General features: G+C 48.4%; 39 protein-coding genes (1 of these 39 only partly in view). 35 read left to right on the top strand and 4 right to left on the bottom strand.

The annotated features are described in order from the left end of the window. The 9 genes from PAT3040_RS30050 to PAT3040_RS30010 all read left to right on the top strand — a co-directional run. A protein-coding gene (locus PAT3040_RS30050) for a Gfo/Idh/MocA family protein (RefSeq protein WP_108995583.1) crosses the window boundary here: on the top strand, positions 1–964 show its 3' portion. Its footprint begins 17 nt before the window's first position; 964 of the gene's 981 nt are visible here — the last part of the coding sequence; its start codon lies beyond the left edge, outside the window; its stop codon occupies positions 962–964. Then, positions 957–3,113 (top strand): TIM-barrel domain-containing protein, encoded by a 2,157-nt coding sequence (locus PAT3040_RS30045; RefSeq protein ID WP_108995582.1) that lies wholly within the window; start codon positions 957–959, stop codon positions 3,111–3,113. Before PAT3040_RS30050 ends, PAT3040_RS30045 begins: the two co-directional genes overlap by 8 nt. A gap of 322 nt (positions 3,114–3,435) precedes the next feature. Then, a complete protein-coding gene (locus PAT3040_RS30040; RefSeq protein WP_108995581.1) occupies positions 3,436–8,175 on the top strand; it encodes a metallophosphoesterase in 4,740 nt (1,579 codons plus the stop codon). A gap of 21 nt (positions 8,176–8,196) precedes the next feature. Then, positions 8,197–9,780: an S-layer homology domain-containing protein gene (locus tag PAT3040_RS30035; RefSeq protein ID WP_108995580.1), complete on the top strand. Its 1,584-nt coding sequence runs from the start codon at positions 8,197–8,199 to the stop codon at positions 9,778–9,780. 121 nt (positions 9,781–9,901) lie between these two features. Then, on the top strand, positions 9,902–10,696 hold the full coding sequence (locus PAT3040_RS30030; RefSeq protein WP_108995579.1) for a helix-turn-helix domain-containing protein: 795 nt from the start codon (positions 9,902–9,904) through the stop codon (positions 10,694–10,696). A gap of 173 nt (positions 10,697–10,869) precedes the next feature. After that, entirely contained in the window at positions 10,870–11,835 is a 966-nt protein-coding gene (locus PAT3040_RS30025; RefSeq protein ID WP_108995578.1) for a Gfo/Idh/MocA family protein, read from the top strand. Between the two features lie 55 nt (positions 11,836–11,890). After that, positions 11,891–12,721: a sugar phosphate isomerase/epimerase family protein gene (locus PAT3040_RS30020; RefSeq protein WP_108995577.1), complete on the top strand. Its 831-nt coding sequence runs from the start codon at positions 11,891–11,893 to the stop codon at positions 12,719–12,721. A 135-nt stretch (positions 12,722–12,856) separates the two neighbouring features. Then, positions 12,857–13,585 carry a ThuA domain-containing protein gene (locus PAT3040_RS30015; RefSeq protein ID WP_108995576.1) on the top strand — a complete coding sequence of 243 codons (729 nt, stop codon included), beginning with the start codon at positions 12,857–12,859 and terminating at the stop codon, positions 13,583–13,585. Next, on the top strand, positions 13,585–14,625 hold the full coding sequence (locus PAT3040_RS30010; RefSeq protein WP_108995575.1) for a Gfo/Idh/MocA family protein: 1,041 nt from the start codon (positions 13,585–13,587) through the stop codon (positions 14,623–14,625). The genes PAT3040_RS30015 and PAT3040_RS30010 overlap by 1 nt, the downstream gene beginning before the upstream one ends. 46 nt (positions 14,626–14,671) lie before the next feature. Here PAT3040_RS30010 and PAT3040_RS30005 read toward each other — a convergent pair whose 3' ends face one another. Continuing rightward, positions 14,672–15,574, bottom strand: a complete 903-nt coding sequence (locus PAT3040_RS30005; protein WP_108995574.1) for an AraC family transcriptional regulator — start codon at positions 15,572–15,574, stop codon at positions 14,672–14,674. Between the two features lie 160 nt (positions 15,575–15,734). Between PAT3040_RS30005 and PAT3040_RS30000 the strand changes: the two genes are divergently transcribed. The 9 genes from PAT3040_RS30000 (at position 15,735) to PAT3040_RS29960 (ending at position 33,604) form a co-directional block, all read left to right on the top strand. Beyond that, the gene (locus PAT3040_RS30000; protein ID WP_108995573.1) at positions 15,735–17,999 is read left to right on the top strand and encodes a helix-turn-helix domain-containing protein; all 2,265 of its coding nucleotides are present in this window, start codon (positions 15,735–15,737) and stop codon (positions 17,997–17,999) included. Between the two features lie 240 nt (positions 18,000–18,239). Beyond that, positions 18,240–19,886 carry an extracellular solute-binding protein gene (locus PAT3040_RS29995; protein WP_108995572.1) on the top strand — a complete coding sequence of 549 codons (1,647 nt, stop codon included), beginning with the start codon at positions 18,240–18,242 and terminating at the stop codon, positions 19,884–19,886. Positions 19,887–19,956: 70 nt separating this feature from the next. Next, on the top strand, positions 19,957–20,886 hold the full coding sequence (locus PAT3040_RS29990) for an ABC transporter permease (RefSeq protein WP_108995571.1): 930 nt from the start codon (positions 19,957–19,959) through the stop codon (positions 20,884–20,886). A gap of 12 nt (positions 20,887–20,898) precedes the next feature. Then, positions 20,899–21,774, top strand: a complete 876-nt coding sequence (locus PAT3040_RS29985; protein WP_108995570.1) for a carbohydrate ABC transporter permease — start codon at positions 20,899–20,901, stop codon at positions 21,772–21,774. A 28-nt stretch (positions 21,775–21,802) separates the two neighbouring features. Then, positions 21,803–23,974, top strand: a complete 2,172-nt coding sequence (locus PAT3040_RS29980; protein WP_108995569.1) for a glycoside hydrolase family 88/105 protein — start codon at positions 21,803–21,805, stop codon at positions 23,972–23,974. Positions 23,975–24,020: 46 nt separating this feature from the next. Continuing rightward, positions 24,021–29,795, top strand: a complete 5,775-nt coding sequence (locus PAT3040_RS29975; RefSeq protein ID WP_108995568.1) for a CBM96 family carbohydrate-binding protein — start codon at positions 24,021–24,023, stop codon at positions 29,793–29,795. Further along, positions 29,792–30,787, top strand: a complete 996-nt coding sequence (locus PAT3040_RS29970) for an S-layer homology domain-containing protein (protein WP_108995567.1) — start codon at positions 29,792–29,794, stop codon at positions 30,785–30,787. The genes PAT3040_RS29975 and PAT3040_RS29970 overlap by 4 nt, the downstream gene beginning before the upstream one ends. Positions 30,788–30,900: 113 nt before the next feature. Next, positions 30,901–32,781, top strand: a complete 1,881-nt coding sequence (locus PAT3040_RS29965) for an ADP-ribosylglycohydrolase family protein (protein WP_108995566.1) — start codon at positions 30,901–30,903, stop codon at positions 32,779–32,781. Beyond that, the gene (locus PAT3040_RS29960; RefSeq protein ID WP_108995565.1) at positions 32,771–33,604 is read left to right on the top strand and encodes an amidohydrolase family protein; all 834 of its coding nucleotides are present in this window, start codon (positions 32,771–32,773) and stop codon (positions 33,602–33,604) included. The genes PAT3040_RS29965 and PAT3040_RS29960 overlap by 11 nt, the downstream gene beginning before the upstream one ends. Before the next feature lie 168 nt (positions 33,605–33,772). Here PAT3040_RS29960 and PAT3040_RS29955 read toward each other — a convergent pair whose 3' ends face one another. Then, positions 33,773–34,723 (bottom strand): helix-turn-helix domain-containing protein, encoded by a 951-nt coding sequence (locus PAT3040_RS29955; protein WP_108995564.1) that lies wholly within the window; start codon positions 34,721–34,723, stop codon positions 33,773–33,775. Between the two features lie 121 nt (positions 34,724–34,844). Here PAT3040_RS29955 and PAT3040_RS29950 point away from each other — a divergent pair, with 121 nt between their 5' ends. The 10 genes from PAT3040_RS29950 (at position 34,845) to PAT3040_RS29905 (ending at position 49,779) form a co-directional block, all read left to right on the top strand. After that, positions 34,845–37,049: a helix-turn-helix transcriptional regulator gene (locus PAT3040_RS29950; RefSeq protein ID WP_108995563.1), complete on the top strand. Its 2,205-nt coding sequence runs from the start codon at positions 34,845–34,847 to the stop codon at positions 37,047–37,049. Positions 37,050–37,374: 325 nt separating this feature from the next. Next, positions 37,375–38,346 (top strand): ABC transporter permease, encoded by a 972-nt coding sequence (locus PAT3040_RS29945; protein ID WP_108995562.1) that lies wholly within the window; start codon positions 37,375–37,377, stop codon positions 38,344–38,346. Next, a complete protein-coding gene (locus tag PAT3040_RS29940; protein WP_108995561.1) occupies positions 38,343–39,236 on the top strand; it encodes a carbohydrate ABC transporter permease in 894 nt (297 codons plus the stop codon). Before PAT3040_RS29945 ends, PAT3040_RS29940 begins: the two co-directional genes overlap by 4 nt. A gap of 96 nt (positions 39,237–39,332) precedes the next feature. Continuing rightward, positions 39,333–40,457, top strand: coding sequence for an extracellular solute-binding protein (locus PAT3040_RS29935; RefSeq protein ID WP_108995560.1), 1,125 nt, complete (start codon positions 39,333–39,335; stop codon positions 40,455–40,457). A 36-nt stretch (positions 40,458–40,493) separates the two neighbouring features. Beyond that, the gene (locus PAT3040_RS29930) at positions 40,494–40,916 is read left to right on the top strand and encodes a type 2 periplasmic-binding domain-containing protein (RefSeq protein ID WP_108995559.1); all 423 of its coding nucleotides are present in this window, start codon (positions 40,494–40,496) and stop codon (positions 40,914–40,916) included. 24 nt (positions 40,917–40,940) lie between these two features. Further along, complete coding sequence (locus PAT3040_RS29925) at positions 40,941–42,104, top strand: glycoside hydrolase family 88 protein (RefSeq protein WP_108995558.1); 1,164 nt, start codon at positions 40,941–40,943, stop codon at positions 42,102–42,104. 30 nt (positions 42,105–42,134) lie between these two features. Next, positions 42,135–47,165 carry a golvesin C-terminal-like domain-containing protein gene (locus PAT3040_RS29920; RefSeq protein ID WP_108995557.1) on the top strand — a complete coding sequence of 1,677 codons (5,031 nt, stop codon included), beginning with the start codon at positions 42,135–42,137 and terminating at the stop codon, positions 47,163–47,165. Between the two features lie 232 nt (positions 47,166–47,397). Beyond that, on the top strand, positions 47,398–48,441 hold the full coding sequence (locus PAT3040_RS29915) for an alpha/beta fold hydrolase (RefSeq protein ID WP_108995556.1): 1,044 nt from the start codon (positions 47,398–47,400) through the stop codon (positions 48,439–48,441). Between the two features lie 130 nt (positions 48,442–48,571). Beyond that, positions 48,572–49,156, top strand: coding sequence for a chloramphenicol phosphotransferase CPT family protein (locus PAT3040_RS29910; RefSeq protein WP_108995555.1), 585 nt, complete (start codon positions 48,572–48,574; stop codon positions 49,154–49,156). A 170-nt stretch (positions 49,157–49,326) separates the two neighbouring features. Continuing rightward, positions 49,327–49,779, top strand: a complete 453-nt coding sequence (locus tag PAT3040_RS29905) for a GNAT family N-acetyltransferase (protein ID WP_108995554.1) — start codon at positions 49,327–49,329, stop codon at positions 49,777–49,779. 107 nt (positions 49,780–49,886) lie between these two features. Here the strand turns inward: PAT3040_RS29905 and PAT3040_RS29900 are convergent, their stop codons facing one another. Continuing rightward, positions 49,887–50,303, bottom strand: coding sequence for a VOC family protein (locus PAT3040_RS29900; RefSeq protein WP_108995553.1), 417 nt, complete (start codon positions 50,301–50,303; stop codon positions 49,887–49,889). 381 nt (positions 50,304–50,684) lie between these two features. Here PAT3040_RS29900 and PAT3040_RS29895 point away from each other — a divergent pair, with 381 nt between their 5' ends. The 5 genes from PAT3040_RS29895 (at position 50,685) to PAT3040_RS29875 (ending at position 53,783) form a co-directional block, all read left to right on the top strand. Then, positions 50,685–51,092 (top strand): hypothetical protein, encoded by a 408-nt coding sequence (locus tag PAT3040_RS29895; RefSeq protein ID WP_108995552.1) that lies wholly within the window; start codon positions 50,685–50,687, stop codon positions 51,090–51,092. 236 nt (positions 51,093–51,328) lie between these two features. Continuing rightward, on the top strand, positions 51,329–52,015 hold the full coding sequence (locus tag PAT3040_RS29890; protein WP_108995551.1) for a DUF6199 family natural product biosynthesis protein: 687 nt from the start codon (positions 51,329–51,331) through the stop codon (positions 52,013–52,015). A 119-nt stretch (positions 52,016–52,134) separates the two neighbouring features. Then, the gene (locus PAT3040_RS40175) at positions 52,135–52,581 is read left to right on the top strand and encodes a double zinc ribbon domain-containing protein (RefSeq protein WP_108995550.1); all 447 of its coding nucleotides are present in this window, start codon (positions 52,135–52,137) and stop codon (positions 52,579–52,581) included. Between the two features lie 190 nt (positions 52,582–52,771). Further along, on the top strand, positions 52,772–53,353 hold the full coding sequence (locus PAT3040_RS29880; protein WP_179215734.1) for an SUKH-4 family immunity protein: 582 nt from the start codon (positions 52,772–52,774) through the stop codon (positions 53,351–53,353). Positions 53,354–53,426: 73 nt separating this feature from the next. Next, positions 53,427–53,783 (top strand): VOC family protein, encoded by a 357-nt coding sequence (locus tag PAT3040_RS29875; protein ID WP_108995548.1) that lies wholly within the window; start codon positions 53,427–53,429, stop codon positions 53,781–53,783. 47 nt (positions 53,784–53,830) lie between these two features. On the opposite strand, the gene PAT3040_RS29870 is transcribed toward PAT3040_RS29875, so the two are convergent. Next, on the bottom strand, positions 53,831–54,763 hold the full coding sequence (locus PAT3040_RS29870) for an AraC family transcriptional regulator (protein WP_181376927.1): 933 nt from the start codon (positions 54,761–54,763) through the stop codon (positions 53,831–53,833). Positions 54,764–55,044: 281 nt separating this feature from the next. Between PAT3040_RS29870 and PAT3040_RS29865 the strand changes: the two genes are divergently transcribed. Then, positions 55,045–56,772 carry a sensor histidine kinase gene (locus PAT3040_RS29865; protein WP_181376926.1) on the top strand — a complete coding sequence of 576 codons (1,728 nt, stop codon included), beginning with the start codon at positions 55,045–55,047 and terminating at the stop codon, positions 56,770–56,772. A 4-nt stretch (positions 56,773–56,776) separates the two neighbouring features. Then, on the top strand, positions 56,777–57,671 hold an 895-nt coding region (locus PAT3040_RS37630; protein ID WP_181376925.1), incomplete at its 3' end, for a response regulator.

Genomic DNA, 57,671 nt, shown 5'->3' with positions numbered 1-57,671 from the left:
AGGGCTAGGGGAAGCGGGATTGGGCTGGTATAAGCGATTGCGCGGCAGGGGACTTCTGCTGGCCGTCGTCGAAAAGGACCCTGCGCGACAGGCGAAGCTTGGAGACGATCCCGTCCCTTTTTATACGTCGCTGGAGGAGGCGCTTAAGAGCGAACGGCCAGATTTTGTTGTTAATGTTACTCCGCCCGCCGCGCATACGGCGGTCAACAACGCGGCCTTCGACCAGGGGCTGCCGGTCCTTTGCGAGAAGCCGATTTCGTTCGATTATGCGGAATCGATGGAAATCGTGGCAAGGGCGGAACGCGAGAGGATTCCTTTTATGATTGCGGAGAATTATCGTCATTTCCCCTACATCCGCAAGCTGAAGGCGTTGCTGGAAGAAGGCGCGATCGGGGAAATTTCGACGGTCGATATTGCATTTCGGCGATATCACCGGGTTAAGCGCGATTACGCGGTATCGGTGCTTGACGATATTGGCGTCCACCATCTGGATCTGCTGCGATATTTGACGGGACGCGAAGGCATCGCTGTTCAGGCTGGCATGTTCAATCCATCCGGCGGATGGCATGAGGAAGGCGCCGTGCTACAGACGATGGCGATTATTGAGCTGGAGGGGGGCATACCGGTCCATTATTCCGCGACAATCGTGTCCCGAGGGCCGATGACCCCGTGGTGCGGAGTTTGGCGTATAGAAGGAACGAAGGGAGTGTTATTGCTCGACAATGGCATCATTTCCGTATATTTGGACGATGAGGTCAGGATGATCACGGATTTTGACGATATGCCGCAGAGCGACGCCTTGGGCGAATTTCTTGCCTCTCTCGCAGAAGGCAGAGAAGCGGAGACAAACGCCGGCGACTACTTGCGGACGCAGGCGCTTGTCTATTTTACGAATATGGCTGCCAAAAGCGGAACGAGGACAGCAATAGAGCTTCCGGCAAAGGAGGGGTTGCGCCATGTCTAACGAGAATGACGCGTACGAATACCAAACCTCTGACGCCGCGACGAGTTGGAAGGAGGTCGCGCCTGGCGTATGGCGGCTCCGCATCGGCAGCCCGGAGGGGCTTTCGCCGCTGGCGTTAATTGGAGCCGAGCCGGATATAGCGGCGCTCGGCCTTATGGAGGCGGCCCCGCCGCCGTTTCGGTGGAGCGATATTACAGTGGAGGAATGCGGCAATAACGCCAAGCTGCTGGTTCTGCCGCTTGATGGACAAGAGCGGTTGTATGGCACAGGCTTGCAGTTTATACGTTCCAATCAACGGGGCAGGACTCGCTATCTGCGCGTTAACAGCGACCCCAAACAAGATACGGGCGAAACGCATGCTCCCGTCCCTTTTTATGTTAGCGATAAGGGGTACGGCGTGCTGGTGGATACGTCCCGTATTGTGACGATGCATCTCGGTTCGACGCTGCTGACATCGGATACAGATACGGAGTGGATACGGGATCGCAATCTTGACCCGGAGTGGAGGGCGACGATGCCGTCTCCGCGCGTGGAAATCAAGCTGCCGTCTGATGGCGCATTCCTCTATGTATTCGGCGGGCCGAAATTACGCGACGCAGTGGCCCGCTACAATTTGTATTGCGGCGGCGGAGCGCTGCCGCCCAAGTGGGGGCTCGGCTTCTGGCATCGCGTGCCGACGCTCCATACCGACGAGGAGGCGTTGCGGGAAGCGCTGGAATACCGGGAGCGGGATGTTCCTTGCGATGTGATCGGGCTGGAGCCGGGCTGGCATAGCCGCAGTTATCCCGTTACAGGCGAATGGGACGGCGGGCGTTTTCCCGATCCGCCATCATTCGTGCGGCGGATGGGAGAAGCGGGCTTCCGCATCAATCTGTGGGAGCATCCCTACTTGTCGCCGGACAGCGGCATGTACTCGAAGCTTCGTCCAATGTCCGGCTCTCATACGGTATGGGGCGGCATTGCTCCCGACTATGCGCTGACCGAAGCAAGTGCGGTGTATAAGGAACATCATCTGCGGGAACATGTCTCGTTTGGCGTAGCCGGCTACAAGCTGGACGAGTGCGACGGCAGCGAGCTTACTAACAACGCTTGGATGTTCCCGGACCACGCGCGCTTCCCGTCCGGGCTTGACGGCGAGAGCATGCGCCAGCTCTACGGCCTGATGTTCCAGAAAATGACCTATGACCTTTACCGCGCCGAAAATCGAAGGACTTACGGGCTTGTCCGGGCGTCCGGCGCCGGCGCTTCATCGCTGCCTTATGCGCTTTATTCGGACCTGTATGATCACAAGCAGTTCATCAGGGCGCTCTGCAACGCCTCTTATTGCGGGCTGCTCTGGACGCCCGAAGTGCGGAAAGCGCGCAATGCCGAGGATTGGGCGAGGCGAATGCAGACCGTATGTTTCTCGCCGCTTGCGATGCTTAACGCATGGGGAGATGGCACGAAGCCGTGGAGCTTCCCCGAAGTTGAAGGCGTCGTGCGCCATTATATCCGGCTTCGGATGCGGTTGCTTCCCTATCTTTACACCGCATTCGCGGAATATCGGGAGAAGGGAATTCCGCCGATCCGCGCGATGAGCTTCGAAATACCTCCCGAGCAACTCGCCGCCGCGAGCGGAGAAGGTGCCGGAGCGCTGGACACGACTGCAGGAGCATATGGCAAACGCAGGGCGAAGGAATGGGATGATCAATATATGTATGGCAACGATATGGTTGTTGCTCCGCTTGTCGAGGGAGAGTCGGAGCGGGAAGTGCTGCTGCCGGAGGGCGTATGGTACGGATTGGAGTCCGGCATACGTTATATCGGCGGAGGAATTATTCGCGTCGCGTCCGGTGTGGAGCATATTCCGGTGTTTGTCAGGGAAGGTGCGATCATTCCGATGATGCCGCCGTTGTCGCATGTGCCGGCGAACGGCGCGAAGACGGAGCTGCATTTGGTCCATTTTGGCGATGCGCCGGGAATGTGCATGCTTTACGATGACGATGGCGAAACATTTGATTATGAGAGAGGCGGAGGAAGCTGGCATCGCGTCTCTGTTGTTCCCGACGGAGCCGGGGTACTGTGCGGCCGGCTCGAAGGCGCAGGGGAGCTTCCTCCCTCTTATTGCCGCATAATCTGGCATCTGCGCCAAACCTCGCTTGAAAAATGAGCATTAGTTTCATATTGATGTTGTAATCAGGGGCTGTCCATTTTGGACAGCCTCTTGCTCTATTTCATGCTAATATTTGCCTGCCGTGCCCGTACAAAATGCCTTTCAAATTGCGAAAGATAATGAAAATAATACGAATTGTAATTTACATATCATCAAGAATGAAATGATATTCACATAACAAAATGGTAATAAAATATGAACGATTGTTTGAAATAGAACTTATTTTGTAAATGAGGTGATTGTATCTTTCATGTGAGGAATTTTTTTATAACATAAAATCAGTAGAATTTAAATTTCATTGAGCAGGAGATGACAAACGTTGAAATTATTAAATAGAATGCTAACGGCCTTGCTAGTTATCATGTTATTGGTTTCCATTTTGCCTGAAAATCTTACAGTTGATGCACAGGAAGATAGCCAGAATCAACTATTGGCACAATGGTCGTTTGACAAGGATACAACGAGACAGCCGGATCAGGCTGTGGAAGCAAACAGCCAGGCGACTATCGAAACGAATGCCGACGCTGTTGGAGTGAGCACCCCGGCAGGCCATGAGAGCCCAAACTTCGGCGCAAAAGGATTCAGTGCGTCAACCGTAGGTCAAAAAGGATTTACGACAACCATCTCTACGCTGGGATACGAAAATATCAGATTATCGTCAAAACAGCGTTCATCCAATACAGGTCCTCAGTATTTTACATTGCAATATCGCGTAGATGAGGAAAACTGGAAAGATGTTGGGGATCAATATGAAGTTAAAAACAACTGGACGGCCGGAGTACGGAGTGAGGTAATCCTTCCGTCTGCCGCCGCCGACGTTGCGAATCTGGATATTAGATGGGTCGTGTCACAAGACGGACAGGCGGCGAATCCTTCCAATACGTTGTCGTCAGGCGGCCTGACCTATATTGATGATATTGTCATTATTGGAGATGTAAAAGGAACATCAGGCGGCGAACCTGGAAACGAAGGCGGCACCTCCTTAAAGGTTACCTTTACCGCGAATTCTAAAGGCGGAAATTATTGGTGGAGCATCAATAAGGACAGCTATGTATTCAAACCCGGTGATTACGTCGAATACGATGTGTTTTTGTTCAATAGCGTCTCCGGTCTGGGCGGAGTGGAAATATATACAACCGGTAGCCCGGTGACATCGGACTTTAAGTTCAGAGAACAATTTAAAGCTGGCGAGTGGGTGGATCAGGACGGTTATCTGGGTATTCCCAGCACGGATATCTCCAGCAAAGCTTACGGAAAGTGGTATCATAGAAAGCTGAAAATACCGGAATCGGCTGTTGGAACGACACTTAGAGATTTCACGGTTGGAATCGATAAATCTTCCCACAATGATGGGGAGACGTTTACGGCTTATTACGACAATATCGCCATTACAAATAATGATGTTGTTGTGAAAGAGATTTATACCGACGGCGATCCGAAAGCAAATCAAAGAGTGAGTCCTGCCTCAAATACGAGTTATGATGTTGAAATTGTTCCGATGACGGAGCTGGAAGGAACGCCCGAACCGCTGCCGCCTGGAAGCGGCGAGCAAGACGGCGATATTGAGAGCCACGCCGGCATGTATAGCATCCTTCTAAACGTCAACCATGAAACGATGAAAGCCAATAGTAGTTTCAATACGACTGCCTATACCATTAAAAATAAGCCGGTTCTTGTAAATGGAACCCCTTATATCCCTCTCATCGACGTGATGGATAAAATTGGCGCAAGCGTTGCGTGGGACGGAAAGACGCAAACAGCAACAATCAGACAAGCCAAAAATGTGGCGACCTTGAAGCTTGGAAGCAGCACTTTTAATTTAAATGGTGCTGTAAAGGCGCTTGACGATGCGAACGGCAGACTTGAAAGCATTGCGGGTAACAATTCGTCGCTCATGGTGCCGGCCGGTTTCATAAAAAATTTTGGAGCGACCGTATCCTACTTCCCTGCAAGCGGCAATATCAAAATTGTATCTCCAATAATAAGCGTAAGCTACGGCAGTCCTAATCCGACTCAACCTGTTACGCCTATCCAGATAGATCCGAACGATATTGCTCATAGATTTGTATTCTCAAGCGATTCCCAGGGTACCGATAATGGGCTTTTAAACGGCACCGATGATGGAACGGGTCCAAGGCTTGAAGCTGTATTGGCTCAAATAAAAACTTTGGATATACAACCGGAGTTCATTATCGGAGGCGGCGATCTGGTATCCGGATCGATGAGCCGCAATGTGGAAGAACAAAATACTCAGCTGGACAATTTCAGAGCGCGTTTTACAAAATATTTTCCAATAGATATGTTCCTGACCATCCCAGGCAACCATGAAATCAAGGGAAGCAGCGATCTCGAAGCAGGCTTTGCCGCCAAGTTCCCTGAATTTACGTCAAGAGAAGATATTGTGTTCCTTGACGGATATAACAATAGCGTCTGGTATTATGATATCGGAGACACACGTATATTCGGATTGAATACAAGTCATCCGCGGGAAGAACATGCGGTCATCAATAAGCAATATGATTTTGTGAAAGACCATATAAACGGCGCTAAAAAAAGTACAATATTTATTTTCCATGAGCCGGCGTTTTCGATATGGAAAAGCGGGAATGCGCAAGAGAGAAACAGGGCGGCCAGGAATGAGTTATGGGAACTGATCGAAACTGCGCCCAATCCGATCGTTTTCGTCGGCCATGAACATTTGTATGCAAGAAGATTGATTAATCATCAATTCAACGAGACGATCAATGGCAAGGCATACAATTTCGATAAACAGATCTATCAAATTCATGTTGGCGGATTCGGGGCGGGTACCAATGGAACATCGAACGAATATAAAGGTGTTGTCACGTACCCGGAAGCAATGGGCGTCAGTCATTTTGCAATCGTCGATCTTTTGAAAGACGGAAAAATCCATGTACAGTCCGTCTCTTATGAAGGCGTACTTCTGGATAGTTTCATTCAATCGGAGGATGATGTCAATACGACCTATTCCAGTACGATGACTCTGGACAGGAATGCTGTAACGTTACAGTCATCCGAGGAAGTCACGCTTGCGGCTACCCTTGCAAGCAATACAAGCGACAAGGCCAAAACGGTACAATGGTCATCCAGCGATGAATCGATTGCAACGGTTGACACGAATGGCAAAGTTACCGCAGTCGGCCATGGAGAAGCATATATCGTCGCCACCGCACAGGGCGGTATGTTTGCCGCCAGCAAAGTTACAGTATGGCAAGCCGGGGTTCAGGATCCGGACTATGTACCGCGACAGCTTACCATGCATATAGGCTCAGATGCATCGACCGGCGTAAATTTTGCCTGGACAACCAATAAGCAAACCAACGCTGTTCTCAAAGTGAACAAAACCGGTGAAAGTCAACCGACCGAATTTAATGGGACTGGCGCGCTGGGCGCGGGCGGAAGGTATTTTCACAAAGTAGAAGTAACAGGACTGACTCCAGGCACATCATATTCGTATACGGCAGGAGAAGGCGCTAACACGCTTACAGGAACATTTACAACAGCGCCTGAAGCCGGGAACGGAGACAGCTTTAAATTCAACTTTATTACCGATCCGCAAATCAGCAACGCGGTAAACTCAGTTGCGGCAGGAGCCGTATTCGATGAGTTGAAAAAAATATCGGATTCTTCATTCACTTATATTGGAGGAGACTTGACCGATACGGCTGCCAATGAGACACAATGGGAATTGTTTTTTAATAACGGCGGCGCATACCCGACTGCAGGAACGGATTTCCTGAAAAATAATCTGATCTCTGTCGTACAAGGCAATCACGATAATGCAGCATTTAATGGGCATATAAACGTACCGGATCAATCCGGGGGAGCCTATGCCTTTGATTACGGTCCCGCCAAATTCGTGATGCTTAACACCCAGAACATTACTGCAGAGCAAAAAGCGGCTCAAGAAACATTATTAAGATCAGAGGCGGCAAAAGCAAAAGAGAATGGACAGTGGATTTTTGTTGGCATGCACAAGGCTATATATACAGGGGCCAGCCACATTACAGATGCCGACATCATTGATTTAAGAAAGTATTGGTCACCCATATTCGCAGAGCTGGATATTGATATCGTGATGCAGGGGCATGATCATGTGTTTTCGAGAGGATTCGTAACCGCGGACGGCGCCAATGCAAATCCGGAAATGCTTGATCAGACAATGGCCCAGCAGCCGGATCATGCACCGTTTTATATTCAGGCTCTTACAGCCGGCGGCTTAAAATGGTACGGTACTAAAAATTATACGATTTCGACCGGCGACCCCCTGACGCCCGATTATAAGTTCTTGGATGTTAACTCTGCCAAGCCAGCAGGCGATCCGTTAAATGTGTTTGGGCCGCAGAGCGATGTCGCCAAAGAAACCGCATATGTGACCGTTGCAGTGACGCCAGATTCCGTAACCTTTAATACTTATTTGTTCAAGTATGACCAGACGAGTCAACAAATTACAAAAATGCCGTACCTGTATGATACTTACACGATTAAGAGAACAGTGACGCTGGATCAGGAAGCGCCAGCCGGCCTGTCAGGCGCAGCCCCGACTTCGTCCGAGAACAACGACGGTAAAATTACAGGCACTTCGGCCGAAATGGAGTACAGGCGTGCAGCCGGAACAAATTGGACAGCGGCAACCGGAAACGAAATTACCGGCCTGACTCCCGGAACTTATCAAATAAGATATGCTGCCAAAGAAGGTTACAACGCAGGTGCCGAAGCCACCGTAATTGTTCCGGCATATTCGGTTTTTACTCTCGCTATCGGTGAACAACAAGCGGGAGGAGCCGGCTACACAAGAGATATTCATATCGGCGGTGGACAGGAATGGTCCGGAAAATATCTTATTATTCAATTCACCGAAGGAACAGGAGTAAACGCGAAAGTTTCGGTAGTCATGGTAGCCGCGACAAGCGCGAAAACGACCGTATCCTATCAAAAATCAGAAACAAAGGTTGATGCGTGGCTTGTAAGCGGCATGCCGGATCTTGTCGGTGAAGACATGAACGTTCAGGTCTACGCATACGGCAGTACAAACTAAGCCGGGCCAAGGAGAACATAGATGAACAAACTAATCATAGCTGTCATGCTTGCCGTTTTCGCAGGGGCACTGCAATTCAATGGTTTGGCAGCGGCAGCCAATCAACCAGGCGTAGAAGCGACTTATAATAATGGTGTCGTAAATGTAATCGGCACCGACTTCTCCGTACATGTCAATTACACCGTTAGAGTAGTTGACCAGTCCGACTCAAGCATCAAGGCTATGAGTCAAGCGATAGCAGACGGAAGCGGATATCTATCCGCTTCCGTCACAACGGGCATCTTGGAAAAACCAGAAGATTACGTCGTGTTTATAAACCGGCCGGATGGCAAGCTTGCGGGATCCGGTTCGATAAATGAAAAAGTTGCTTCAATGCCGCCAGCGCCGGCGCCTTCCGCTGAAATTTCGATTGTAACGGATGGTGATATGACCGTTGTGTCGGCAGCGTTAACGGCAAAAAAGGATTTGGCTTCAGGCACTGCTGCCGTTCGGATTGGGGCGGATACGGTTGCTTCTCTCGTTAGCCGGGCTCAAGAGGCCGAAGCTTCCGGTCAAAAAGCGGTGCTTGAATTCAAAGTAGAATCAGCAAAAGATGTTGTATCAATCGATGTGGAAATTCCGAGAAGTTTCTTTAAGCAGGTAGCGGATAATACACATGCATCGTTGAAGGTAGATGCCGGAATCGGAACCATACTGTTCGACAACAAAGCAATGGGTTCCATTAACAGCTCGGCGGGGGCAGAGACAATTACAATTAGTATCGGCAGAGTGGAGAATGCGGCATTTAACGAAGAGATTCGGAGCAAGATCGGAGACAGGCCGGTGTATGACTTCTCTATCCGGTCAGGCGATATGCAAATTTCTGAATTTAACGGCGGCAAGGCGGAAATCACCCTTCCGTATATTCCGGGTAAAGGCGAGAAGGAGAACTCGATTGTAGTCTACTACCTGGACAACGGGGGACAACCTGTACCCGTACGTGGGAAATACGATCCATTGTCGGCGACGGTCAGATTTACGGTCAACCATTTCTCTAAATATGCTGTAGGTTATAATGAAGTGAATTTCACCGATGTTTCGGCAAATGCGTGGTACGAGGAAGCTATCGGTTTTATGTCGGCCAGAGGCATATTGAACGGTGTGGGAGGCGGCAGGTTTAAGCCGGAAAATAATGTGACGCGCGCCGATTTCCTTATCATGGTGATGAATACCTACGGTATAGTTCCTGATAAAAGCGCGACCGATAATTTCTCTGATTCAGGGAATACGTACTACACCAACTATCTCGGAACGGCGAAACGTCTCGGATTGGTATCAGGCATGGGCGACAATCGGTACGCGCCAGAATTGTCAATCAGCCGTGAGGATATGTTTGTAATCTTGTACAATGTGCTGCAACAGATGGATGAACTTCCCGCAGGTACAAACGGGAAAACTATTGGGAGTTTCATGGATGCCGACGACATATCCGACTACGCCAAAGATGTCCTCGAATTGTTTGTAGCTAACGGTATTGTTGAAGGATACGGAAAACGTTTAAATCCGAAGGCAACAGCAGCAAGAGCAGAGGCTGCGCAGATCCTGTTTAATCTGATGTCAAAGTAAGTAGAATCATTTATAGAATCAGTGTTGCATTCGAAAAGCATTTACCGCTTGACCGCAAAATCGGGGCGTCATAACATGTATATAGTTGTGGAGATCCGAATTAGCGGCAGGAGGGTAAGCGATGATGGAGAAAGATATGCAGGCGCGCAGCTTTATCGGTAATGCGGATCAAAGTTGGGCGGATGAAGGCTTTCACGTTCATCCTTCTCTGGAGATCACTATCCTGTTGGAAGGTAGCGGAGCGGTGGAATGGCTGCAGGGCAGAAGCGATCTGGAGACTGGCCATACCATCATCGTGCCGCCCGATCTCCCGCATCGCTTCGAAGGAATGGGCCGCAATCGCTTTGGCCTGATCCAACTGGAGCATTGCCCGCCTGCGGTCGTCGAGCTGTTAAATCGATTTCGCATCAACGGAGAGCCGCGAATCTTCCGGTTGTCCCGTCTGGACAAAGAGCGCTTTGAGGCGCTGTTCCGCGAATGGCTGCGCTTGTTCTCCACACCGCTCCAGGAGACGGCCCGCGCATATCGCGCCTGGATCGAAGTGCTGCTCTTGTTTCTGCTTGAGCATTCGCAAACCGGGCAACAGCCGATCTCGATTGCCAAAGCCGCCGATTTTATCCGCGAGAATCTGGACAAGGGACTGCAGATTTCGGATCTGGCGCAGCTGGCGGGAATGGCCGAGAGCGGATTCCGGCGTTTGTTCGAGCAGGTCTACCATATGAGCCCGAAGCGTTATCAGCAGCAATGCCGTATGGCCGAAGCCAAATGGCTGCTAAATTCCTCGGACAAGGAGCTTAATGAGATCGCCCGTCAGATCGGCTTCGAGCGGCTGCATTCTTTTTCGCAATGGTTTCGTAAGCTTGAGGGCATGTCCCCGTCTCAATGGCGCAAAACCCAGCAGATCAATTTCGGTTGAAATCCCTTCAAAGCAGGCATCCTTCCCTAATTTCGGGAGGGGATGCCTGTTTTTTTGTGTAAATAATTGAGCGTTTTCGATAACTACAGCCTGATTCATATATTCTATGCTGATCCATAGAGACGGTTAGCAGTTGCCCGTCGAAGGATGATAACCAGGAGGAGAGTTTACACATGACAGTTAGAATCGGTTTTATCGGTGCAGGAGGTATCGCCGAGCACCATATGAACACACTTCAACGCATCCATACGGCCAAGATTACCGCAATCTTTGATGTCAATCCGAATAGAGCGGCAGAGATCGCAGACAAGTATGAGGCGGCGTCGTACGCAAGCGTGGAGCAACTGCTCGATTCTGGCCAGGTAGATGCCGTATTTGTCTGCTCGCCGCCTTTTGCACGCGACGGGGCGGAAGTATTGGCCGCGCAAAAAGGAATCGCCGTGCTGGCCGAAAAACCGGTAGCGCTAAACATGGAGCAGGCGAAGGAATGGGAGGCGCAGATCCTTGGCTCAGGTGTCGTTCATTCCTCTGGTTATTGCCTGCGTTATCTGGATATTGTGCAGAAGGCCAAAGCTTATTTGCAGGATAAAAAAATTTCCCTCGTGCAAGCCTATCGGATCGGCGGAAAGCCGCCGATGGCATGGTGGACGCGCATGGAGATGTCCGGCGGCCAGCTTGTCGAGCAGTCGACGCATCAACTCGATTTGGTTCGCTATTTGGCGGGAGAAATTACTTCTGTTCACGCTTTCCATGCGCAAACTCATATTAAGCAGACCGATCCTGAGGCAACCGCTTATGATGTGGGGGCGGTCTCGTTCGTCCTGGCGTCCGGAGGGGTGGGCAATATTACAAGCACCTGCTTGTCCAATCATTTCAATCGAGGCGAGGTAGAGTTTTTTGGACTGGATTTCTACCTGTCGGTTAACGGCAATACTTTAAAAATTATCGACGCCGAGCAGAACATCACGGAGGTTTCGCGCGATGACTTCTATTATTTGCAGAATAAGGCATTCGTCGAGGCGGTTGCAGCCAAGCGTCAAGATCTGGTGCTGGGCGATTATGCCGAGGCGGTAGAGACGCTGCGCGTCACGCTCGCTGCTAACGAATCGGCGGAATCGGGAAAAGCGGTCGCTCTGTAAGGGGCGGTATTCGAAAAGGACAAATGCAGATATAAAAAAGGAGCGATGACTGCGTATGTTGAAGGGCGTCAATCAATGGTGTTTTCCGAACCAGACACCGCTGGAGGAAGTATTTGCCGTCAGCCGGAAGGCGGGCTTTGACACGGTAGAGCTTAATTTATATGAGCCAGGCAATGTCGGTTTGACGACAGACACGACTCCGGAAGAAGCAAAGGCAATCAGGCGTCATGCGGAAGCGCACGGCATCAAGCTGCGCAGCCTATCCACCGGATTGTTATGGGGCTGTCCGTTGTCGTCGGCGGATGCCGAGGTGCGGGCACAGGGTCGCGAAGTCATCTCCAAACAGCTGGAGCTGGCCGAGGCGCTGGAGATTGATACGGTGCTGGTCGTACCCGGCAAGGTAGATCCGGAAACGAGTTATGACGCTTGTTACGAACGAAGTCAGGCTGAGCTGAATCTGTTGTCCAAGGCAGCCGAGGCACGCGGCGTGCGGATAGGCGTGGAAAATGTCTGGAATAATTTCCTGCTGTCTCCGCTGGAGATGGCCCGTTATGTGGATGAGCTGCAATCGTCACATATTGGCGTTTATTTCGATGTGGGCAACGTATTAAAATATGGCTATCCCGAGCAGTGGATTCGTATTCTCGGTCAGCGCATTTTCCGTGTGCATGTCAAGGACTTCAGACCTGCCGTCGGCACGTTTGGCGGTTTCGTGCCGCTTCTGGCCGGCGATGTCAATTGGTCGGCTGTGCGCACCGCGCTGCAGGAGATTAGCTACAGCGAGTCGCTGACCGCAGAGATCAGTCCCTATGCCGGCAACGCTCTGCAGGCCGTGTATGATACTGCGCGGCAGATCGCTTGCATCATTGACGGGGAAGCCCGATAGGTATCGTAATATAGCCCCGAAATTGGATAAAGATCATGACAGAATACCGTATAAATTAAATAGATTCGGTAATCGAACGGAGATCGTTCCTCTATTAAAATGGAGAGGAAGTTGATCAAAGGGGAGATTAGACGAATGAGCCAGCATATTCATGTAACCGTATGGAACGAATACCGTCATGAGAAAAAAAATGAGAAGGTAGCTTCTGTTTATCCAGAGGGCATGCATACTGCAATTGCCCAGGGCTTGGACGTGGCAGGCGAGATTACAATCGCTACATTGGACGACGAGGAACATGGTTTGACTCACGAAGTGCTGGAACGGACGGATGTGCTTATCTGGTGGGCGCATACGGCGCACGGCGAGGTGCAGGACGAAATTGTCAATAGAGTGTATGACCGCGTACTCAAGGGAATGGGACTGATTGTTTTGCATTCGGGTCATTTCTCCAAAATATTCAAAAAGCTTATGGGTACCTCCTGCGATTTAAAATGGAGGGAAGCGGACGAGAAGGAACGGATCTGGGTTGTTAAGCCTGGCCACCCGATCGTGGAGGGCATCGGCGAATACATTGAACTTCCGCAGGAAGAGATGTATGGCGAACACTTCGATATACCGGAGCCGGACGAGCTTGTTTTGGTGAGTTGGTTCGAAGGCGGAGAAGTGTTCCGCAGCGGTTGTTGTTATACGCGCGGGGCGGGCAAGGTGTTCTACTTCCGGCCGGGGCACGAGACGTATCCGACTTACTACAACCCGCAAGTGCGCAAGGTGATCTCCAATGCCGTAAAGTGGGCGGCGCCCGTGCAGCGTGATTATCCGGTCTATGGCAATGCCAAGCCGCTAGAGATCATTAAGGGGCAATAATGACGGTGCTAAAAGTAGGCGTAGTCGGCACCGGCGGAATTTATAAGTGGGCGCATCTTCCGGGATGGTTGTCGCATAAGGAAGTTGAAATTGTCGCCTTCTGCGACTCGCTGCGCGCTTCGGCAGAAGCGGCGGCAAAGGACTTTCCCGATGCGAAGGTCTACGATGATTACCGGGAGCTCCTGGCCGATCCTTCCATTGATGTCGTCGGAATCAGCACACCTAACCTGTATCATTCGGAGATTGCCATCGCGGCGTTACAGAAAGGCAAACATGTATTTTGCGAGAAACCGGATGCGGTAAATCCGGTCGAAGCGCAAAAGATGGCGGATGCCGCCAAAGCTTCGGGCAAGCTGTTGATGACGATGCGCAACAACCGATTTAGCGAGGAAGCGCAGTTCGCGAAGAGAATCATCGAGCAAGGCGAGCTCGGAGAGCTGTACACGGGGCGTTGCGGCTGGATTCGACGCCGAGGTATCCCGGGGCGCGGCGGCTGGTTCACAACAAAGGAGCTGTCCGGTGGAGGTCCATTGATCGACCTTGGCGTGCATATGATTGATCTCGCGATGTGGCTGAGCGGCAATCCGAAACCTGTCGCGGTATCGGGTGCGACGTACCGCAAGTTTGCGGATCAGCCGGACGCGTCGGGTCGGATCCCGGAAGGTACATTCGACGTAGAGGATTTGGCCACTGGCTTCATCCGCTCCGATAACGGAGCAACGCTTCAGATCGAATTCAGTTGGGCGTCAAACATTGCGGAAGAACAGAAGTTTCTCGAGTGGAGAGGCACCAAGGGCGGTCTCAATCTCACGAATGACAAGCTGACTCTCTTTACGGAATCCGCAGGCGCGCTTATCGATCAGAAGCCGACATTTCCGGGTTCGGCAATTCCTCAACATACGGCGAACATTCGTCACTTCGTTGAATGCGTGCTCGGCCGCGAAACGCCGATTTTTGTACCGGAGCAAGGCGTCGATATGATCAAGATTCTATCGGCGATCTACGAGTCCGCCGAACACGGGCGGGAGATCCGGCTGTAGAGCCGGAGTTGGATACGCAAGACTATAAAAAAACAAGCTCAACCGGTCATCGGTTGGGCTTGTTCTGTTCGATATCCCGATAATGCTGAGGGGCGACTCCTTCTAATTTTTTAAATAAACGGCTGAAATAAAAGGGATCCGAATACCCGACTTCTTGTGAAATCTCTTGAATGCTTTTACCGGTATGGTCAAGCAGATGTTTGGCTCTTTGAATTCTAAGAAGTTGGATATAACGTGTCATGGATATCCCTGTGTATTTCTTGAATATCTGGCATAGATACTCGTATTTGTAATCAAGCGTTCGTTCTAGGCTTTCCCCGTTAAGCTCGGATACGTAATCGTTATTTAAATGGTTGGCCAGCTTGCGAAACGTAAAATAGGAAACCGGAAAGCTGGTGTCCAAGTGGCTTTGTTCCAGGAAATCCGTTGCGATGGAGGCAATCATTTCGGACAGGATTAATGTGCTTTGAAATCGAAAGTAACCCCGAGGCTGCTTCATGATATCCGCCAGGTCTTCGAAGCGGCTAAGCAGCTTATAACATTGTTTGTTGCGGTATAGACGCGGGAGAATCAGCAGATCTTCATGACTTATTTCGACAGTCTGAAGCTCGGTACGTTCGACATGGACAAAGTCGAGATCAGATAGGCGGTTAACATTAAAATTGTTCATTCCAGGCGTACAGGAAAATTGAGCCCAATAAAACTTCCCCTGTTTAAATTCCGAGACGATCCCCTTATGCTGCTCCCAAGGCCGAAGCAACAGCGAATCCCCAGGCTGTAAGACCGTTTGGATTCCTCCGGCCTCGAGATTTACCATTCCATCGGCAACTACGATTAACTCATAATACGGATTATAATGTTGATCGAAGAATGTGGTGTTTGTACCCGCATCAAACAGATCCGCCCATCTCACGTCCAAGGTGGAAAGTCGCGACATCGAATAATACATAATGGCTCCTATCGATATATATAGTAGAAACAACTTAGCTCTGTATATGGCGTTTTCCTGAAAGCGTTTTATAATGGAATTACTTTATTGTATCATACTATAGTCTATAATAGCCTATAACCTGACAGCAGATTTTTGGGGGAACTAAGGGGGAAACACCGTGTTACTTAAACGAAAAAGTATTATATTTCCATGGCTGCTATCTTATGTGGTGATCCTTCTTATACCCGTTCTAACAGGCGTTTATATTTATATGAAATCGAATCAAACCATCGTCGGCGAAATAGATAGATCCAATAATCTGATTTTATCTAAAGTACAACAAGATATAGACACGCTGCTTGAAGATGTTAATCGTCTGAGCGTTGAGATCGCATTAAATCCTCAAGTACAGGAGCTGCTAACCATTCAGGGCCCGCTGGAACCATCACAATATTTTACGATCTACAAGACATTCGAAAGTTTAAAAGTATATAAATCATCTAATAGGTGGAATGATTATTTCGTTTATTTTAAGGAAATCGATACCATCATAACACCCGAATTAAGCAACACCAGCGAGTCCATTTACCACAGCCAGTACAAGAAAAGCAATTCGGGATATCGTGATTGGGTCGGAAAATTGGAAGGTTATTATCAAGGCGATTATGTCATGATTGGCGATGACCTGGCCTTTATACGTTCGATCCCGATAATAAAGAACGGGTCTACGCTTGGCAACATTGTGATTTTCCTGGACCAAGCGAAGTTTTGGGTCAATAATGCGGAAGCTCATTTGCACAACGGGGCTGCCGCTATTATCGATAGCTCTGATCAGGTTCTTGCATCGTCTCGCCCATTGGATGATCCGCTGCCGGTATTTTATCATGAGATGCCCCAAGACAGCGGTGTTCTAAAGGTGAATGATGGCGAGCGAGAATTGGTCGTCTCTTATATTAGTTCGGATTCGTCGGAATGGAAGTATGTGATCATGACGCCTGGTCATATTTATTGGGACAAGGTTGAAGGAATCAAACGAGCAACCATAATGAGTTTGTTTTTATGCCTATGTGTAGGGTTTGGTTTAACTTATACATTCGTACGGCGAAATTATTCTCCTGTACGCGGGATGGTGGAGATGTTTAAAGAAAAAAAATCGAATGGAAAGGAAAACAACAACGGTATCAATGAATATGAATTTATGAAACAGGAAATTCACTCCACATTGATTGAGAATAAGGAAATGGGCGGTAAATTGTGGAGACAAAAAGGAGTCATGCGAGATCACTTTCTCGAAAAACTGCTTAAAGGTCGAGACAGCGCAATTCCGTTGCAACAGCTAATGGAGTTGCATGAAATGGCCTTCGTTTCCGAAAATTTTGCAGTTATGATCCTGCATATCGAGGATTACAATACGATCTCTCCTTCATTAGTCCACTTTGCGGTAATGAATGTGACGGAAGAGTTGACGAACCAACTCCATCAAGGTTTTACTGCGGAGATAGACGAGTTTATCGTATGTCTTATTAATTTTAACGTTGTGCAGGAGTTGGATTGGAAGCGTGATCTATTTGAACTTGCAAATCATTTGTTGAAATTTATGGAAACCAAATACGGTGTACCGGTCACCATTGCAATGAGTCGGCTGCACTCGTCCGCTACGGGAATATCCAAAGCTTATTACGAAGCCGTTGAAGTTATGGAATACCAAAGCATTTACGGCGTTAGCGGCGTTATGGATTATCTGGATATGGAAGCTCCCCGCGCCAAAGGAGAGTATTATTATCCGCTTGAAAAAGAGCAAGCATTAATAAATTCCATTAAAGCCGGCGATTATAAAGCCGCGGAATCGATTGTTGACGAGGTGTTTAAACATAATCTTGAGCAACGCCAGCTTCCGCTTCAGCTTGCCAAGTGTCTGTTTGTCGATCTGGTGGGTACTCTGATGAAAACAATGAATGGCATAAGCGGAATGTATGACAATGACAATGGGTATTTAGAAAATCTTAATCCGATTGAACGACTTCTAGGAAGTCAAACGGTAAGCGAAATGAAGCTTCAGCTTAAAAATATGCTGCGCGACATTTGCGATGCAGTCGGACTCAAGCAAGTCGGAAAACGGACAAATGACATATTGCTTAAAGTATCCGATATCTTAACTGCACAGTATAATGACGTTAATTTAAGCATTGCATCCATTGCCGAACAAATCGGGCTGCACCCGGCCTATGTATCGAAATTGTATAAAGATGGGACAGGCGACTCGCTTCTGGATGATATTGGGAAGTATCGGGTGGAGAAAGCAAAGCTGATTATGAAGGAACAGAATCTGACGATTGAGGAGGTCTCGCAGTTGGTCGGTTTTAGCAACGTTCGTACGTTTAGACGCGCATTTACTAAATATGAAGGAATTACCCCCGGAAAATATTCCGGGACGATGGATTAAGGAAGAGGTCGGCCAGAATAAGTCTGGTTGACCTCTTTTTTCGAAAAAGAAGGCCCTTGATTTTAACTATTGACCTAACGCGTTTTATTATTTAAGCGTCATTCCTGCTTGCGTTTTTTTGAATATGTCCTCTAAGATTGGGTTCTGTCTCTATTAAACTCGGCATATCGAAGCTAAACTTACATTTGTCGACGTCGATAATATCAAAACTTGCGAACAGGAAAGAGGGAGGTCAGATTGGTGAACAATCTTACGCATGCAAAAAAGAAGTTATTTCTGATTTTCGTTGCGGCAGCCACGTTTATGTTAACGATAGCGGGGTGCGCGAAAAGCAATGAATCTGATGGGGGAGGGAATGCTCCCAAAAATACGACGCAAGCACCGGAAGCAACCGAGCAAGGCGAAAAAGCAACTTATCCGATCAGCGGCGGGGTGAAACTCAAGTTTTGGCTTCCCTTAGCTGCAAACACATCGGCGAACTTCCAGAATCTCGCCGAAACAGAGTTCGCAAAAGCATTAAAAGAACGAACAGGCGTGGAAGTCGAATTTATTCATCCAACGGCTGGCACCGAAAATGAGCAGTTCAATCTAATGGTTGCCTCCGGCGACCTGCCGGATATTATTTGGCATAATTGGGCGACATACCCTGGAGGTCCGGAGAAAGCGATTAGTGATCAAGTCATTGCCAAACTAAACGATCTTCAGTTGGAACATGCACCGAATTTGTCGAAATATCTACAGGAAAATCCGGATATTGACAAGATGGTCAAAACAGACGCCGGAAGTTACTATTCATTCCCGTTTATTAGGGGAGATCAAAGACTGCTTACCTCCGCGGGGCCGGTAATACGCAAAGATTGGCTAGACGAGTTGGGACTTGAGGTTCCGACGACAATCGACGAATGGCATACCGTTCTTACTGCATTTAAAGAAAAGAAAGGCGCGGTGGCCCCGCTTAGCCCGTACTGGGATATGATGTCCGTTCTTTCGTGGGGAACGTTTATTGGTGCATACGACATTACCAAAGGATTCTACATGGATGAAGGACAGGTGAAATACGGACCAGTTGAGCCAGGGTACAAAGAATTTCTTACAACGATGAACCAATGGTTTAACGAAAAATTGCTTGATAACAACTTTGCCACATTGGATACCAAGACGGTTGATGCAAACATTATGAATGGAAAATCAGGGGCTACTGTTGCTAGTGCAGGCAGCGGCGTAGCGAAATGGACGACCACGATGGCAGACCAGGATCCAAAATTTCAAGTTGTCGGCGCTCCTTATCCGGTATTGAATAAAGGCGATCAGCCTCAATTTGCTCAATATTCTCTGCCTTTCACCCGTTTTGGTGCAGCCATTTCGGCCAATAGCGCTAATAAAGAAGCAGCGGCTGCATTCCTGGATTATCTCTACAGCGAAGAAGGAATGCTGCTTGCGAACTTTGGAATTGAGGGAACCAGTTACACAATTGAAAACGGCAGCATCGTCTTTACCGATCTGGTCTTAAAAAATCCGGATGGTTTGCCCGTCAGCCAAGCCATGGCAAAATTTACGCTGTCGCATGATATGGGTCCGTTCATTCAGAATCCTGGCGTTTCGCAGACGATGATACCGGCACAAGCAGATGCGGTCGAAGTATGGTCTAGTACGGAGGTAGCCAAACATTTCCTTCCTCCGATCTTTGTCAGCGAAGAAGAACAAGGCGAGATGGCGAAAATCATGAATGAAGTAACCACCTATGAAAACGAAATGATGTTGAAGTTCATCATGGGCACGGAACCCATTAGCAATTTCGACAAATATATCGAACAATTGAAAAAACTCGGCGTTGAACAAGCGATCAGCATGCAACAAGCCGCGTTGGAACGTTACAACAATAGATAGAAGCTTGAAGATAGAACGGCGGCCGGGGAAAAAGTGCTACCCGGCCTATGTTTGGGGAGCAGGTGGAGACATGGACACGCAAACTCGAGAAACATTTTGGGATAAAGCAAAAAAAGATTGGCTGAGAAATTATTCATTATATCTAATCGTTTCGCCAGTCATCTTGTATTACATTGTTTTTCATTACGCACCGATCTATGGCGCGATTATCGCTTTTAAGGATTATTTGCCAATGAAGGGGGTACTCGGAAGCCCCTGGGTCGGCTTTAAACATTTTCAGGATTTTTTTGAAAGTTATTATTTTTGGAGAGTTCTAAAAAATACGCTTGTCATCAGCTTGACTTCACTTGTGTTCGGGTTTCCTGCCCCGATCATTTTAGCTCTATTAATAAATGAAGTGAAAAAAAAGTTGTTCTCCCGTTTTGTCCAAACGGTTACTTACATGCCGCATTTTATTTCGCTGGTTGTCGTATGCGGCCTAGTTCTTGATTTCACTCGCGATAGCGGCATTATAAACGCAATTATCGGTTTATTCGGCGGCGACAAAGTCACTATGCTAAATCACCCCGGTTATTTCGTTCCCGTCTACGTTACTTCCGAGATCTGGCAGGAGATCGGGTGGGGCTCCATTATTTATTTGGCGGCGATGGGCTCCATAGATCCTCAGCAATATGAAGCAGCTACGATTGATGGTGCCGGACGTTGGAAACAAACCGTTCATGTCACCCTTCCTGGAATTGCCCCAACCATCATGATTTTGCTTATTCTTAAAATCGGGGGCATTTTGAGCGTCGGTTACGAAAAAATCATTTTGCTCTACAATCCGGCTATCTACGAAACGGCGGACGTAATCTCGACCTATGTATACCGTAAAGGCTTACAAGAATTTGCATGGAGTTTCAGTTCCGCTGTTGGTTTGTTTAACTCGACCATTAATTTCGTGTTGCTTTTGACCGCTAACTGGCTTAGTAGAAAGGTTAATCAATCAAGCTTATGGTAGGAGGAGTATCCAATGAGAACTAGTATCGGCAGAAAGGGATTTATTGGCGCGAATGTTGCGATACTCTCGTTGCTTTCATTTATTACGGCCTACCCGGTTCTGTATGTATTATTTGCATCGCTAAGTAATCCCGCAGACTTTTTATCTCATCAAGGGGTATTGCTAAAACCGGCAGGCTTTTCTTTGGCGGCTTATAAGCTCGTATTTGAAAATCGTATGATTATGAGCGGATATTTAAACACAATCATCGTAGTCGTTGCCGGTGTAACGACTAATATCATAATGACCTCGTTAGGCGCCTATTTCTTATCCCGCAAAGGTGTCCTGTGGCGTAATCCGATTATGATGATGATTGTATTTACGATGTTTTTTGGCGGAGGGTTAGTCCCCTATTATTTAACGGTAACAGGAATTGGCCTGCAAAATACATTATTGGCCTTAATTATTCCGACGGCGGTCAGTACCTTTAATCTGATTTTAATGCGTACTTCTTTTATGGGCATCCCCGATGAGATAACGGAATCCGCGACAATGGACGGCGCCTCGCATCTAACGGTTCTATTTAAGATCGTATTGCCCCTATCTATGCCCGTAGTGGCAGTAATGGTGCTTTATTACGGTGTCGGTCACTGGAATGCCTGGTTTAATGCAATGCTTTTTATCCGGGACAGGAGTTTGTATCCTTTGCAGCTTGTACTTCGGGAAATCCTCGTGGTAAACAATGTCGACGCCATGCTTGCAGGCACGGATTCATTTGATAAAGGATTAGTTTCGGAAACGCTCAAATATTCGGTCATCATCGTTGCAACCGTTCCAATTTTGGCTCTTTATCCCTTCTTGCAAAAATATTTTGTTAAGGGAATGATGATCGGAGCATTAAAAGGATAGATTCGGAAAAGGAAGGGGAGTATCTCCCATGAATGAAAAGATGGAAGATGGGAATTCAATTTATGCAGCTGGAATAACGGAGCCTGCCGATGTGATAGCTCGCGTAACGGAGCGTATGCTGGAGACTCGTCCCCGCCAACACATCCGTTTGCGGCCTTACAAAGATCAGTTTATCAGGCAGCAAACACCGTTTGGACCCTATCAAGCTGATTTTACGGCATGCTGGCCCGATGCTCCCAACGATTCTATTGCATATGCTGCGGCCCGGTTTCATGCCGATTTTGAGCAGGAGGTCATTCTTACTGCCAATGGAAGTACAAAACTATGGTTCAACGGGAAGGCGTACGTTGGGGCACAAACGTTTTCTATTAGGATGAACCCGGGATGGAATGATTTGTTGCTTCAATGCGCAAAAGACAATGAGCGCTGGGGGTTTGATCTTCTTATCGGATTTCCCAGGTATCCGGGGATGTGGGCGAAAGACTATTTGTTTTCCACGCGTCCAACGTTTCCGCAGCAAGGTCTGTTAGGGGAAGAGGGATTCGCGTATATCGGTCCCTTCTCTTCGAAGGAAGGGGAGAAGGATAGCCGTGATCGATTAGAAGCGGAGGCATTGGCCGGGGATTTCTTATTATGGGAGCCGCAAGTTTTGGAGCAGACAAACCGTCGGTTTGTGGATTTTTCGGAATTGTACGGTCCGGACGCTTCGTGCGCGTACGGGACAACCTTTTATGAAAAACGAAATGATGGTTCCCTGCTGTTGAATGTTGAGTTCGAAGGCGATATCAAAATTTGGATGGACGGGCAGGAAGTGTTTCGTTCAACTGTTAACGGAAAAACGCAATTTGAGATGAACTCGCTTAAATCGCGTGGACAGGTGCTGATAAAATGCGTGCGTCGAAATGCGGGCAAATGGGGATTCAGCGCGGAAATAACGGAACACGCTACCGGGCAGCGGGCGGATGGCATACCCGGGCTTGAGTCTCGAAGAGGCAATGACGCTCGTTGGCTTTATATAGGGCCGTTTGGCAAGCGGGATGAAAAGCCGGAATGGATGCTGGAGCGTAGCTTTGATGTTGAAGCGGGAATTCGTTTTGATCAGCCTTATTCGACAGGCGAAGGCGAATGTAAAACGTATTGGCGCCTTTCTTCCACTGGCACTTTTGTCAGACCTTACTTAGACGGATTTTTTTTCGGGCAGTGGTTTTACGCAATCCAGGTTGGACTATACGGGTTGTTGCAATCGGCTGAAGTTATAGGTAAAGCGGATGTTGTTCAATATGCGACAGACAGCATGGAAGTTATGGCCCAGTATCACGATTACGCGCTCTGGGACGCCGCACGATACGGAGTGCCGTCCTTAATTCCGCGTGCCGAGCGATTGCAAGAGCTTGATCCATGCGGAGCTATTGGAGTCATGTTTATAGAAACCTACGAGCGGACGGGCTCCGAAACGATTTTGCCGATCATTCATCGGTTAGCTGATACCGTGATGAGAGTCGTACCGCGGATGGAAGATGGGACGTTTTATCGAATCGATACCATGTGGGCGGATGATTTTTTTATGAGCTGTCCGTTTCTGGTTCGTATGGGCCGAATGACGGGAGAAACGCGATATTTCGATGAAGTCGTCCAGCAAGCCAAGGGGTTCCATAACCGTCTCTGGCTCCCGGACAAAAGGTTATTCGCCCATATTTTTTTCCCAATGACCGGAGTAAACAGCAGTGTGCCTTGGGGAAGGGGGAATGGCTGGATCCTATTTGCTTTAACAGAGCTTCTGCTTCATCTGCCTGACGATCATCCTGGGCGAGAATGGCTTCTTGAAATGTATAGAGACCTCGCCGTTGGTATTGTTTCTTATCAGGACCATTCGGGGCTATGGCATCAGGTTTTAGATGAAAGCGCTTCATATTTGGAGACTTCATGCACGGCCATGTTTGTTTTCTCTTTAGCCAGAGGCATTCGAATGGGCTGGCTAGGCAAACCCTTTTTGGAGGGGGTGACTAAAGGTTGGAGCGCGCTGCTTCAGCATTGCGTAGATGCCCAAGGGAACGTATACGGGGTATGTCTGGGTTCCGGCTGTTCCATGGAGTCCTCCTACTACTATGATATTCCTACCCACATCAATGATGATCACGGTACCGGTATTGTTCTTTTAGCAGCTGCAGAAATGTTTTTATTGGCGAAGCATTTGAAATAACAAAGTCAAATCATATTTCGTTACCAATTTGAAGGGGGATGGCGGCTTGTTTGCGATTCATAAATTGAAACGGCTATTTATTTGTTTCCTTGTTGCTTCGATCTTGTTAAGCGGCTTGGGATTCTCTGGCGTGCCGGGGTTGAGAATGGCTGAAGTGAAAGCAGCAACTGTTCATTATGTTCCTGTTGCGGATGCTACTGTACGCGGAGGCACTTACGAGGACACTAATTTTGGGACTTCTGGCACTCTCGAGGTGAAAAACGATACGAATGCAACCTATGCCCGCAAGTCGTTTTTACGATTTAATTATTCGGAATTTCTGGATAACGATGTTCAGCAAGCGAAAGTGAAGCTTCATATATTGGCAAAAGGTACCGACGCAAGTCGGACAGTGGGGATTTTCGGTTTAACGGGTTCAGATCAACAATGGGAAGAAGGGAGCATGACATGGAACAATGCCCCTGCAACGGCTACTCTGCTCCAGGAAATTAATATTGCAAATACGGACACGGTCGTGGAATTTGATGTAACGGACTATATTCGAAGCCAGATGACTAATCGGACAGCGGCTTTTATGCTGGCAATCAACAGTACCGCTTCATCTGAAAGTCACGTCAATTTTTATTCCAGAGAGGCAAATATGAAACCTGAACTGATTCTGACTGCTCGGAATTACGACACATTTACATCGCTTCGCCTATTGTTGACGAATCGGAATATCCATGTTCATGGGGCGACGGAATACCGTGTAGTCGCAACTACCGCTAACGGCAAGAAGGTGGATGTAACCGACAGTGCTTCGGTTACTGCTTTGCAAACGGATAAACTAAGCGTGGATACAAGAACGAAAAAAATTACGGGCGTTAGCGCCGGTATTTCTAAAGTCGCCGCCGTGCTCGGGGGATTAAGCCATTCGGTTGCTTTGAATATTAATAACTTTGATGAAACGCCGATACGGGTGGCGGGGCAAGTCGTCGTGAGCGAAGATTTCGAGGGGGCAACGCCATCGTTTGTCCCCCATAACGATGTGGCTATCGCTGTACTCGAAGATGGGCCGGGAAATCACGCTTTAATGATAGATGGAATAGGCGGAATAAAACGTACCTTGGAGATTGAAGGCGAATATGGAAATTCAGATGCGGATTCGGAATATATGCTTGAAGCGGATGTCAAGCAAATAAACAGTAACGCAGGCAGCAACGGGGGAATTTCATTCCATTTGCGGAACAGCGGCGATAACAGAGATTATGTGTTTCGTTATATGGATACGTTGAAATATAATTCTGCTACTCGCAGATATGACGCAACACAGCCTGCATATCGAGATCGAATCGGCATTACACGCAATAATGCCAACCCTATTAATGAGTGGTACTACGGCTCTTTTCATTCGACAGAAGCAGGAGTACTAAATAAAACAAGTCGCAGCTTTAACGATGCTTACGTGAAGATGTCGGCGATGATCAGTAATCGTCTCATTTCTCAATATCCATATAATGGATCCCCTTCTTCGATGTTTGATAATTTAGTGTTTAGTGTCGACGCGCCAGATGGAGTAAAGAGAGTGAGCACAACTACTCTCATTAGCGAAGGGGACAGCTCTTCGGGGGTAGACTTTATAAGTTCGGGAAAATATGTAACCACGTTGACCAAAGGCAAGGCTTATTTGCAAACGGAAAATACAAAAGCTTATTTTGACAACCTTAAAGTCACAAAACTGCACACGGCCAGGGGGCTGCAGCTTTTAATTAAAGATTCAATAGTTGCTCCTGGTCAAACTACAGATTTTGAAGTGCGGGCTTATACTTCAGCATCCGCTTATACGGTCATTCCCAACAACAAGGTGATCTTCGGTACGCTTCCGGCTTCGCTTGGTTTTGATCGAGAAGCCGGCACCATAACGCCGACAGCCGCGGGCGAATACGATATAACGGTTACAGCTGCGGATGTCCTAAATCCTTATCGAATAAAAACTTATACGGCGAAACTGACTGTAATGAGCGGGGAAATTGTAGAAACCTTTGGTGATCCGGGCATGAGAACGGTGGCCCAACCTGAATTTTTCTCGGTACCAGGGGCAGATTTAGTCATTGACGATGCCACCGGGAATCAGGTATACAGGCTTTCTAATGGGATTAGCAGGCTGATGGGGAACGAAGATTGGACCAACTATGAAATCGAAGGAAAAATTAAAATCGTTACACCGAGATTAGATGAGAGCGATTACAATACTGCCTTTGAAATATTGATGCGAAGAAAAGCGATTCAAAGTGAATATTTGGGTCAGGGAGGGTATCCTTTTGTTTACAGAATACTAAGCAATAATGAAGATAACTATATGCGAATTAATACTTCGCCAGGACCAAAAGTAAATATAGTTGATGACGGTTGGCATACTTTCTCTGCGAAAGCTGTAGACAATCAGTACATCTTCTCACTGGATGATGTCGTTCAGTATTATGCATCGGGTGCGGAGATGAGCGGGGGCTTTGCTTTTCGGGCAGAGAACTGTGTCGTTTACATGGACGATATCCGAATTAAAAAGCTGTCTGGAGGATCGCAATTCGAAGGAGAGCCGGTTTCGATTACGGCAGAGCGATCGAATTTGGAAGTAAACCTTTACGATACAGTTGATTTGGCAGAGTTAACCGCGATTAAAGCACATGATGGCGGGGGCCAATCCAAGTATATTACAAAGGATCCTGGACTTCGCTTTACAATGAAGTCCGGCGCTGATAAAGCGGAATTGTTTGGCGGGGATACGTTTAGGTTCAAATCGAATGCATCGGCAACCGATACGATAACGATTGAAGCAGCGTATCGGGATAAACGGCTTGATCTGATCGTGTCGCCAGTAGTTCCAGCCCTTTCGGAAATCGACTATATTAAAGGCGGTACGCAAATCAGACAAGAAAATCTGTTATACAAAATGCGAAGCGCCTATGAAACCTCTGATCGTCCGCCTTATGCAAAACATTTAATGTACTTAACCGAGATATTCGGGAAAATGATGTTAAATCCCGAAGAAAAAAATTATGATGATGCCGTTAACTGGATGATAGACGAAGTGATTTGGGATGAGGGCAGGCCCAATGGCAGGGCAAATGGAGCGGCCGATTTTTTTATCGCCCAATTACTGATTTTATACAACATGCTCGATGGCAAAGCGGATGTTTCCGAAGAGGTATGGCTGAGATTGGCTCACTTGTTACAAGAGATCGACTACTCTAACCCGACAGAATTTATGTCCGAGAATCATCGGCTAATCTATTTTGCCAGCGGATATCTTGTAAGCGAACTGTGGCCGGATGCGATGATGTGGAACGGAAAAACGGGTTTAGAGAATCAGACCATGTTCACTGGCTATTTGCGTGACTGGATGAATATTCGTCTGAAGAACGGCATGGGAGAATACGATTCTATCAGTTATTATGGCATTGATATAGGCGGTCTATCGATGTTGTACACGTTTGCTAAAGATGAAACAGTGAAACAAATGGCTTTTGATATGCTGGATTATCTGATGGCAGATATGGCGGTCGATTCTCTTGACGGGAACATGGGAGGCGCTCATGGCCGTACTTATGTAGGTTCGCCGAAAACAATGTTGTATGGCCACTCCAATTATGTGATGGATTTTCTGTTTGATAACGCGATTGTCGACGTAGATGAAGAGTATGCGGAAATTAATGTTCAGGCTGGCTTACTTCCAATAAGCGATTACAGGCCTTCGGATGTTTTGTATGCCCTTAATAGGGATCGCGATAAGAGACTAACGAATAAAGAGAAAAAGTCTGTTTATACGATTCCGGACATCCCTAGCAGGGAAAAGACGGAAACCTTGAAGAAGTACACCCATGTGACACCGGATTATACATTGGGTTCTGTCGTTCAACAGGAGATTGCGCCTTTTACAGGTCAAGATTTTCAGGGCTTTCAGGAGGTGCCTTGGTCCCTGACATTCGGTAAATCAATGGATGCGGTTATTTTCGATAGTCATCCAGGTCCTAATGAAACAGATACGGGTTCGCCGCATGCTTATTGGAATGGTGATTTCAAAAGCATGACATACAAATATTTTCAAGAAGAAAACGTAATCGTAGGAATGCATAAAATTACCAACTACGCGCAATTCAGTCATTTTTGGATTCCTAGAAAGCAATTGGATGAAGTGGTAGAAACAGAAGGATGGGTTTTTGTAAGGAAAAATGATGTTTACGCTGCAATTAAGATGCTAAAGGATGGCGTCGTAAACGATATTGCCCAATATAGCTGGACAAAATCCGGGAGATGGGTCGATATCGAAGCGAAAATAAACTCGGCGAATACAGCATTTGTTATGGAAGTGGCGGACTCAGTCGAGTTTCCGGGAACCTTTGAGAGCTTCATTACAGCAATTCTGGATAATGAGAACGCTCATCCCATTTCGTTTGTCATTAACAATGGATACTACATCCAATATCAAGGTCTGAACGGAAAAATGATTAAGCTGGATTATAGCTCGGACGCAAGAGAGATCGACGGAGTGCCGGTTGATTTTGGCGCTTATAAATCACATGATGCTACTAGCAGCAATGGTGAAACGTTTATGTCCGCCGAATGGAATTCGGGGGAGATCGTTATCTCGCATAGCGGACTGAGCAGAGTTATTCGTCCATTCGAAGAGGAGACAAATGTGGAGCCACATGCTGCGGAAGCGGCGCTTGCGGTGAATGCCCCCGAGAAAATGCCTGGACAAGAGATAGAGCTGACCGTCGGAGTGAATCATGTCGAAACCGATTTTACGGCATTGGAGGTTATCGTCCATTACGATCCGGAAGTGTTGGAATTTACGACGACGCAAGACGGCGATGCCGTTATGCTGGCGGACGAAGCGATTGAATCGCTGCACCCAAACTATGCGATAGCGGGCGCCGTTCGCGCAGATCTGGGGCAAATCTACATTCTGATGTTTACATCCGGCAATCAGCATGCGCTTTCCGGAACGGAGCCGTTATTCAAGCTTCACGGACAGGTAAAGGAAGATGCAGCGATTGGCGAAGCAACGACGGTTGCATTGTCCGGCTTCGAGCTTTCATTCGAGGGAGCAGTGAGGCTGCCGGACACGGCGCAAGCCGCCGTGAATATCCAAATTGTCGCGAGTGTGGAAGCGGCGGATAAAACGGCCTTGTTGGCGGCTATTGCGAGCGCGGAAACGTTGCTCCAACACGCGGTCATCGGCACGGCTCCCGGACAATATCCGGCAAGCGCCAAGTCTGCGCTTGAGCAAACCATACAGTCGGCCAAAAATGTACGCGATCAAGCGGATGCGGCACAGTCAGCGGTCGATCAAGCGGCAGCCGCACTGCATGCGGCCGTACAACAGTTCGCGAATTCGGTCATTCCGGTAGTGCCTGCCGAATTGACGGCGTTAAACGCCAAGATTGCACAGGTTCAGGGCATCTATGATCAGGCGCAGACCGGCACGAAGCTAGGTCAATATCCGGAAGCGGCCAAGACGGCCTTGCTTCAAGCGCTGAATGCGGCAAAGGCGGTCCGTGACAACGGTTTATCCGGCCAAGGAAACGTCAACGCGGCGGCAGCCGCGCTGGAGACGGCGAGGCAAACCTTCTCCGCGACGCTGATCACGCTTGTGGAAGGCGCCACGAAGGTAAGTATTCGCGACCTGTCGATTATCGCCCAATATTTTGGCATAAAAGTAGGAGAACAAGGTTGGGACAAGGTTGCCGCAGCCGATATAGGCGGAGTCGGCGAAATTACAATCGAAACGCTGGCTGGGGTTGCGAGAATGATATTGGATGATTGGATGACGCGTCAATGAAAGGCCTGCTGCTCCTACTATGCCTGCTTCTTGTCTTACTGCCGTCCGCCGCTTTAGCAGCAGGCAACAGCTCAGTCGGATTCGGCGTTCGCGCGGATGGAGGCAAAACGCTGCAAATGACGTTTGTCGCGAAGCAGACCGGCGACGTCTATGCCTATGAACTGGATTTTACGTTTGACGCGCAGCGCCTGAAGCTCAAAGAGGCGAGTGTTGGACATAGCGGCTTTCTGGTAACGCCGATCGTGGAGAGAGACCGCATCCGAATCGCACATACGCTGGTAGGGCCAAAACCCGGCCTTGCGGGCGATATCGAGCTTGTCACCGTCGTCTTCGAGCGAATCGCGATGGGAGTAGCGTCGGTTACGCTCGATGAGGTCAAGCTGGTAGACGCGGCGATTCAAACAACGACGTATGCGCCGGCGCTGAAAGTCTACGCGGAGGACTCCGCGTTTACGTTAAACGATATGGATGGACACTGGGCGAAAAAGTCGATTGAAGAAGCGGTTTTGCGCGATATTGTCCATGGCTATTCGGATGGTACGTTCCGGCCGGAACACAAGGTGACCCGGGCGGAATTCGCCGCGTTGCTCGTTCGCGCATTGGAGCTTCCGGCACAGCCAGCCATGCAGCCGGCTTTCGCCGATGCGGAGCGGATTCCCGCCTGGGCGGCGCCGTCGATTGCGATGGCGGCGGGGGCCGGACTTATTGCCGGTTACGACGATGGCGCCTTCCGCGCCGACAAGCCCATTGTTCGCGCGGAGATGACGGCGATGCTGGTACGGGCGATGGGAGACGCAGCGCCTTCTGCGTCAGCGTTTTCCTCCTTTGCCGATGCTGATCAAATTCCGGGCTGGGCGAAGTCGGCGGTTGCGACTGCGGCAGGGGCGAATATTATCCATGGCAAACCGGGCAATCGTTTCGCTCCAAATGAACATACGACAAGAGCCGAGGCTGTTGTTGCGATTCTAAACTTGCTAGAAAGTAAGGTTTAAAATTCACAAATTCTCATCAAACATCTCAATCTAGTTCATGGCTTCCATCATGCCATATTCTTATAATCAAGCTAATTCGTTTACAACAATTAAACGGCAATGGAGGAATTGGCATGGGATTGAGTATATTGAATGAACAAGAGTATTATCGAATCGTTTATGGGGGTTGGTTGGGAAAAAATATAGGAGGCACTTTGGGGGCGCCGGTAGAGGGAGTAAAGGAGCTGTTAACGCTAACCTTTTATCCGGAATTGCCGGACGGCCCGCTCGAAAATGATGATCTTGATCTTCAACTCGTATGGCTGCATGCGCTCGAACAGTATGGTCCCGGATTAACGGCTCGAGAGCTGGGACAGGAGTGGGTGGACCATATCTTTTTTCCTTTCGATGAATATGGCTACGCATTAACCAATTTACGCAGAGGGCTTATTCCACCTGTTGCCGGCTCCTTTAATAATCCATTTACTAACTGCATGGGTTCGCCAATCCGATCAGAAATATGGGCGATGGTTGCCCCCGGATTACCGGAAGTAGCTGCGTCATATGCCTACCAGGATGCAATCGTAGACCACGCGGGCGGCGAAGGGGTATATGGAGAAATGTTTTTTGCGGCCATTGAAAGCGCCATTTTCTTCGAAAAGGACCGAGACCGACTGATCGACATCGGCATGAAGTTTATACCTCCATATAGCCGCACCTGCAAGGCGCTACAAGATTTGATTCGTTGGCATCAAGAGGGCAAGAGCTGGACGGAAACGCGTTCGCTTATTCTTGAGCATCACGGCAGCGACAATTTTACAGATGCTCCTCAAAATATTGCATTTACCATTCTTGGCTGGTTGTATGGCGAGGATTTCGAAGATTCGATATTAAAAGCCGTTAACTGCGGATATGATACCGACTGTACGGCTGCAACGCTGGGGGCTATATTGGGGATGCTGCTTGGACCGGAGGGACTCCCTGACAAATGGGTGAAGCCGGTAGGCGATCGCGTCGTTGTCAGTCCGCCGATTAACGGCTTTCCAGCGCCCAAAAATTTGGATGAGTTGACTTTACGAACGATTCGTATGGGGAAACAGATTTTGGCTGCTGCTGATGCCGATATCATTGTACATCCCAATGAACCAAGTTGCTGGAACCGAAAGGATGTTGCGCTTCGAGAGGTTCAGGAGCTTTGGAAAAGGTCGGCGACATCCAATCATTACTTGCTGCCGCGGGGGACCTTGCAAAACCCTGCTCTTGAACTGATCATGGAGTATGGTGCCGAAGGACCGGCGATTGGAGCCAATCAAAAGAAAACCATACATGTAACATTAATAAATCGTTCATTGACCGCGATAACAGGCAAACTTTCAATGGACTTGCCTGAGAGCTGGGTGGGACCGGATACGCTCGAAACGGTGTTGCAGCCGAACCAGTCTATAGAATGGGCCGCGGACATAACGGCTCCGGCATTCGTGGGGGCCAGCCAAGAACTTGGTTTGCTCTGGACAAGGCATCACGACAATTCGGTGTGGGCAACGGAGAAGGTGATGTTTACACTGATTGGGGCCTCATGTTGGACGGTATGGGGACCTGATAGCAACGAAGGCGTTGAAGCCATGTTCCCCGGAAATCGATTGGAGTGGGACAAGGCAATAAATACAGACGCGGATGGGTGTTACAAAGCCTCGACGACGCTTTATATCCCGTCGGAGCGCCAGTTTAGCCTTATTGCTGCCGCAGACGGTCCTGTTTCGCTTAAGCTCAATGGGAAAATCGTGATCGACTGCCAGCATACGCTGGAATTTATGCCGGCCTATCATCGCGCTCCCATGGAACAGCGGGCCCAGTTGACGCTTGAGGCCGGAACTTATAAAGTGGAGGTAGAGGCTATTCAGAAGGGGGCTCCCATCCAGGTGTATGTTTTGCCAGTTGCTACCGCCAATACGGCTGATCCAGGTCCGTATTATTATTACACGGATATGCTCTTCGGTTTAAGAAATGAGGATTGACGCCCACCAGCATTATTGGAAACCAGGGCGCGGGGATTATGGCTGGTTAACTCCGGAACAAGGTATTTTGTATGCGGATTATTTGCCCTCGCATCTGCATCGTACACTGCAACAACACGGCATAGATCGAACCATCGTTGTACAGGCCGCGCCGACGATGAAAGAAACGGAATTTATGCTTTCCTTGTACGAGGAAGAGGGGTCGATTTCCGGCGTGGTCGGATGGCTTGATCTGGATTCAGAGGAATTCGAAAAAAATTATTTGAATTTCCGTAGGCACAAGGGGTTTGTTGGATTTCGTCCGATGTTGCAGGATTTGCCGGATGGCTGGATCCTCCAGCGCAGAGTCATGCGTAACTTGAGGTTAATCGCAGATGATGGTTTCCCCATCGATTTGCAGTTGAGGCCGAGACATCTGCCTGATATGCATAAGGTTCTTCAGTCCATTCCTTCGCTCCGGGCAGTCATCGATCACGCGGCAAAACCGTTTATTGCCGAGAAAGCGATAGAACCATGGAAGGAGCAGTTGTCCGAGCTGGCTCGTTTCCCTGGAATAATGTGCAAGTTGTCGGGTTTAGTTACGGAAGCTGATCAGCAACAATGGAGCCGGCTTGACTTCGTTCCTTACGTGCATCATGTTGTAGAGACATTCGGAACGGACCGAATTATGTTCGGCAGCGATTGGCCGGTCTGCTTGACGACTTGTGAATATGCAGAGGTTCTGGAGGTTTTATTGGAGTCGTTGCCATCAGGTTTGTCGGAGGCAGAATATGAGGCGATATTCGGAGGCAATGCCGCACGGTTTTATAGATTGAGTATGTGAATGAGAGATTACATTGATATCAATGACCGGCTTTAGAAAAGCTCTTGGGATCCAATCTCCCAAGAGCTTTTTCTGTACAGAATTTTACCCCAACTGATCAAAAAAATGAAGGCGCTTACTTCGAGAATGGTTTATACTTCGTCTAGACGGGAGATTCGGCAGCTCTCGTTATTCTCGCCTTCGATAGGCGACAGGCGAAGTTCCCGCAATGGATTTAAATACTTTGCTAAAATAATTTGTATCATTAAAACCCAGAGATAAAGCGATTTCCGTAATGGATAATGTTGTCGCGCCGAGCAGCGACTTTGCATGTTGTACTCGAATTTGGTTGACATATTTTACGAGAGACATGCCAAACACTTGCGAGAAGCAGCGACTGACATAACCTGTGCTGCAATTGCAGTGTCTCGCTATAGTGGTCAGGCTAAAGGTTTCATGGTAGGTACTTTGCACCCGTTCCATTGCGAGCTTGGCAACAGCCTGCGCCCTGGATAAGCTGGTTTCGGCAACTGGAAGTTCGATATTATCGTTAATCTGTGAGGAAAGCAGCGTAGATTGATAGGCAAGCACGATGAACTGACTGATCATCAGTATGACTTTAAGCAAGTCTTCTATTATCGTTTCATCCAACTTCATGGCGATGTTATTATAAATGTCCAGTAGAACTTCTTGTTTGACTTGATATTGCTCTGCTTTGCCGCTGATCCATTCCAAATCCTTTTGATCTCGAGCGCCGAATTGTCCGAGAAACACAACGGCAATCGTTTCGCCTCCGTGAACGACAGGGAAGACGATTTCCTCAACGCCCATATAACACTTTCCGTAAAAGGAACGTTGCTCCGTAGCCGCTTTGCGAACAGAGTATTTCCGATTGACGATGCAGCGCTTCGTATTATGCCAGTTCTTCTTGACCATGCTGCAGAAGGGATGCGTATGCATGGCATACGGCTCGAAGGAGGCGCGCAAGGAAGCATCTTTGAAGGTGAATCCCTTCGTGTCATAGATTGTTAATGCGTATCCAAGTGATTTCGATACATGCTCGAAACAGGCGGCTAATCCGTCAGGATACAGCATCCTTTCTTGCAAGCGGCGATTTAACTCGGCAGCTGCAGGGTTCATGAACCCGACCTCCCTTTCAAACAGAATAATACTATATCTCCATGCAAAAAAGAAGGCGCTCGCTTTAATTAAAGCAACTTATGCGATTGATTACGATTGATCTGCAACAGGGGGAATTAAAATGATAGCCCGTTTAAAGGGGAGTTACTTCGCCAAATTAATGATGTCGCACTTAGCCCTTACCATGCTTCTAATTACGCTTAGCGGAGGATTATTGCTTAATAAAACGGCTGACATGATTACAAAGGAAATGAGGTCAACCGGAGAGACGCAATTGGCATCCATGAGGGAGAAGCTTGAGAGCCAGCAACTGGAGAGCTATAATTCCGCCCTGCTTAATAAAGCATTGAGTACGGTACGAGTAGAAGCGGAAAGCGAGATCCAGTTTTTTTTGACCAATGGCAAAGGAAATAACTATTACCGGATTACTCGTTTGGCGCAAGACTTAAAAACCATTTCAATGTCGCTTCCGATGCTGCATAACTTATCGTTTTATTTTGCCAATGACAATTTTGTAGTGGATCAATATTTTCATAATTCGCCGGATAACTCGCCGCAAGCAAAGCTGCTGCAATCTGACAAGCCGATCTTGACACATCAGTGGTTTGTACGTGACGTAGCGACGCAGAGCCTGGATAAAGAAAATAAAATTGTCATCACCTATGTCTATACATTGCCCTATATGGCGCGAGCCGAGCAGATTAAAGGGTATATGATTGTCGATCTGGATGCGGAAAAACTGATTGCATCCGTAGGCGAACATCTGACTGCAAACGGAGAAAAGTTGGTTGTTATGAGTGCAGACGGACAAGTCATAGGCGCTTCTTCTGAATGGGAGGATTCCATGCTGCAATTGGTACGGAAGCATCTGCCGAAACAAGAGGAACAGATGGTGAGAGTCGACGATAATGTTATTACTCTTTTGCCCGCCGACCAGTCGAGATTAAATTGGCATTATGCTTTGCTGCGCCCGCAAACTTCCGTTCTGTTAACGACACAAAAGATGAAAAGCGAAATATGGATGGCGGGTCTTGCAATAGCATTGCTTGGCGCGGCCGTTTCCTACATGGTGTCAAGGAAGGTTTATGGTCCGTTCCGCTATATTACCCAGCGGGTCAGAAGCGCAAGCGGCTATGCCAAGTCCGGCCATAATGAAATCGGCTGGCTCGAGCAAGCATTAGGTTTTCTCGACAAGCAGCGTGCAGCTTATATGACTGAGAAAAGGGAGAAGCAATGGAGAGAAGCCGTTCTGGGCAAACTTGATTTTACGGGCGAGGAGCTGCTTATTCCGAGCGAGGGCTGCTTTATGCCTGTTTCCTTGGAGCTTGAAGGGATGGAGTACGGTCGTTTTGCGCAATTGCTGGTCAAATCGGGGGAGAAATCTCCCTTGTATGAGGAATTATTGGTCCTCAGCGCTAATGAAGCGGTTATTGTGTATTGGTGCGAAGAATGGAGAAGCGATATGGAAGCGATCATTCGCGATCGATTGCAGTTGGCAGCGTCCGCAGTACCGGAGTCATTCCGTTATATTGCCGGATTTGGAACGGCGACAAACAAATTGGAAGGCATCCCATTATCGGCGGCAGAGGCCCAAACGGCTAGAAGATACGGATTTTTGAGCGAGGAAAGCGGCTGCATCAGCTATCGATTGATTGAACGCAGGAAGGGTTTGTATCCCGAGCTTAAGCTGGAGCCATTTGACACTCTGCTTCGCAGCGGGGGACGTCATGAGCTTGATCAATATTTGACGATGTGCGAGACCGATCTGAGAGGCGAAGAATATTCGATTGAGGCGATCGAGCTTGTGTTGATGCAGCTTCATCTCTATGCCTCAAAGGCAAAGATGATGCTGGACGGCAATGAGAATGAGCCTGTTGCCTTTGTATGGCAGTCTACGCTTGGCAAGGCAATTTCCGAACTGCGTCAGCTCAGCATGACGGTTGTGGAACAGCGTACGGAAAAAAAGAATGTTCGTTACGAAAGGATTTTCTCCGGTATAAAGGAATATATCGATCTTCATATTCATGAAGATATCTCATTGGAGCAGTTGTCGGCAATTACATCATACTCCAAGCAATTCGTATGCAAATTATTTAAGGAAGAGCTGCAGCTGACATTTGTTGAATATTTGACAATTAGAAGGCTCGAGCATGCTGCGCAATTGCTTCGAACAACGACGGATCCGATTGGCGCCATTGCCAGCCGTAGTGGATTTCGCAGTTCGCAGTATTTTTCCAATAAGTTCAAATCCAAATTTGGCGTTACGCCTGTTCAATATCGATCGACACGCAGCGAAATCCGTATGGCGCAGCATGTTCCAGAGTAGCCTTGATCTTGTATACGAGCGATGTCCATTACAATTTGTCGGAACATGCCAATCGTCTGCTTGCTCCATTTGCCCATTCGACCTGCGCAATGGTTTGAAGCCATCCTATACATTTCGTTTTGAAGCAAAAGGCACCTTTCTTGGAGGTGTCTTTTTGAATTTTTGGAGCACTTGCAGGCGAAAGATGTGTAAAATCGTCAGGAAGACAGCGATGTTCAGATCTTACACATCGAATTCAAATTGTTCAATAGATCATAAACCATCCCAAATGTTACATTGAGTCCATAACCAAGATACATCGACACAGGATGAAAGGAGCAAGGGAATGAACAGCAAGATGAATGCGCTGTCAAATGCGTCTGCACGTCATCTTCGGAGCGGCGAGAGACGCGAGTCGCGCTGGACGAAGTATAAGAAGAGCAAGTATTTGTTTCTCATGTTGATTCCTCTATTTGTTTATTATGCCATATTCGAGTACGGCCCGCTGTACGGCATACAGATTGCTTTTAAGGATTATATGATCAGGGACGGAATTTGGAACAGTCCTTGGGTTGGAGTCAAACATTTCGACTACATGTTCAATGCATCTCCGGACTTCTACAAAATTTTAAAAAACACAGTCATCATAAGTTTTTACCATATTATTTTTGGATTTCCGGCCCCGATTTTGCTCGCCCTTATCTTTAATGAGCTGCGGGTAGAGTTGTTTAAGCGAGTGAGTCAAATTATATCCTATTTGCCGCATTTCCTTTCTTGGGTCGTACTCGGCGGTTTGTTGATTACCATTCTCTCACCGACGACCGGAGCAGTTAATGCGGTGCTGGGGTGGCTTGGCATCGAACCGATTTATTTTCTTGGCGATCCGAATTACTTCCGTTTTACTTTGATTCTATCATCGATATGGAAGGAAATCGGCTGGGGCACGATTATTTATTTGGCTGCAATGACGGGCATTGATCCGCATTTGTACGAAGCGGCGAAGATGGACGGGGCCGGTCGCTGGAAGCAGACGACTCATATTACGCTTCCAAGCATTATGAGCGTGATTGCAATCTTGTTTATCTTTAAGACAGGTCAAATTCTAAACGCCGGCTTCGATCAAATATTTAATTTGTACAATCCGGCCGTGTACAGCGTGGCCGACATTCTGGATACGTATGTATACCGTGTTGGTTTAATGCAGCTGCAGTACAGCTTCACAACGGCGGTTGGCTTGTTTAAAAACGTAATCGCGTTCTCCCTTGTCCTGTTTACCAATTATATGGTGAAGAAGCTCGGTCAGGAGGGGATTCTATGAAAGCATTTAGCAGAATGACATTCGGCGAAGCGGCTTTTCAAGTAATTGCCGTTGTCACTGTAACCTTGCTCTGTATTTCGACGCTGTATCCATTTATCCATGTGCTGTCGGTTTCGCTCAGCTCTCCTGCGGAAGCGATACGGCCTGGCATCCATTTGTATCCGAAAGCGTTCACGATGGCAGCGTATGAGCAAGCGGTCAAGCTCCAAGGGATATGGGTCGGCTTTGGCAACACGATATATCGAACCCTGGTCGGCACCTTTTTGTCTGTATTCGTGATGTCGCTAGGCGCATATGCGCTTTCGAAAAAACATTTGCCCCATCGCAGCTTTATTACAATGGCGGTCATCGTTACTATGTTCTTTAGCGGGGGACTCATTCCGACGTTCCTGCTTATTAAAGAGATCGGGTTGTACGATACACGTTGGGCGCTGATCATCCCCGGATTGTTTAATACGTTTTACATGCTCATCATGAGAAACTTTTTTATGAGTATTCCGAGCGAGCTTGAGGAATCCGTGAAGATAGACGGAGCGAATGATTTACGCATTTTGTTTCAGCTCGTTCTTCCGCTTTCGAAGCCGATTCTGGCGACGATATCGCTTTGGATCGCCGTCTATCATTGGAATGAATGGTTTAACGGACTCATCTATATTCAGGATCAAAGCAAGATTGTGCTGCAAATATATTTGCGAAGGCTAATTGTCGAGAACAGCGATGCCGACGTGCAGCTTCTCATGCAACAAGCAGCTGGCGACAGCATCCCGATTGTGCCGGAGACGATCAAAGCGGCAGTGCTGATGATTGGAACAATCCCTCTATTGCTGGTGTTCCCGTTTATTCAGAAGCACTTTGTGAAAGGAATCATGCTCGGATCTCTTAAAGGTTAATCTGCAAGTTCCGTGATTGAAGCGGAAGTCCTGAACGTTCGGGAACCTCTGTTTTAATATAAATCAATGAACATATAAAGGGAGGCGCAAGTAGAGATGAAATGGATAACAAAGCTAGGAATTGTGGCATTAATTGTGGCATTGGCAGCAGGATGCTCCGGCGGCAACAAGGGGAGCAGCAATGGAAGCGGCAAAAACGGCGAAGCAACAAACAAGCCGTCCGCCAGTTCCGAACCATCCGCAACGGCAAACGATGAGCCGATTGAAATTGCTTGGTTAAGCTTTAACTTCCCCGCAGAGGATGGCAGCATTGGGCAGAAGTATATCGAGGAGAAATTTAATGTCAAAATCAAGAACATTCGGATTGACCGAGCAAATTGGAAGGATCAGTTGAATGTTCGCCTGGCTTCCGATGAGCTTCCGGATGTGTGGCTCTTATGGGGCATTGCAGATGTCAACGCCTATAGCGGACAAAATCTGCTGGCAGAGCTGCCTATCGATGAGATAAAAGCGAAAATGCCTAGCTTGGCCAAGCTTGTCGACGATAATAATCCGGCAGCCTGGTCGAACGGACTGATCAATGGCAAAAATTACGGCATTCCGATTACGAATGTAGATGGGATTTATCCGTTGCTTCCTTATTACAATGAAAATTGGTTGAAAGCTATCGGTTACGATGCTCCGCCGGCAACGCTCGAGGAGCTGGAGGATGTGATATATAAATTCCGGAATAATGACCCGGACCAAAACAGCAAAAAAGATACTTACGGTTTAACTGGAAAAGGGTCGTTAGCTGATCTTAACCAAAGCTTCCCTTACGTTTTCGGCGCCTTTGACGTGCAGCCGCAGTTTTGGGTAGAGGACGGAAACGGCGGTCTTGCATACGGCATGACGACCGAAAATGCGCGCGAGGCGTTTAAGTTGCTGAATAAATGGTTCAAGGACGGGGTGCTAGATCCCGAATTTATTACGGCGGATGGCAATAAGAAGGAATTTGAGAACGGCTTGGTAGGCGTGAAGTTCGACCAATGGAATTATCAACGTCCGACGCTGCGCAAGCAAATCAAGGAGACGGACAGCACCTACTTCCCGACGATCGCGGGAACTCAGGTAGCGGCTCCGGAATACACGGGGCATGGAATGGCATGGGGATTGACGGGCAATTACATGGGGATGGGAGTCGATGTGGATAAGACGCCGGGCAAGAGAGAAAAAATCTAAGAAATATTAAATGCGGCCTATTCGGACCCGGAAGTAATGAAATATCTGAACTTTGGCGAGGAAGGCGTTCACCATGATTTGGTTAACGGCCTGCCTGTCATAAAAACAGAGATGACCGCAGACAAGCTTAACAATCTTGGCATCGGGGCTTATTACGGTATATTGTCCAGCAAGTCGCTGGAAGGCGAGCTGCTGAGATATCCAACGGAAGATCTCGAATGGAGAAAGCAAGTCGTTAAGGATATTCCGTTAATGTATGATCAGGTCAAATTTAATATCCCTTCCGCCAGCCAGTTCCCGGATATCAAAAATATGGAGAGTGAATACTTCATTAAATTTATTACGGGCGATGTCGATTTGGATAGTGGATTCGATGACTTCATCGGGAAATGGAAAAAGGCTGGCGGCGAAGTGTTGACCAAGGAAGTCAACGAGATCTACGCAACCAATCAAAAGTGAGCGGGATGAAAGGATGAATCATACATGAAGGAAACCATTACAGGACCAATAGAGGCAAAGCTTGAGCAGGCATGGCAGGTTGGCATAAAGAAGATTTATGCCGGTATCGCGCAATTTCCCGGCGGTCTCCGGGAAATTGCGGAGTCGAAGGATGGCCGGTATTTTGAGGAGTCGTACGAGAGCATGTTGGACTTTTATCATATCGGCTGCTGGGTTCCATCCTTCTTTACGGGCTGGGCGCTCATCGCATACGAGAGTTCTGATGACCGCTCCCTGCTGAGATGGGCTAACGGACTGCAAGGCTCTTACGAAAAGAAGGTGTTCGAGCATGCGGATAACACGATGCACGATCTCGGTTTTCTGTACAGTCCTTATTGCGTAAAGCTTTATAAATTAATTGGCGATTTGAACCATCGCAAGACCGCGTTGCGGTCGGCGGAAGTTCTGGCATCCAGGTATGTAGTCAAAGGGGAGTACCTCAAAGCATGGGGCAGAATGGATGAAAATGATCCGTCATCATGGGGAAGCGGGATCGCGATTATAGACACGATGATGAATCTGCCTCTCCTGTTCTGGGCGACAGAAGAGACGGGCAATTATTATTACAGAGACATCGCCATAAAACATGCGGATATGACGATGAAACGGATGGTCAGGCCGGACGGTTCCGTCTATCATGCCTACCGCTTCGATTCGGACACCGGACAGCCGGTTGGAGGCGACAATCATTGTGGCCATAGTGTCGAATCCTATTGGGCGAGGGGCACGACATGGGCGATGTACGGCTTCGCCATAGCTTATCGGTACACGGGCAACAGGCTCTATCTGGAGACTGCTATCCGGCTTTCCGAGCATTTTATCAGCCAGTTGGACGACAAGATAGTGCCTGTCTGGGACTTCCGCTTGCCCGAGCAAGAACCCGACCACAGAGACAGCTCCGCCGCAGCTATCGCAGCCAACGCATTTATGGAGATTCTGCGGTTCGACCCGGGCAACGTTCTTCTCAAGGAATGGACGGACCGGCTGTTGCTGAAGTTGTCCGAGGAGGCGTATACGGATTATAACCCGGACTGTCCGGGACTGCTTCAGCAATCTAATGGCAAACGGATGTATACGATCTATGGGGATTACTTTTTTATGGAAGCGCTGTCCAAGCGGCTGTCCAAACCATTGACCGATTGCTGGTAAGGGGATCGAGCGCAAAGAGGAGGGTAATTCATGACAATGTCTCGTAAAGTCCTCATTAAAGTTATGCTTATCGCTTTATTGGTCCAAAGTCTTCTTGGGGGTTCTATCTTCGGCATGGAGAACAACAAGGCAATGGCAGAAAGTATCGTAGTTATCGTGTATAACGATGACGAGGGGTTCACCACGGATTCTCCGTGGGTAATTGGACAAGGGGTTGGCTACACGCAAAGCTCGCGTTATTATCATGACGGATCGACAGGCGCAGATCCGGCCAAGTGGGCGCAGTTCACGCCTGACATCCCGGTGGAAGGATATTACACCATATCCATGTGGGTGCCGCCTTTCGGCACAAGGCCCGAAGCTGCGCCGCTCGAGATCAAATATAGGGACGGCATCAGCACGGATCTGACCATTAATCAAAAGGCAAACAGCAACAAATGGGTGAAAATTGGTACATTCCTGTTATCAGAGGGTACAGAAAATTATCTGAAATTATTAGCCTCGGATGCAGGAACCACGCTTGCCGACGCCGTGAAATTCGAATGGGTGGCTGAAGCGGAGACGCCTGATCCGTCGCCTACTTCCACTTCATCGCCTTCATCTACGCCTTCCCCTACTCCATCGCCTTCGCCGACAACAAGCCCGACTATTCCGCCCGAAAACGTAACCGTATTTGTTTATAATGACGACGAAGGGTTTACGACGGATTCGCCATGGGTAGTTGGACAAGGAGTAGGCGGAACACAAAGCTCGCGTTATTATCATGACGGTTCGGCTGGCGCCAATCCGACCAAATGGGCCATGTTTACGCCCGATATCCCTGTGGAAGGCAACTACATCATATCGATGTGGGTTCCGCCGCATGGCACGAGACCGGAAGCGGCGCCGCTCGAGATCAAGCATAGGGATGGGTTAAGTACGGATTTCACCATCAATCAGAGGGATGACCGAAATAAGTGGGTTGAAATCGGCACATTCGCGCTCTCGCAGGGCACGGATAATTATTTGAAAATACTTGCCTCGCATCCAGGTTATACGCTTGCGGACGCGGTGAAATTCGAGTGGACGACAAAGGAGGTCACTCCTGCTCCTACACCAACAACTGCTCCAACTGCCACGCCTTCGCCGGGTCAAACGACGCCGATTGCCCCTGGGCTGGACGGTGATTTGGCGGAACGTTTTCCAGTGTACCAGGTTTCCGTCAATAAAGTATTGACGGGAGATAACAGAGGGTTTGGGGTGCTGGCCCAATACGACGGCAGCGGTCCGCAAGAGGTGTATTTGAGCCGTACCACGCAAACGCCGACCTTTGAACCATTTGTCCCTACAGCTTATGCCAAAGTATTTGATCCCGACGGCAATATGGTGCTCCTTCACGATTTCAGCAGTCAGCTTCCCGGCAAGCAAATCGAAATCCTCACGATTCCTTCGGGACAACCCGGCATATGGACCGTCTCATTTACAGGCGGACGAGAGGGAGATATCCTTGAAATCGGCCTGCCGGAGACGGATGTTTGGGGCGTGCGGGGCGAGATGGCATTAGGCATTACCGAAACAACGCCCAAAACGGCTTATATTTATCTTGCCGACATCACGCAACAAAACCAGCTTCCGACCTTTATGCCTAATTTGGGAAAAGGATATTTTTTTCTCGAGGCTTTTGGCAATGCGCCGCATGTAACCTTGCGCAATCAAACGGGAGCAGTGGCCGGCAATCTGACGAATGTGGGAGGCAGAAACGTCATTCAATTGGACTCCACGCCGGTTAATGAGGTATGGTCATTGGATTTGAACGGATTCGGGGGCTATATCGTAATCGACGGAACGCCGGCATTGTTAGCCCCTACAGCTGAAGCTGCGCTGGCATTAAAGGGAGGAACGTTTGAAGCAGAAGGGTTTATCATGCCCGGCAAGCTGCAGGCAAGGCTTAGGGAGAAGATGATTGAGCTTGCGGAGCAGTCGTTGGAGGTAGAGCTGGATTTTCCGGAAGAAGTGCCGTTGGATCTCGCCAATCCTCGCATGGAGGCGCTATTGTACGGAAAATACGGCAGTCTTCAAGGGTTGGACTATGCCTTTGAGCATCAGATATTGGACAAGGACGATCCGGGTTTCGGCATGATTCTTGATTATGATCCTGCGAGGCCGGTCAAAAATCAATATTCCTCCTTTGCCGGCGCGATGGCTGCCGCGGTCGCCGTGCCGGGGCAGATGAACCCTGCCTACGAAAACGAGGCCTTATTAAAACGCGCGGTGTTAAACTCCATGAGTTTTCTGGCGTGGCTTCAGGGGGACTTTACCTATAAGGATTCCGATCTAAGGGATCTGCCTGTCCCTAGCACGAATTATTTTATAATGGTTGGTCCCATGGTCGTTGATCCTTTTTTACTGCTTCACGAAAAGGTGGACGCGGAGACCGCCGCCCTTTGGGAAGAAGCCGTTACCGCCTTTTTGGATAAAAACGCGGATGCCAGAAGTTTTCTCTCCAATCAATGGTCGCATAACATACTCGCGCAATTATACATGTATGAGGCGACGGGAGAAACCCGGTTTTTGCGTAATTTCGAAAAAATGGCCGCAGCTTTTATGGATGGCACCCACGGAGCAAGCTCCAAACTGATGGGATTACATCCGACGGGTTTTTATATGGAGAACTTTGGTCCGGACGGCAACTATGACAGTCTCAGCTCTTTCCACATGGTGGCCTCCTATTTGGTTTATAAAGAGAGCGGAGCCGCCGATCCCGTTATTTTGGAGAAATTGCGGGCGGGGATCGAAAAAAACCTCTATTTTAAAAGCTTTTATTGGCTGCCGCAGCCGGATGGCAGCATCGCTTCGCCTACAGCGATAAACACGAGAACGAATACCCCCATTCATCAGGCGACCTATCCGGGAGACATTATGATGCGTTCCGAAATGCCTTTGTCGCTGACCCGATATTTGATGTGGCCCGGTCCTTCCGCGGACCCGAACGATTTAGCGGGCGGAGATGTAATGCCGCATAGGATCAATACGGACGAATGGGCGTTAAAGGTGCTTCGGGCTCTGTTGCCGCTTGAATCAGGAGCATACGATACCATCAGCTATTGGCCGCATATCATTTATTCGGCGTTTAGCAAGCCTGTTGCAATAGAGCCCGCCGCGCTTCCGATTGACAGCGAGTTTGGCACCTGGGAGCTTCCGGGGCAAGTAGCATGGAAGCGAGGACCGCTGTACGGAGTCGTATTTTATGATGTAACGGGGGTTTCCGGCAAGATTCCGCAGGCCAAATTTGGAGGCGGTCCAACCGTTATGTGGGGAGAGGGAACAGGAAGCGTCGTTTCCTCGTTGCGGAACAACAAGAACGGCACCGTCACGTCACCGTCCGATATTACGCATTCCGGCGTTTTCGGCAAGGATCACAACGGGAAATTTTTTTATACGGGCGAAGAGCGTACGTCTCTGACCTGGATTGTGCAGGATGAAATCTTCGAGCTACGGACACCATTGACCGCTCCCAAAGGAGAGCTGGTCTGGAGGTATGAGCTGGGAGAGCAGCAAACGTTAATAAAGGTCAGTCTTCAGCTGGAGGAGGAAGCTCAAGAGTCATACGTTAACTTGCCGGTCGCATCCGGCGTAGCGGGTACGGAACCTGCTGTATTCGGCGATAATACGCTCATTTATCAAGCGGGAAATTCATCCATGAGGATAGAATGGCCAGCCGATGCGGCCGCGCAATTACAGGAAGAGGTCACAACGGCTTGGGGCAGCGCCCGAAATTTGCAGATCGCTCTGGCATCCGACGGTACGCCTGTAACGATAACGGTATCCATGAAGGAAAACAAGGAAGAACCTGTCGATCCCAATGAAGGGGAGCCGACGAATGGATCGCGGATAGAAAGCATGCCGGTTTCTTCCGACAACGTAGTTTCTGCTAATCGGATTACGGTTGCTGCAACGTCATTGGATCAGCACACAGGCGAAGCGAAGGCATTTTTAGATAAAGACAATATTCTGGAAGCTCGCAGCAACAGCCAAGCCGGTATTCAGGGAGGCAGGCTCGTGATCGTCGATGTGCCCGAGATTGCAGGGGCGGTTGCTTACACTGTCGTTATTCCACCCGAATTTTTAACTTCCTACGGCGCGCAGGATAAACTGCGGATTCAGACGGAGATCGGGACGGTGGAAGTTCCCGGCCATATGCTTGCGGCTGCGGAGCTTGCTTCCACAACTGAAGTCGAGCTTACCGTCGAGGCGTCCTCTGTAGAGGGAAAACCTCTCCTTGCGTTGAAAGCCGCTGCTGGGGGACAGAAGATAACAGCAATCAACCCGGAGGCTATTATAATCTTGACCATTCCTTATACGCCGACATCGGAGGAAGTAAAGGCATATGAGCATATCGTCGTCTCCTATATGGCTGAAGATGGCCGAGCGATTCCGATCCCGACGGGAAGTTACGACGAATCTCTGGGAGCGGTTGTTCTAAGGACCAATCAATTAGGGAAGTACGGCGTGTCCTATCGAGTAGTAAACTTTGACGATATAACCGATTATTACTGGGCCGCGCACTCCATTCGGGTATTGGCGTCCAAAGGGATTATGAGCGGTGATGGCGAAGGAGATTTCAATCCGGCAGCGGGAATAAAGAGAGCGGACTTTGTCGATGCGTTGGTTCGAGCTCTGGGAATTACGACAACGGTTGATGCTAACTTCGCGGATATACCCGATCGCTCCGTTTATTATAATGCCGTTGGCATAGCCCGGAAGCTGGGGCTAACAAAAGGGATAGGCGGTAACAGCTTCAAGCCTGACGAGCTAATTTCCAGGCAGGAAATGATGGTTATTGTTTCCAGGGCGTTGGCCATGGATAACAAATATAGGTCGGACGGAATTAACAAAGAACTTGATGCGTTCAAGGACATAGCGGATATCGCCCCTTATGCCATTGCAGAGATAGCGGCATTGGTAAGAGAAGGCATAGTTCAAGGCAGCAATCATGCTATTCATCCTCATAAACCAGCTTCAAGAGCAGAGGCTGCCGCCATTGTATACAGATTGTATGACAAACTCGACATTACACTTTAAACAAATCAGGAGAAGTTCTGTTTGAGGGCTGACTCCTTGTTGCTTGCCACCAAGAACTTAACCCGCCAACCTTAGGTCGGCGGGCTTTCTTGTTGAAGACGTCGCTTTGACCGGCGATTAATGTAGTCTATTACTTTATTCTCTTTTGACAGTTGAGCCTTCAGGACGTTATGATAATTGCTGAAAAAATCTTATTTCATAAATCATACGGAAAGAGAGCCGCGCATCCTTAATGAATCGAAAACGAAGAAAAACTAAAAAGGCTGTCTCAATCATTCTTGCTTTGACCGTTATCGTCGTGGTCGCTCTCGCATTCCCGACGTGGACACCTTCGATCAAAGGAGAAAACAGCATCGCCACGTTGGAGCAGGTGAAATTGAACGGCGCTTGGCACGAGATCATGATCCGCGGCGCCGACCGGAATAATCCTATCGTCATTTTCGTCCACGGCGGACCCGGCTGCTCCGAAATCCCTTACGTGCGCAAATACCAAGAAAGACTGGAGAAGCAATTTACCATCGTGCATTACGATCAGAGGGGGAGCGGCAAGTCGCATCGGTTCGGCGAAGATTATTCGGACGTGACAGCAGGGCTGCTGGTCGAAGACCTGTTCTCGCTTACAGATTACGTAGCCGATAGACTGGGGCAATCAAAGGTAATTTTAATCGGTCACTCCTACGGTACGTACTTAGGCTTGCAGGCAGTCGCTGCTTCGCCGGAGAAATTCGCGGCATACATCGGAATCGGACAAGTCGCCAATCATCACGTCAGCGAGCTGGACAGCTTCGCTTTCGCGCTAGGGCAAGCCACCGAAGCCGACGATAAGAGCGATATAAGACAACTGGAAGGCATGCGGGAGAATATTGAAGCAGGTCGCGACATTACGCCGAGAAGTCTGATCCGGAAGTATGGGGGAGCGGCAAGATTAATTGACGATAACCGCGATTATGTCGAAGGTTTTCTAATGAACCGGGAATATAACCTGCTGGATGTAATCCGTTATGCAAGGGGGATTGCGGTGACACAGGACCGACTATTAAACGAAGAATCTATGCGGCCGATAACGAGTTTGGTGAAGAAGCTCGAACTACCGGTCTACTTCGTAATGGGAGCGCATGATTATATGACGTCGACGAAAGCGGCTAAAGCGTATTTCGAAGAATTGGACGCGCCGGACAAAACGTTTATTGTCTACGAGCACTCGGCTCATTACCCTCAGTTCGAAGAAGAGGAACGGTTCGCGGAATGGATGGAAACGACGTTTCGAAACGAATAGAAGGATGAGGAATAGATGAAAAGTCTGTATGGGACGGACTTAACCCTCCTTCTGATCTTAGTGAATCTTTTAGCTATGTCGGATTTTACTATGTTCGAAAAATGACGTTATCTGAAGAGGTGGTATTTAATTGAAGCAAGGGATAATTGTTTTTCTAAATGGAACTTCAAGTTCCGGAAAGACTTCCATATCGACTGAACTATTAAACCAAAATGAAATCTCGTTTTATCATTTATCAATTGATGATTTTTTTAATGGACTGTTTCATGACTACATTGACTTCATTAACACCAAATATGCAGATGATGTGCAAGGCCCAACCCATATTATTATTGAACCATTGATTACTTTGTTTTATTCAACAATTAAATTTATGTCGGTAATGGGGACGAATATCGTTGTAGATACAGTAAATGATACTGAAGATCGCTTTAATACATTTCTAGGTTTATTAATGGATCATCCTGTACTGCTTGTAGGGATAACTTGCTCGAAAGAGGAACTTATAAGGAGAGAAAAACTAAGGGGAGATAGAGAAATTGGTTTAGCAATCTCTCAGTATGATAAAGTCTACAGCCTTAATGAGTATGACCTTGAATTAAATACTGAAACCTTGAGTCCAGATGAATGCGCCAATTTGATATTAAATTTTATTAGATCAAATCGTGAATATTCTGCTTTTAAGAAGCTAAATAAAAAAAGCGGTACGAGTTAGATATACATTGAAGCCGTATTCTTCAGATAACACCATGTTTCATGCTTTAGGGCATTTATCAGTGTTCAGAGAGTTCATTCCGCTGTCGGAGAACGATAGTTCAATTATATATCTCTGTCAGTGGTAATCCTTTCGTGAACAGGGGAACAATGAAAATCGAGGTGTAATAAATGCAAATACGAAAGTTACATACACACGAAATCCCACCATTTGAATTATTATTATTAGCGGATCCTTCACAGAAGCTTGTTGAGGAATATCTCCAAAGAGGACATTGCTATATCGCCTCACTGAATGATCAAATAATAGGAGTCTATGTTTTACTGCCAACAAGACCCGATACAGTTGAATTAGTAAATGTAGCAATTGATGAAAAGAATCAAGGCAGAGGGTTCGGGAAACAGTTAGTGAAACATGCAATACAAATTGCGAGGGAATTAGGATCCAAAACGATTGAAGTCGGTACTGGAAATTCAGGTGTTGGGCAACTTGCCCTTTATCAGAAATGCGGCTTTAGAATAACTGGAGTAGACAGAGACTTTTTTGTTAGGCATTACGATAAAGAAATATTTGAAAATGGTATACAAGTTGTAGACATGATACGACTATCACAAGATTTATAATGGAACGATTTGTTGAACTAACGGGAAACATTAGCTTAATGACAACAGCGGCAGTCTAAGACTTTATTTTTCAAGTCTTAGTCCGCCGCTGGTTTATTTTCTTAGCATTAACCTTGTGCCGCATCCATGTTCATGCAGTTAATGGCCCACAGATGACCGTCCAAGTCCACGAAGCCCCAATGATACATGAACCCATGATCTTCAGGTTCAGCGTGCAAATTCCCGCCCAAAGAGACCGCGGTATTCACGATTTCATCGACCTTTTCCCGACTCTCGAATGCCAATGCGATCGTCATCTGCGCATACTTGCTCGTATCGACGGATTCCTTCTCCGTGAGCGTATTAAAGACTGCTTGTTTGATCAGCATGACCTGCAGGTTGTCGCCGATCACGATGGCTACCGAATTCTCGTTTTCCGGGAATTGCGGGTTGATCTCGAATCCGAGTCCGGTGAAGAACGCTTTCGATTGTTCTACGTTTTTTACAGGCAGGTTGAAGCTCATGAATGCGGACGTTAATGCCATTTTCAAAACACCTCTTCGTCAAATTAGTTTGTGTTCATTTATGCTTCGTTTATATAGACGACAACCGATCAGGGAATTCATCGGTCTCATGGATCTCGATCAGATCGCGACAACCCGGTTAATTACACAGCCTGCCGCCGAGATCCTGCTGGCTGTTCAGCTAATGGAAAACGATAGTTCGCCCTATTTGAGAACGGATATAAGTAATTGGATGCCACTATCTGTGTCGGAAAGGATTATAATGATTTCCAAACAATGCTTCCATCACTTCTACCACAAGAAAAAGCATGGCTGAAATCTTTTTTAACCGGCAATTTCAAGAAGGTCATCAGTTTATCGCGTTAGTTGTTTCATGATTTTGCAAGAGGAGGTTTTTGATATATGAAAGATTGGGTTCCATATGAGAAAGTCAGAAATCACCCTCCTGATTTTAGAATAAGGTATCGGTTCTATTCCGAAGAAGAAGGCGGAAGAAAGAAACCTGTGTTCCAGGGATTACGTTGTGATTTTGCATATGACGGAAACGATATTAAAGATACGGGAATATTTGCAATTCACCCCGAGTTTGAAGATGATTCGGGAAACATTATTTTAGATATGAGTAATCCAGTGTCCATACAAGGTACTGCAAGAATGTGGATACTTTTCCCTAGGATGAGACGCGAAATTCATCTACATCGAATTAAAATAGGCGTCCTTGGCCATTTTATGGCGGGCCGAAGAAGATTAGGAGAGGTCGAAGTAATTGAAATACTCAGTTTGATCACGAACTCTGAGACTCTAACCTAACGGGAGACAATAGTTGAATAAATGACGAAAATGAAGCTGCCGGTGCTGACCGGCAGCTTCATTACGTTAACGGGCAGGATAGCGCAACTTCTAATTCCTCTGTAGGGCTCCTTCGACTTCAGCACATTATACCCTTGCATAAATGCTTGCAACCGCCTATCTTATTAGAACGTAAGGGGATAAAGCAGAAGCAGAAAGGATGAGCGAATATTTCTACCCGAGCTTTATTCCGAAAAATGAAAACGCCTAGTTTTATTTTCTTCGTCTCCGTTGTCTTCGCGTCCGTCTTGACGGGCTTCTTGTCGAGGCCCTATTTCACGGATCGCGTCTTCTACCTGTACGAGGATACGTACAAATTCGCCGGCGAGCAAGAACGACTCGTCACCTACCATAGCAGCACGGCTGATCCCGTCCAAGTACGCATCGACGACGAGCTAAACCGCACATTGACCATCGGCGGGCAGTCCTATGCGATTGCGGACATAAGCAACCCTTACTCGATCAAGTTCCGCGTGACCTATCCGAACGGCCATGTCTACAGCGTCGAGGATAATAATGGCTTGCTATGGAGCTACGATGACAAAGGCAATATCGTCATGGCTATTCAGGTTTACGCCAACGGCGAGCGGATCAAGGAAGAAGGGGAAGAAGATTTTCAGCCGTCGGCGCTCGTAATAGGGGCTTACCCCGATTACCATATCAAACGAGGCATGCCTGGGTTTCTGTTTTTTGCCATCGGCCTGTTGATCTTTGGCTGGTGCAGCTTCCGTTACCAAGCCTTCCAAGATTTAATGTTCCGCCTATCTCCGCAGCGGTTCATGTACGAGAACCCCGAGCCGAGCGACTTTTATTATTTAATGAGCAAGGTCGGCGGCATTGTCGTTATGATCGGTTCGATAATCGTCGCTTTCAAAGCGTACTAGGCGCATGTGGATACTGCTTTTGCCGCTTTTATTGAGTAGAGGCCAGGTTCACGCACAACCTTATTCCATATCAAACGTTATAGTAGTAAACAGTTTTAAAAGAAGGATGGTATTGCTTAATGGCGGTAAAGATATGTACCGATTGTGGGGAATCAAACACTGAAGGCTCGTTAATATGTGTTATTTGTGGTAGTTCGCTTAAAGATGCAATGATGGAAGGAACTCCAAACACTGTTAAAGATTATTCTAGAAACGCAACTCCCGCAACATGCCAGCACTGTAATGAACGTTTGGTCCAAGGATCATTAACATGCAGATATTGTGGATCCGTTGTATCAAAAACGGTAAAAGGTTCTCGTTATTATAGTGGTCATATTTCCTCAGGGGAAAGCGGAGGATCCACACCTATGGCGACGTTTGGAAGAGGCTGTTTATGGCTCATCCTTGGTACATTAGGATTGGTACTGATCGCTTTTATTACCCAGAGTACAATTAATATTCCGTGGTTCATATTTATCCCAGTCGTGATTCTTGTCTTCTGGATGGCTTCGAAGAAAGGAAAATAATTAGATCAGGTTGTTTAAGGCGTCAATTGAGCTATCGTTCTCCGTTTGTTATTCCGTTATATTCCAGAGAACGCCCGCGGGGTCGAAAAGATGAATAGCTCTCTTACCATAGGATTGGATTTCAGGGGGATGGTTTATTCCCTGCAAACCTAAACAATCATGTATTGAAAGAAGAGGAGGAAATGGAGCTTTGAAACGTGTTGTCGTTTATGATCCGGATCTCGTCAGATCCGTCAATTTGCCTGAGAAGGTAGAGGCATTTTTGCTTAAAGAAGGGCTTCCTCTTATCGAACCCGCGGATGCCGTCTTAGGCGTTCGCTTCCAATCGTTCGCGGATATGGGACTTCTGCACACTGGCGAACGCAAGCTGCTGCCCATCGGATACGAATGGGAGCCGGAGAGCGCCATTCTGGGGCTGGCTCAAGGTTCGGGGCATCTATATTCCTTCCACCCGACCTCCGGGCAATCAGGATTCGTTAACTCGGATATCCGTTTGTTTCTGTTGTTCTTATCCTGCGTCCGATCGTTTACAGCAAGTCACTCTGAAGGTGATCAAGCGACGATATGGACGGCGGAGCAAATGCGTGAACGGCTGGCCGCCTTCCGCCGCGGTGAGATCGTCCCGCAACATCCGAAACGGCCGGCCTTCGACCGCAAGACGGAGTTGACCCGGATGCGGGCTTTGTTTGAGGAGAAGGACGCGGCCAGCCTGGCAAACGAAAACCAATGGTGGAGCCTCGTGCTTGAGCAACTGGAAGACGGCTTGTTATAGGGCTTCGCTAAAACACTCGGTGGTCGAAAGTATTCTATATTGCAGGACAATGCTTGTGTCTGGGAGGGTTAAAATGAAGGTCAAACGAATTGTCGCCAATATAAACACGAAGGATATCGCGGCAGCTAAAACCTTCTACCAGGATGTGCTCGGCCTTGACTTAATGATGGATCATGGTTGGATTAGAACCTATGGTTCAAACGAGGAGATGAGCGTTCAAATTAGTATCGCCTCGCAAGGCGGTTCAGAAACGCCTTCGCCTGAATTATCGATTGAAGTCGATAATGCGGATGCCGCATTAGAAGGCATGAAGAGAGCCGGATTTCCGATAGAATATGGGCCTGTCGACGAACCTTGGGGCGTTCGTAGATTCTATGTTCGCGACCCATTTGGCAAGCTAATTAATATTCTTGCTCATAAACAAGGGTAAGCTTACGGCCAATCGTAAACGGACGCTGGTCTGGCTTGCTGCATGCGCTATTGGGGGGAGAGGGCCGGCGCCTTATGTCGATCCCTGAATTGTTTGGGCGAACAATCGTTGTACCGTTGGAACAGATCGTAGAAGTGTCCAAGGTTTGAAACTCCCGCCGCTTCTGCAACTTCGGCTATGCTGATGTCGCTCGTAAGCAGTTGTTGCTCGGCCTTCCTAATTCGCTTGTAGGAGACGAAGTCAATAAAGGACATGCCGAACGCTTTCTTGAACGTCTTAATAAAGTGGGTATAGCTCATATTAAGAAGGCTGCTGACCTCGACCACGGATAGTTTGTTTCCCAGTCGTTCTTCGACATAGTCGATTGCAGGCTGGAGCCGGTGGGCCAATTGGTTGTCGCTATAATTCAGCTGCATTCGCTCATCATGTCTAAGCAGCAATAAGAGAAGATCTTTGATGCGGGAAGAAACGGCAAGCTCGTAACCAAGCTGGCCCTCGTTCATTTCCTTGAAAATATCGCGGATCAGGGCGGCAGAGCGGGTGCGCGCATCGCGGCACTCCCTGTAAATGTAGTTCAACGTGCTGAGCGGACGAAGAACTTCCGAAAAGTGACGCATGCTGTTCAGCGTGCTCTGATCCCAATATTTGCGCAGATCAATTTGGAACACGAGGTAACTCAAATTGCCGTCCTTTGTTTGTATCGTCCTGTGCGGTTCGGAGGATCCGAAAAGGCAGATATCCCCTTTGCGCAGTACCAAACGTTCCTCTGTGCAAAATGCCGTCAGCTCTCCCTTGAGGATAAGGAGAAACTCTACCTCTTCGTGGTAATGCCATTCTGCATATTGTTTCTGTCTCCAATCCTGCTCGACCTGCAATTGAACGGCTTCCGGCGCGGTATCCTTGCAATCGATTTGCCAGATTCGCATGGCGAGAAACGGATTCTGATAGATAACTTGCTCATGGTGCATCCCGGAATACATGGCTCGGTCTCCTTTTGCTTTCGACTTGTACGGGACAGAATGACGTAAGAATATCGTAACATAAACCCGAAATTTGATAAAGAACATGACAGAATACCGTATAAATGAAAACGAATCGGTAATCGAACGGAGAACGCTTGTCGCGATAATGTGACAAGCGTTCTTTGTGTAATGAGGTTTCAATTGACGGGGTTATCGCATGATGTTAGTTTATGAATAAGAACGCTCGGCGGATCGCAATGCCCCGGACGTTAATTGGTGACAGGACAGGAGCTGCCGGGATGAACAAACAGACAGTACCGCTTCCGTCGTCTAGATCTCTCAAGAATCGACTGGTGCTGTTTTTTACGATTATGGTGCTCGCGCCGCTCGTGTCCATTTTGATTCTGTATCTCAGCAACGTGTATCCGCTGCTGAATCAGCGAATCGAGAACGAAATTCAGAACAATCTGAAGCAGTTCGCGACATCGTTGCAGGGAACGTTGGAAAGTCTGAACTACGCCACACAGCGCTTCGCTTTCGCCGACAGCGTGGGGAGCAAGCTGGGGGAGTGGTTGACTTCGGACGATCTGTACGAGAAATCGAAGCTGACACGGGAGATTACGAGCGAACTCAATTTGATCTCCATTACCAACCCCGTGATTGGACTGACCTTTTATTACGACGAGTCCAGCGAGTCGCTGGTGTTTGCAATGCCGCAGGTAAGGGAGTTTAGACTGGACGAGCTGCCGGTCATGTCGAAGACTTTAAGCATCACCTATTTCCGTCCGCATCGATCACTGGATCGTTTTAATCACCGGAATGTACTATCCGTCATTCGAAGAGTCGACTTGCCCGAAAACAAGCATGTGATGATCTATGCGGAAACAAGCTATAATTTTACGCAAAATATTCTCGAAACCGATCGGACGGATCGCCCGCATCTCATTGTGGACGACACCGGCATAGTCATTTATACGGAAGAGGAGAAGGCGTTCCCGCTTGGCAGCCGTCTCGCTTTGGGCGGTACGAAGAAGATCCGCAGTGCTGGGTATTACCTGTTTAATGAACCAGCGTATACAGGCTGGAGGGTCGTCAGTCTGGTGCCCAGTGGCTCCTACCATAAGGAGATAAACCGCTGGCTGCTGCAGGTTGGCGTCATTCTGCTGCTGTCGCTTGTTGTGGGCCTTATACTCGCACGGGTGATCTGGCGCATGGTTTATGACCCGCTAAGGAGAATCAACAGCGGTTTCCAACTGGTCGGCACCGGCGACTTGTCTACGCCAATCGCGTCTACCCGAATCGTGGAGTTCGATCAACTGCTGCGACATTTCGAGAAGATGCGGCTTCGCATCCGGCAACTGCTGGAGGATATCGCCATCAAAGAGAGGCGGCGAGCGGACTTCGAGACGGAGAAGCTGCTGTACCAGATCAATCCGCATTTTATTCATAACACGCTTGATACGATACGGTGGCTTGCTCGCGTCAAGGGCAACAACGAGATCGACGAGCTGGCATCTTCGCTGAACAAGCTTCTGTATTACAATCTTGGCAAAAAAGGAAATATGTCCACCGTCGCGGAGGAAATCGAAGCGCTGCAGGACTATCTTGCCTTGCAAAGGGTCCGCTACGACTTCGAATTCCAGGTGTCCGTGCAGGCGGAGCCGGAGGTGCTCCAGTTCTCGATACCGCGATTTATCCTGCAGCCTCTCGTTGAAAATTCACTGTACCACGGCAATCTCGGCGAGGACGGGGTCATCGCCGTCACAATTAGGCGATTGCCCGGCGAGCCGGTATTCACGATTACGGTGCGGGACAACGGAGCGGGCATGACGCAGCCCAAATTGGATATGCTGATGCAGGACGGTCTAGGCACTGACGGCAAGATCGGTCTTGGCATTGGCACCTACTACGTGCGCAAGGTGCTGGAAAATCAATTTGGACAGTCCGCGGACTTCGGCATAGAAAGCGTCGAAGGTGAAGGCACTTGCGTCTATCTCAAGCTGCCCATCAGACAGGAGGGGACTTAACGAGATGAACGTGTTGGTGGTGGATGACGAAAAACTGGTTAGAGCCGGCTTTATCGCATTGATGCCATGGGACAAATTCGGAATGAAAGTGGCGGGCGAGGCGGCTAATGGCGAGAAAGCGCTGGAATTTTTGTCGGCCAATCCTGTGGATCTAGTCATTACCGACCTGGCGATGCCGGTATTGTCGGGACTGGAGCTTATGCACGTCATGAAGGAGCGGCATCCCGACATCCCAGTCGTCGTGCTGACATTCCATCAGGATTTCGAGCTTGTTCAGGAAGCGCTGCGCCTCGGAGCTATCGATTATATTGCAAAGGTACAGCTGGAGAAGGAGCAGTTGGAGCAGGTATTGGGCCGGATCAAGGCGCGCATCGGGAAGGATCGTCAACGAGGCCGCATAGCGGAAGTAAGTTTGTCGTTGGAGGCGCTGGCGCTCGCCTATTATGGCGGCAAGCGCGGAAGCGAAGCGGCGGAGCAGCTTGCTCATATGGTCGCTGAAGCGCAGGAACTGGATGACGGTGTCTGGTACGTGCCTTTGCCCGGAGATGACAAGGAAAGCGGGGCAGTAAGCCTGCAGCAAGCGCTGGGAAGAGAATGGACGGTGCTTGGTTTCGAGAGGCCGTGTGAGCTGGAGAGGGATCGGCTCGGCAAAGCGGCGCGGCGCTTCCGGGAGACGGGGCTGTTCTATCTGTCCGAACCGGAGCGTCGCGTCTACCGGGTCGATCCGGAGGCTTGGCTTGCGGAAGCGATGGCTGAACCGGAGACCGCAGCGCTTCAGTCGTCATTGCAACGGAGCTGGACCGACTGGCGGTGGCTACGCGATGACGAGGCGTATGCTAAGCTGTTGCGGGAGACAGAGGAAGCGCACCTGCCTGCCATTCGAACGCGGGAGATGCTGC

Origin of the sequence: Paenibacillus agaridevorans, assembly GCF_003112455.1 — a bacterium.
Lineage (GTDB): Bacteria > Bacillota > Bacilli > Paenibacillales > Paenibacillaceae > Pristimantibacillus > Pristimantibacillus agaridevorans.
The sequence above is the reverse complement of the archived record's forward strand: the minus strand, read 5'-3'. Positions and strand labels throughout refer to the sequence as shown.

Bases quoted from the DNA above. Each gene is read 5' to 3' on its own strand.
- PAT3040_RS29905 (WP_108995554.1), top strand. From the start codon at position 49,327: ATGCAAATACGAAAGTTACATACACACGAAATCCCACCATTTGAATTA.
- PAT3040_RS40175 (WP_108995550.1), top strand. From the start codon at position 52,135: ATGGCGGTAAAGATATGTACCGATTGTGGGGAATCAAACACTGAAGGC.
- PAT3040_RS30045 (WP_108995582.1), top strand. From the start codon at position 957: ATGTCTAACGAGAATGACGCGTACGAATACCAAACCTCTGACGCCGCG.
- PAT3040_RS29930 (WP_108995559.1), top strand. From the start codon at position 40,494: ATGAAATATCTGAACTTTGGCGAGGAAGGCGTTCACCATGATTTGGTT.
- PAT3040_RS30005 (WP_108995574.1), bottom strand. From the start codon at position 15,574: ATGTATTATTCGATGTCGCGACTTTCCACCTTGGACGTGAGATGGGCG.
- PAT3040_RS29915 (WP_108995556.1), top strand. From the start codon at position 47,398: ATGAATCGAAAACGAAGAAAAACTAAAAAGGCTGTCTCAATCATTCTT.
- PAT3040_RS29940 (WP_108995561.1), top strand. From the start codon at position 38,343: ATGAAAGCATTTAGCAGAATGACATTCGGCGAAGCGGCTTTTCAAGTA.
- PAT3040_RS29990 (WP_108995571.1), top strand. From the start codon at position 19,957: ATGGACACGCAAACTCGAGAAACATTTTGGGATAAAGCAAAAAAAGAT.
- PAT3040_RS29985 (WP_108995570.1), top strand. From the start codon at position 20,899: ATGAGAACTAGTATCGGCAGAAAGGGATTTATTGGCGCGAATGTTGCG.
- PAT3040_RS29890 (WP_108995551.1), top strand. From the start codon at position 51,329: ATGAAAACGCCTAGTTTTATTTTCTTCGTCTCCGTTGTCTTCGCGTCC.
- PAT3040_RS29980 (WP_108995569.1), top strand. From the start codon at position 21,803: ATGAATGAAAAGATGGAAGATGGGAATTCAATTTATGCAGCTGGAATA.
- PAT3040_RS30030 (WP_108995579.1), top strand. From the start codon at position 9,902: ATGATGGAGAAAGATATGCAGGCGCGCAGCTTTATCGGTAATGCGGAT.
- PAT3040_RS30020 (WP_108995577.1), top strand. From the start codon at position 11,891: ATGTTGAAGGGCGTCAATCAATGGTGTTTTCCGAACCAGACACCGCTG.
- PAT3040_RS29945 (WP_108995562.1), top strand. From the start codon at position 37,375: ATGAACAGCAAGATGAATGCGCTGTCAAATGCGTCTGCACGTCATCTT.
- PAT3040_RS29900 (WP_108995553.1), bottom strand. From the start codon at position 50,303: ATGGCATTAACGTCCGCATTCATGAGCTTCAACCTGCCTGTAAAAAAC.
- PAT3040_RS29925 (WP_108995558.1), top strand. From the start codon at position 40,941: ATGAAGGAAACCATTACAGGACCAATAGAGGCAAAGCTTGAGCAGGCA.
- PAT3040_RS30015 (WP_108995576.1), top strand. From the start codon at position 12,857: ATGAGCCAGCATATTCATGTAACCGTATGGAACGAATACCGTCATGAG.
- PAT3040_RS30025 (WP_108995578.1), top strand. From the start codon at position 10,870: ATGACAGTTAGAATCGGTTTTATCGGTGCAGGAGGTATCGCCGAGCAC.
- PAT3040_RS29950 (WP_108995563.1), top strand. From the start codon at position 34,845: ATGATAGCCCGTTTAAAGGGGAGTTACTTCGCCAAATTAATGATGTCG.
- PAT3040_RS30010 (WP_108995575.1), top strand. From the start codon at position 13,585: ATGACGGTGCTAAAAGTAGGCGTAGTCGGCACCGGCGGAATTTATAAG.
- PAT3040_RS30035 (WP_108995580.1), top strand. From the start codon at position 8,197: ATGAACAAACTAATCATAGCTGTCATGCTTGCCGTTTTCGCAGGGGCA.
- PAT3040_RS29895 (WP_108995552.1), top strand. From the start codon at position 50,685: ATGAAAGATTGGGTTCCATATGAGAAAGTCAGAAATCACCCTCCTGAT.
- PAT3040_RS29965 (WP_108995566.1), top strand. From the start codon at position 30,901: ATGGGATTGAGTATATTGAATGAACAAGAGTATTATCGAATCGTTTAT.
- PAT3040_RS29970 (WP_108995567.1), top strand. From the start codon at position 29,792: ATGAAAGGCCTGCTGCTCCTACTATGCCTGCTTCTTGTCTTACTGCCG.
- PAT3040_RS29870 (WP_181376927.1), bottom strand. From the start codon at position 54,763: ATGTATTCCGGGATGCACCATGAGCAAGTTATCTATCAGAATCCGTTT.
- PAT3040_RS29920 (WP_108995557.1), top strand. From the start codon at position 42,135: ATGACAATGTCTCGTAAAGTCCTCATTAAAGTTATGCTTATCGCTTTA.
- PAT3040_RS29865 (WP_181376926.1), top strand. From the start codon at position 55,045: ATGAACAAACAGACAGTACCGCTTCCGTCGTCTAGATCTCTCAAGAAT.
- PAT3040_RS29875 (WP_108995548.1), top strand. From the start codon at position 53,427: ATGAAGGTCAAACGAATTGTCGCCAATATAAACACGAAGGATATCGCG.
- PAT3040_RS29960 (WP_108995565.1), top strand. From the start codon at position 32,771: ATGAGGATTGACGCCCACCAGCATTATTGGAAACCAGGGCGCGGGGAT.
- PAT3040_RS29935 (WP_108995560.1), top strand. From the start codon at position 39,333: ATGAAATGGATAACAAAGCTAGGAATTGTGGCATTAATTGTGGCATTG.
- PAT3040_RS29955 (WP_108995564.1), bottom strand. From the start codon at position 34,723: ATGAACCCTGCAGCTGCCGAGTTAAATCGCCGCTTGCAAGAAAGGATG.